At 61.5% G+C, this 57,671-nt stretch carries 53 protein-coding genes (2 of these 53 only partly in view); 41 read left to right on the top strand and 12 right to left on the bottom strand.

All coding sequences use genetic code 11. The annotated features are described in order from the left end of the window. The 6 genes from AC1DVN_RS04270 to AC1DVN_RS04245 form a co-directional block, all read left to right on the top strand. Positions 1-295 carry the 3' portion of a MaoC family dehydratase gene (locus tag AC1DVN_RS04270; RefSeq protein ID WP_003942078.1) on the top strand. The gene continues 194 nt to the left of window position 1, outside the view, so only the last 295 of its 489 coding nucleotides appear in the window; the start codon falls outside the window, past its left edge; its stop codon occupies positions 293-295. Beyond that, positions 292-1,119 carry an HpcH/HpaI aldolase/citrate lyase family protein gene (locus tag AC1DVN_RS04265; protein WP_020906880.1) on the top strand — a complete coding sequence of 276 codons (828 nt, stop codon included), beginning with the start codon at positions 292-294 and terminating at the stop codon, positions 1,117-1,119. Before AC1DVN_RS04270 ends, AC1DVN_RS04265 begins: the two co-directional genes overlap by 4 nt. A gap of 3 nt (positions 1,120-1,122) precedes the next feature. After that, positions 1,123-1,878 (top strand): CoA transferase subunit A, encoded by a 756-nt coding sequence (locus AC1DVN_RS04260; RefSeq protein ID WP_007730192.1) that lies wholly within the window; start codon positions 1,123-1,125, stop codon positions 1,876-1,878. A gap of 41 nt (positions 1,879-1,919) precedes the next feature. Beyond that, positions 1,920-2,525, top strand: a complete 606-nt coding sequence (locus tag AC1DVN_RS04255) for a 3-oxoacid CoA-transferase subunit B (RefSeq protein WP_176749024.1) — start codon at positions 1,920-1,922, stop codon at positions 2,523-2,525. 459 nt (positions 2,526-2,984) lie between these two features. Then, on the top strand, positions 2,985-21,716 hold the full coding sequence (locus tag AC1DVN_RS04250) for a non-ribosomal peptide synthase/polyketide synthase (protein WP_477993498.1): 18,732 nt from the start codon (positions 2,985-2,987) through the stop codon (positions 21,714-21,716). Further along, complete coding sequence (locus tag AC1DVN_RS04245; protein ID WP_477993496.1) at positions 21,653-24,241, top strand: amino acid adenylation domain-containing protein; 2,589 nt, start codon at positions 21,653-21,655, stop codon at positions 24,239-24,241. Before AC1DVN_RS04250 ends, AC1DVN_RS04245 begins: the two co-directional genes overlap by 64 nt. 172 nt (positions 24,242-24,413) lie before the next feature. Here the strand turns inward: AC1DVN_RS04245 and AC1DVN_RS04240 are convergent, their stop codons facing one another. The 5 genes from AC1DVN_RS04240 to AC1DVN_RS04220 form a co-directional block, all read right to left on the bottom strand. Then, positions 24,414-25,316 (bottom strand): esterase/lipase family protein, encoded by a 903-nt coding sequence (locus tag AC1DVN_RS04240; RefSeq protein ID WP_046378249.1) that lies wholly within the window; start codon positions 25,314-25,316, stop codon positions 24,414-24,416. 87 nt (positions 25,317-25,403) lie between these two features. Then, complete coding sequence (locus AC1DVN_RS04235) at positions 25,404-26,441, bottom strand: alpha/beta hydrolase (RefSeq protein ID WP_020906886.1); 1,038 nt, start codon at positions 26,439-26,441, stop codon at positions 25,404-25,406. 118 nt (positions 26,442-26,559) lie between these two features. Then, entirely contained in the window at positions 26,560-27,420 is an 861-nt protein-coding gene (locus AC1DVN_RS04230) for an ABC transporter permease (protein ID WP_029254908.1), read from the bottom strand. Beyond that, positions 27,417-28,280 carry an ABC transporter permease gene (locus AC1DVN_RS04225; RefSeq protein WP_020906888.1) on the bottom strand — a complete coding sequence of 288 codons (864 nt, stop codon included), beginning with the start codon at positions 28,278-28,280 and terminating at the stop codon, positions 27,417-27,419. Before AC1DVN_RS04225 ends, AC1DVN_RS04230 begins: the two co-directional genes overlap by 4 nt. Then, entirely contained in the window at positions 28,277-29,248 is a 972-nt protein-coding gene (locus AC1DVN_RS04220) for an ATP-binding cassette domain-containing protein (protein WP_029254910.1), read from the bottom strand. The genes AC1DVN_RS04225 and AC1DVN_RS04220 overlap by 4 nt, the downstream gene beginning before the upstream one ends. 404 nt (positions 29,249-29,652) lie before the next feature. On the opposite strand from AC1DVN_RS04220, the gene AC1DVN_RS04215 reads away from it, so the two are divergent. Then, on the top strand, positions 29,653-30,510 hold the full coding sequence (locus AC1DVN_RS04215) for a glycosyltransferase family 2 protein (RefSeq protein ID WP_020906890.1): 858 nt from the start codon (positions 29,653-29,655) through the stop codon (positions 30,508-30,510). 121 nt (positions 30,511-30,631) lie between these two features. Here AC1DVN_RS04215 and AC1DVN_RS04210 read toward each other — a convergent pair whose 3' ends face one another. The 5 genes from AC1DVN_RS04210 to AC1DVN_RS04190 all read right to left on the bottom strand — a co-directional run bounded on the left by AC1DVN_RS04210 (position 30,632) and on the right by AC1DVN_RS04190 (position 35,670). Further along, complete coding sequence (locus AC1DVN_RS04210) at positions 30,632-31,609, bottom strand: diiron oxygenase (RefSeq protein ID WP_029254911.1); 978 nt, start codon at positions 31,607-31,609, stop codon at positions 30,632-30,634. 6 nt (positions 31,610-31,615) lie between these two features. Beyond that, positions 31,616-32,494, bottom strand: coding sequence for a prephenate dehydrogenase dimerization domain-containing protein (locus AC1DVN_RS04205; RefSeq protein ID WP_020969039.1), 879 nt, complete (start codon positions 32,492-32,494; stop codon positions 31,616-31,618). 8 nt (positions 32,495-32,502) lie between these two features. Further along, positions 32,503-34,587 carry an aminodeoxychorismate synthase component I gene (gene pabB, locus AC1DVN_RS04200; RefSeq protein WP_019747550.1) on the bottom strand — a complete coding sequence of 695 codons (2,085 nt, stop codon included), beginning with the start codon at positions 34,585-34,587 and terminating at the stop codon, positions 32,503-32,505. Continuing rightward, positions 34,584-35,108: a chorismate mutase family protein gene (locus AC1DVN_RS04195; protein ID WP_019747551.1), complete on the bottom strand. Its 525-nt coding sequence runs from the start codon at positions 35,106-35,108 to the stop codon at positions 34,584-34,586. The genes pabB and AC1DVN_RS04195 overlap by 4 nt, the downstream gene beginning before the upstream one ends. Before the next feature lie 85 nt (positions 35,109-35,193). Then, on the bottom strand, positions 35,194-35,670 hold the full coding sequence (locus AC1DVN_RS04190; RefSeq protein WP_003940943.1) for a hotdog fold domain-containing protein: 477 nt from the start codon (positions 35,668-35,670) through the stop codon (positions 35,194-35,196). 575 nt (positions 35,671-36,245) lie between these two features. Here AC1DVN_RS04190 and rpsJ point away from each other — a divergent pair. The 32 genes from rpsJ to truA all read left to right on the top strand — a co-directional run bounded on the left by rpsJ (position 36,246) and on the right by truA (position 54,436). Beyond that, positions 36,246-36,551 carry a 30S ribosomal protein S10 gene (gene rpsJ / locus AC1DVN_RS04185; RefSeq protein ID WP_003938093.1) on the top strand — a complete coding sequence of 102 codons (306 nt, stop codon included), beginning with the start codon at positions 36,246-36,248 and terminating at the stop codon, positions 36,549-36,551. A 17-nt stretch (positions 36,552-36,568) separates the two neighbouring features. After that, the gene (gene rplC, locus AC1DVN_RS04180) at positions 36,569-37,225 is read left to right on the top strand and encodes a 50S ribosomal protein L3 (protein WP_003940826.1); all 657 of its coding nucleotides are present in this window, start codon (positions 36,569-36,571) and stop codon (positions 37,223-37,225) included. After that, positions 37,222-37,896, top strand: coding sequence for a 50S ribosomal protein L4 (gene rplD / locus AC1DVN_RS04175; RefSeq protein WP_003940723.1), 675 nt, complete (start codon positions 37,222-37,224; stop codon positions 37,894-37,896). The genes rplC and rplD overlap by 4 nt, the downstream gene beginning before the upstream one ends. Beyond that, entirely contained in the window at positions 37,893-38,198 is a 306-nt protein-coding gene (gene rplW / locus AC1DVN_RS04170) for a 50S ribosomal protein L23 (RefSeq protein WP_003940990.1), read from the top strand. Before rplD ends, rplW begins: the two co-directional genes overlap by 4 nt. Before the next feature lie 39 nt (positions 38,199-38,237). After that, the gene (rplB, locus tag AC1DVN_RS04165; protein ID WP_003940895.1) at positions 38,238-39,074 is read left to right on the top strand and encodes a 50S ribosomal protein L2; all 837 of its coding nucleotides are present in this window, start codon (positions 38,238-38,240) and stop codon (positions 39,072-39,074) included. A 13-nt stretch (positions 39,075-39,087) separates the two neighbouring features. Continuing rightward, positions 39,088-39,369: a 30S ribosomal protein S19 gene (gene rpsS / locus AC1DVN_RS04160; RefSeq protein ID WP_003940820.1), complete on the top strand. Its 282-nt coding sequence runs from the start codon at positions 39,088-39,090 to the stop codon at positions 39,367-39,369. Next, a complete protein-coding gene (gene rplV, locus AC1DVN_RS04155; protein WP_003940717.1) occupies positions 39,366-39,770 on the top strand; it encodes a 50S ribosomal protein L22 in 405 nt (134 codons plus the stop codon). The genes rpsS and rplV overlap by 4 nt, the downstream gene beginning before the upstream one ends. Beyond that, positions 39,770-40,576 (top strand): 30S ribosomal protein S3, encoded by an 807-nt coding sequence (gene rpsC / locus AC1DVN_RS04150; protein ID WP_003941003.1) that lies wholly within the window; start codon positions 39,770-39,772, stop codon positions 40,574-40,576. Before rplV ends, rpsC begins: the two co-directional genes overlap by 1 nt. A gap of 3 nt (positions 40,577-40,579) precedes the next feature. Continuing rightward, positions 40,580-40,996, top strand: coding sequence for a 50S ribosomal protein L16 (gene rplP, locus AC1DVN_RS04145; RefSeq protein WP_003940899.1), 417 nt, complete (start codon positions 40,580-40,582; stop codon positions 40,994-40,996). Then, a complete protein-coding gene (gene rpmC / locus AC1DVN_RS04140; RefSeq protein WP_003940734.1) occupies positions 40,996-41,232 on the top strand; it encodes a 50S ribosomal protein L29 in 237 nt (78 codons plus the stop codon). Before rplP ends, rpmC begins: the two co-directional genes overlap by 1 nt. Further along, positions 41,229-41,510 carry a 30S ribosomal protein S17 gene (gene rpsQ / locus AC1DVN_RS04135; RefSeq protein ID WP_003941020.1) on the top strand — a complete coding sequence of 94 codons (282 nt, stop codon included), beginning with the start codon at positions 41,229-41,231 and terminating at the stop codon, positions 41,508-41,510. Before rpmC ends, rpsQ begins: the two co-directional genes overlap by 4 nt. Positions 41,511-41,847: 337 nt before the next feature. Continuing rightward, positions 41,848-42,216 (top strand): 50S ribosomal protein L14, encoded by a 369-nt coding sequence (gene rplN, locus AC1DVN_RS04130; RefSeq protein WP_003940951.1) that lies wholly within the window; start codon positions 41,848-41,850, stop codon positions 42,214-42,216. Beyond that, positions 42,216-42,533, top strand: coding sequence for a 50S ribosomal protein L24 (gene rplX / locus AC1DVN_RS04125; protein WP_003941019.1), 318 nt, complete (start codon positions 42,216-42,218; stop codon positions 42,531-42,533). Before rplN ends, rplX begins: the two co-directional genes overlap by 1 nt. 1 nt (position 42,534) lies before the next feature. Next, positions 42,535-43,101 (top strand): 50S ribosomal protein L5, encoded by a 567-nt coding sequence (gene rplE, locus AC1DVN_RS04120; protein ID WP_003940924.1) that lies wholly within the window; start codon positions 42,535-42,537, stop codon positions 43,099-43,101. Between the two features lie 4 nt (positions 43,102-43,105). Beyond that, positions 43,106-43,291, top strand: coding sequence for a type Z 30S ribosomal protein S14 (locus AC1DVN_RS04115; protein ID WP_003940698.1), 186 nt, complete (start codon positions 43,106-43,108; stop codon positions 43,289-43,291). A 474-nt stretch (positions 43,292-43,765) separates the two neighbouring features. Further along, complete coding sequence (rpsH, locus tag AC1DVN_RS04110; RefSeq protein ID WP_003940873.1) at positions 43,766-44,164, top strand: 30S ribosomal protein S8; 399 nt, start codon at positions 43,766-43,768, stop codon at positions 44,162-44,164. A gap of 14 nt (positions 44,165-44,178) precedes the next feature. After that, the gene (gene rplF / locus AC1DVN_RS04105; protein ID WP_003940970.1) at positions 44,179-44,718 is read left to right on the top strand and encodes a 50S ribosomal protein L6; all 540 of its coding nucleotides are present in this window, start codon (positions 44,179-44,181) and stop codon (positions 44,716-44,718) included. 1 nt (position 44,719) lies between these two features. Further along, a complete protein-coding gene (gene rplR / locus AC1DVN_RS04100; protein ID WP_003940996.1) occupies positions 44,720-45,127 on the top strand; it encodes a 50S ribosomal protein L18 in 408 nt (135 codons plus the stop codon). Positions 45,128-45,158: 31 nt separating this feature from the next. Further along, complete coding sequence (rpsE, locus tag AC1DVN_RS04095) at positions 45,159-45,830, top strand: 30S ribosomal protein S5 (protein ID WP_003940718.1); 672 nt, start codon at positions 45,159-45,161, stop codon at positions 45,828-45,830. Further along, positions 45,830-46,009: a 50S ribosomal protein L30 gene (gene rpmD / locus AC1DVN_RS04090; protein WP_003940751.1), complete on the top strand. Its 180-nt coding sequence runs from the start codon at positions 45,830-45,832 to the stop codon at positions 46,007-46,009. The genes rpsE and rpmD overlap by 1 nt, the downstream gene beginning before the upstream one ends. A 2-nt stretch (positions 46,010-46,011) precedes the next feature. After that, complete coding sequence (gene rplO, locus AC1DVN_RS04085) at positions 46,012-46,455, top strand: 50S ribosomal protein L15 (RefSeq protein ID WP_477846108.1); 444 nt, start codon at positions 46,012-46,014, stop codon at positions 46,453-46,455. Positions 46,456-46,712: 257 nt separating this feature from the next. Next, positions 46,713-48,032 carry a preprotein translocase subunit SecY gene (gene secY, locus AC1DVN_RS04080; RefSeq protein ID WP_020906895.1) on the top strand — a complete coding sequence of 440 codons (1,320 nt, stop codon included), beginning with the start codon at positions 46,713-46,715 and terminating at the stop codon, positions 48,030-48,032. Next, the gene (locus AC1DVN_RS04075) at positions 48,029-48,574 is read left to right on the top strand and encodes an adenylate kinase (RefSeq protein ID WP_003940868.1); all 546 of its coding nucleotides are present in this window, start codon (positions 48,029-48,031) and stop codon (positions 48,572-48,574) included. The genes secY and AC1DVN_RS04075 overlap by 4 nt, the downstream gene beginning before the upstream one ends. Continuing rightward, positions 48,574-49,371, top strand: a complete 798-nt coding sequence (gene map, locus AC1DVN_RS04070; RefSeq protein ID WP_003940806.1) for a type I methionyl aminopeptidase — start codon at positions 48,574-48,576, stop codon at positions 49,369-49,371. Before AC1DVN_RS04075 ends, map begins: the two co-directional genes overlap by 1 nt. Positions 49,372-49,684: 313 nt before the next feature. Next, complete coding sequence (gene infA, locus AC1DVN_RS04065; protein ID WP_003418601.1) at positions 49,685-49,906, top strand: translation initiation factor IF-1; 222 nt, start codon at positions 49,685-49,687, stop codon at positions 49,904-49,906. A 90-nt stretch (positions 49,907-49,996) separates the two neighbouring features. Next, the gene (gene rpmJ / locus AC1DVN_RS04060) at positions 49,997-50,110 is read left to right on the top strand and encodes a 50S ribosomal protein L36 (RefSeq protein WP_003938068.1); all 114 of its coding nucleotides are present in this window, start codon (positions 49,997-49,999) and stop codon (positions 50,108-50,110) included. A 250-nt stretch (positions 50,111-50,360) separates the two neighbouring features. Further along, on the top strand, positions 50,361-50,735 hold the full coding sequence (rpsM, locus tag AC1DVN_RS04055) for a 30S ribosomal protein S13 (RefSeq protein ID WP_003940834.1): 375 nt from the start codon (positions 50,361-50,363) through the stop codon (positions 50,733-50,735). After that, positions 50,735-51,148, top strand: a complete 414-nt coding sequence (gene rpsK, locus AC1DVN_RS04050; protein WP_003940683.1) for a 30S ribosomal protein S11 — start codon at positions 50,735-50,737, stop codon at positions 51,146-51,148. The genes rpsM and rpsK overlap by 1 nt, the downstream gene beginning before the upstream one ends. A 22-nt stretch (positions 51,149-51,170) precedes the next feature. Next, the gene (rpsD, locus tag AC1DVN_RS04045) at positions 51,171-51,776 is read left to right on the top strand and encodes a 30S ribosomal protein S4 (protein ID WP_003940769.1); all 606 of its coding nucleotides are present in this window, start codon (positions 51,171-51,173) and stop codon (positions 51,774-51,776) included. A 120-nt stretch (positions 51,777-51,896) separates the two neighbouring features. Beyond that, the gene (locus AC1DVN_RS04040; protein ID WP_003941016.1) at positions 51,897-52,958 is read left to right on the top strand and encodes a DNA-directed RNA polymerase subunit alpha; all 1,062 of its coding nucleotides are present in this window, start codon (positions 51,897-51,899) and stop codon (positions 52,956-52,958) included. Between the two features lie 29 nt (positions 52,959-52,987). Further along, positions 52,988-53,545, top strand: a complete 558-nt coding sequence (gene rplQ / locus AC1DVN_RS04035) for a 50S ribosomal protein L17 (RefSeq protein WP_477993490.1) — start codon at positions 52,988-52,990, stop codon at positions 53,543-53,545. A gap of 6 nt (positions 53,546-53,551) precedes the next feature. Beyond that, positions 53,552-54,436: a tRNA pseudouridine(38-40) synthase TruA gene (gene truA / locus AC1DVN_RS04030; RefSeq protein WP_172933402.1), complete on the top strand. Its 885-nt coding sequence runs from the start codon at positions 53,552-53,554 to the stop codon at positions 54,434-54,436. Between the two features lie 25 nt (positions 54,437-54,461). On the opposite strand, the gene AC1DVN_RS04025 is transcribed toward truA, so the two are convergent. Continuing rightward, entirely contained in the window at positions 54,462-55,604 is a 1,143-nt protein-coding gene (locus AC1DVN_RS04025; RefSeq protein WP_172933403.1) for an acyl-CoA dehydrogenase family protein, read from the bottom strand. 57 nt (positions 55,605-55,661) lie between these two features. Here AC1DVN_RS04025 and AC1DVN_RS04020 point away from each other — a divergent pair, with 57 nt between their 5' ends. Both AC1DVN_RS04020 and AC1DVN_RS04015 read left to right on the top strand, forming a co-directional pair. Further along, positions 55,662-56,240, top strand: a complete 579-nt coding sequence (locus tag AC1DVN_RS04020) for a TetR/AcrR family transcriptional regulator (RefSeq protein WP_021343562.1) — start codon at positions 55,662-55,664, stop codon at positions 56,238-56,240. Positions 56,241-56,262: 22 nt separating this feature from the next. Further along, positions 56,263-56,820: an NADPH-dependent FMN reductase gene (locus AC1DVN_RS04015; RefSeq protein ID WP_020906901.1), complete on the top strand. Its 558-nt coding sequence runs from the start codon at positions 56,263-56,265 to the stop codon at positions 56,818-56,820. 16 nt (positions 56,821-56,836) lie between these two features. Here AC1DVN_RS04015 and eccE read toward each other — a convergent pair whose 3' ends face one another. Next, positions 56,837-57,671 carry the 3' portion of a type VII secretion protein EccE gene (gene eccE, locus AC1DVN_RS04010; protein WP_020969048.1) on the bottom strand. It continues 806 nt past the right edge of the window, so only the last 835 of its 1,641 coding nucleotides appear in the window; its start codon lies off the right edge, out of view; it ends in the stop codon at positions 56,837-56,839.

The following is a 57,671-nucleotide window of genomic DNA, read 5'->3' as shown; positions in this document are numbered from 1 at the left end:
GGTCAATTCGATGTTCACCCTGTCGACCATCGTCGGCCTCTCGGTCGCGCAGTTGACGCAGGGCACCATCGTGGCGAACCTCGGTTTCTCCGAGATCAGCTTCCCGAAGCCGCTCTTTCACGGCGACACCTTGTATGCCGAGACGCTCATCGCGGACAAGCGCGAGTCGAAGAGTCGTCCAGGTGAAGGCATCGTGACGCTCGTGCACACCGGGCGTAACCAGCACGGCGATGTCGTCGCACTGGCCACGCGCAAGACGTTGGTGCAACTGCGTCCGGCAGAGGTGTCCTCATGACGTGGACGCCACCGGGGCCGGCCTGGTTGTTCTGCCCGGCGGATCGTCCCGAGCGCTACGCGAAGGCGGCCGCCGTTGCCGACGTCGTGATCCTCGATCTCGAAGACGGGGTGGCTCCGGCCGACAAAGAAGCCGCACGTGCAGCCCTGATCGACACTCCTCTCGATCCGGACCGGACGATTGTGCGCGTCAATCCGGTCGGTACGCCTGATCACGAACTCGATCTGATCGCGCTGGACGGCACACACTATTCGCGTCTCATGCTGTCCAAGTGCGAATCGGCCGAGGACGTCCTCTCGCTCGCACCGGCGGACGTGGTTGCACTCGTCGAGTCCCCGCGAGGAGCCCTCGCCGTGGCCGACATCGCGCTTGCTGCGAACGCCATCGGTGTCATGTGGGGAGCCGAGGATCTTGTGGCCGGTCTCGGCGGTAACTCGAGCAGGCACCCGAACGGTTCGTACCGCGACGTTGCCAAGCACGTCCGATCGACGTCTCTCCTGGCTGCGAAGAGCTACGGCCGGTTGGCTGTCGATTCCGTTTATCTCGACATCAAGGACCTCGTCGGCCTGGGCGTCGAGTCCGCTGATGCTGTCGCAGTCGGCTTCGACGTGAAGGTTGCGATCCACCCGAGTCAGGTCGAGGTCATCCGTGGTGCCTTCGCACCTTCGGAAAAAGAGATCGACTGGGCCACACGAGTGCTTGCCGCGGTGTCTACTGAACGTGGTGTGTTCGCGTTCGAGGGCAAGATGGTCGACGCTCCCGTTCTTCGTCACGCCGAGAAGCTTCTTCACCGAGCCGGAATCTTTCAGCAGAAGGAGAACTAACGGATGAGCAAAGTCGTGAATACGGCAGCTGAGGCAGTTGCCGACATCGCGAGCGGATCCAGGCTCGCAGTGGGCGGCTTCGGGCTGTGCGGTATTCCCGACGCACTGATCGCGGCGATCGCCGACGGCGACGCCACCGATCTCGAGGTGTTCTCCAACAACTGCGGTGTCGACGACTACGGTCTCGGCATTCTGCTCGGCGCGCACCGGATCGCCAGGGTGACGGCGTCGTACGTGGGGGAGAACAAGGAGTTCGCCCGCCAGTATCTCGCCGGTGAGCTCGAAGTGGAGTTGACGCCGCAGGGGACGCTGGCCGAGCGGCTGCGAGCTGGCGGTACCGGCATCCCGGCGTTCTACACTCCGGCCGGCGTCGGCACACCGATCGCCGAGGGCGGCTTGCCGTGGCGATACAACCCGGACGGTTCGATCGCCGTGGCGTCGCCACCGAAGGCGACGGCAGTGTTCGGTGGCCGCACGTATGTATTGGAAGAGGCGATCACCGCTGACTTCGCGCTCGTGCACGCGGACTACGGCGACACCGAAGGAAATCTCGTCTTCAACAAGACGGCGATGAACTTCAACCCGCTTGCTGCCATGGCCGGCCGGATCACCATCGCGCAGGTGGAGAACCTCGTCGAGCCGGGCGACATCGACCCCGCACACGTGCACCTACCTGGTGTGTTCGTCGCGCGGGTCGTGCACACAGGCCCACAGGAGAAGCGGATCGAGAAGCGGACCGTCTCAGGGGGTACCAAGTGAGCAGCGCAGAGGAAACTCGTATCGGTTGGACCCGCCACGAGATGGCCGCTCGCGCTGCTGCCGAGATGCGGCCGGGTGAGTACGTCAACCTCGGTATCGGCCTGCCGACGCTGATCCCCAGTTACTTGCCCGAGGGTGTCAAGGTGGTCCTGCACAGCGAGAACGGCATCCTCGGTACCGGACCGTATCCGACTGATGATCAGGTCGATGCCGACCTCATCAATGCAGGTAAAGAAACCGTCACTGTCAATCCTGGTGCCGCGTTCTTCGACTCGGCCCTCTCGTTCGGGATGATCCGCGGCGGCCACATCGACACCGCGGTGCTCGGCGGGATGCAGGTGTCGAAGACGGGTGACCTCGCCAACTGGATGGTCCCCGGCAAGATGGTCAAGGGCATGGGCGGGGCGATGGACCTGGTCCACGGTGCCCGCCGCGTCATCGTCGTGATGGAGCACACCGATCGCGACGGAAACCCCAAGATCGTCGAGGCATGCACCCTGCCGCTTACCGGGCAGGGCGTCGTCAACCGGATCATCACCGACCTCGCGGTGCTGGACGTCACCGCGGACGGGCTGGAGCTTGTGGAGCTGGCTCCAGGTGTCACCAGTGAACACCTGAAGAGTGTGACTGGTGTGGGTTTTTCCTGAAGCTTCGTACCTTCAATCGAAAGAACGCGCCGACCGCTGGTCGGCGCGTTCTTTCGTCGGTCTGTCGGCGTGTACCGATAGTCTCGATCAGCGACTGTCGAATCTGGTTCGAGCTCGGGCACCAAGTAGCTGAGGGGCCTGTAAATTGTCCGAGGTGACTGATGTGGATGGGGGTGCAGATCGTCGGCAGCAAATTGATTGTTCCAGGGGTGGAGATGTCGCGCACAGTGTCTGAACCGTGCGTTTCGGCAATGCGATCGGGGGGTAGATGAGCTGGGCGATTTGTAACGAATTGCAGCAAAACCGTCGATACACCGGGGTATGGATTTCTCTTGTCACCTATGTATCGGAGACAATGGGTGGTTCTGGCTCGTCGAGGTTGGATGAGGTCGGTAGCTGCTGCGAATCGGACGTTCGGCTCGCACGGGTGCGCAATGGTGTGGAAGAGAGGCTGTGGGCGTGAATTCGCTGGGTAACGGAGAACTGGGGAGCGGCAAGCCGGAGGTCGGCAGCTCGCCGGAAGACGTTCAGCGATCAGACGCATTCCCACTTTCGGCGGCCCAGCTCGGTATGTGGTTCGCGCAGCACCTTGATCCCGCAGTACCGGTCAACATCGCCCAGTACGTCGAACTCCGTGGTGCTCTGGAGCTTGACGCCCTTCGCCAGGCCTGTGCAGACGCCGGTCGCGAAATCGGGTCGGCCTTCGTGCGGATCTTCGAGATCGATGCCCAGCCGTACCAGATCATCGACCCCACACTCGATGATTCAGTCGGTTACGTCGATCTTCGTAGTGAAGACGACTCGCACGACGCCGCCATGCGGTGGATGCGAGCAGATCGCAGTCGGCCGATCGACATGCTTACGGACCGACTGATCTCTGCCACGATCCTGCGCCTCGGCGAGAACCGCTACTACTGGTACACGCGGGTCCACCACACAATTCTCGACGGTTTCGGTGCGTCGACGTTCGTCACTCGTGTGGCGGAGCTGTACTCGGCGCGCGTGGAGGGCCGGGATCCGGAGCCGAGTGAGGCCTCCGATCTCCGGAACGTCTACGAGGTAGACAACAAGTACCGCCAGTCGAGTCGTTTCGAAACCGATCGCAAGTACTGGGCAGACAAGATCGAGAATCTCGACGAGATCTCGAGCCTCGCGGGTCGAAGTGCCGCGCCGGCTCCAGTCAGTCGGATCGACAGCGCAGCGCTGTCCAACCACGTCGAGGCGCTGCTCGGGCGGTTCCTCGAGCGCATAGAGAAGACCACTGTTGCCGGCACTGTCGTCGCGGCGTTTGCGGCGTACCTCGCTCAGATGACCGGACGAGAGGACGTGTCGCTGAGTCTGCCCGTTTCCGGTCGAACGACAGCCGTGCTGCGTCGATCCGGAGGCATGGTCTCCAACGTCGTGCCGCTGCGCCTGACCGTCACTGCGGACACCACCGTCCAGGAGCTTCTGGACGACGTCAGGAACGAAATGTCCGGCGCGCTGCGCCACCAGCGATACCGACACGAGGACATGGTTCGCGGCGGTGACGGGCCGGGCCGGGGCGGATTCTTCGGCCCGTGGATCAACATCATGATGTTTTCCACCGAGTTGGCGTTCGGGCCCCTCGTCGGCGAGCTTCACATCCTGTCCACGGGTTTGATCGAAGACCTCGGTGTCAACCTGTACCAGAGCGTCGGCGATACCCGCACACACATCGACTTCGAGTCGAATCCCAATCTGTATGCGCCCGCGGACGCCCAGCGAAATCACTCGCGGTTCGTGGAGTTTCTCGAGAAGTTCGTCTCGGCCGAAACGAGCCGCAAGGTCTGGGATCTTCCTGTCGCCACCGACGAGGAGCGAAACAAGGTTGCCTTGTGGAACCGCACCGGCTTCCACGTTGCCTCGCAGACCATCACCGAAGCATTCGAGCGTCAGGTCGAGAGAACTCCCGATGCCACCGCTGTCGTTTTCGAAGGCGCCAGCCTCACATACGCCGAATTTGACTCTCGCGCAAATGGTTTGGCTCGTCAACTCATCGCCATGGGTGTTGGGCCCGAATCGCTTGTAGGACTGTCGATCCGCAGGTCTTTGGACTTGATGGTCGGTCTGTACGCGATTGCCAAGGCCGGCGGAGCCTGGGTGCCGGTGGATCCCGACCACCCAGCGGAACGCACGGCCTACATTCTCGAGTCGGCGCAGCCCACGTGTGTTGTGACCACTGCGCGGGACGACGTGGATCTGCCCTCGGGCACACGGGTCATCGAGATCGACACACTGGACTATGGGCAGCTCGACAGCAGGCCGATCGCCAACGCAGATCGCCTGTCTCCCTTGCATTTCTCGAACACCGCGTACGTGATCTACACCTCCGGCTCGACCGGGCGACCCAAGGGTGTCGCGGTCACTCACGCAGCGATCAACAATCAGCTTCAGTGGATGAACGCCGAGTACGGGCTTTCGGCGTCGGACATCTACCTGCAGAAGACCGCTACGACATTCGACGTGTCGCTGTGGGGATTCTTCATGCCGTTGCAGGTCGGCGCCACGCTCGTCGTCGCGACTCCGGACGGTCATCGAGACCCGATCTACGTGGCGAACAAGATCGCGGAGCTCGGCGTCACGATCACCGACTTCGTGCCATCCATGCTCACGCTGTTCACTGCGAATGCACCTGCCGGATCTTGTGATTCGTTGCGCCACGTGTTCGTCATCGGCGAGGCGCTCCCGCCCGAGACGTCTTCCGCCTTCCGCGAACTCTGTGGAGCCGGACTGCACAACCTGTACGGTCCGACCGAAGCCGCGGTATCGGTCACGTACTACGAGGCCGTGGCCACGGATACTACTTCCGTGCCGATCGGTATGCCGCAGTGGAACACTCAGGCGCACGTACTGGACGGACAACTTCGCCCGACCCCCATCGGGCAGCCGGGTGAGCTCTATCTCGCCGGCGTTCAACTCGCGCGCGGATACGTTGGTCGACCGGACCTGAGCTCGGATCGGTTCGTAGCCAATCCGTACGGCACGGCCGGTGAGCGTATGTACCGGACCGGCGACCTCGTCCGTCGCAGTGAGGACGGAAACCTCGACTACATCGGGCGTACCGACTTCCAAGTGAAGTTCCGTGGGCAGCGCATCGAGCTCGGCGAAATCGAGACCGTCCTTCTGGCACACCCCGACGTTTCCCAGGCTGTTGTCTTGGTGACCGTCACCCCGACCGGTGATCAATTGGTCGGCTACGTCGTGCCGGGCCCGGGCCGAAACATCGATGCTGCGGTGCTCAGTGAGTTCGCCGGTCGAAGCCTCCCTTCGTACATGGTTCCGGCCGCGTTGATGGTGCTCGATGCGTTGCCGCTCAACACGAGTGGCAAATTGGATCGTGCCGGGTTGCCCGAGCCGGTGTTCGCGAGTGCGAAGCAGTACCGCGAGCCCCGCACCGAAATCGAGCGGGTTGTCGCTGACGTCTTTGCCGACGTTCTCGGTGTCGAGCGCGTCGGTATCGACGACGACTTCTTCGAACTCGGTGGAAACTCGCTGGTTGCAACACAGTTGGTGACCCGCGTGGGTTCCGCCTTGGGAGTGCAACTCGGCGTTCGAGAGCTTTTCGAGTCCACCACGGTCGCTACCTTGGCGGCCCGCGCCGAGTCTGTGGCGGGTAACGCCAGGCAGCTCACCCCGCTGATCGCCAAGCCTCGTCCCCAGGTTGTCCCGCTCTCGCTTGCACAGCAGCGCATGTGGTTCATCAACCGTCTCGATCCGTCGACGCCCGCGTACAACCTTCCGTTCACGGTCCGGCTCACCGGTTCGGTGGACCCGTCCGCCCTGCATGCCGCGGTGATGGATCTTCTCGAGCGACACGAGTCCTTGCGGACGATCTACCCTGATGTCGACGGAACCGCGCAACAGCTTGTACTGCCGGTCGATCGGGCTGCAGTGGAGTTGAATCCGGTCAAGATTCGGAATTCGCATCTCGACGCGGCCCTGTTCGACGTGGCGTCTCGCGGCTTCGACGTGACGCTCGAAATCCCGGTACGGGTTGCCCTCTTCGAGGTGTCTCCGACGGACTACGTCCTGGTGATGGTTCTCCATCACATCGCTGCAGACGGACTGTCGTTCCGTCCGCTCGCACGTGACCTTCTCGTCGCATACTCTGCGCGAAGTGAGAAGTCTGCGCCGGCGTGGACGCCGCTGCCGATTCAGTACGCCGACTACGCCCTGTGGCAGCGCGAAGCACTGGGATCCGACGAAGACCCGCGCTCGGAGTCGTCTCGCCAGATCAACTTCTGGCGCCGGGCACTTGCCGATTTGCCGGATCAGTTGGATCTGCCGACCGACCGACCTCGTCCTGCCATCGCGTCCAATCACGGTGCCAAGCACCATTTTCAGATCAGCGAACGCACGACGCGCAAGTTGAACGAGTTGGCGCGCTCGAGGAGCGTCTCGCTGTTCATGGTGTTGCAGGCGGCATATGCAACGCTGTTGAGCCGGCTCAGTGGTACCTCCGACATCGCGATCGGTGCCCCGATCGGCGGGCGAGGCGATCAAGCGCTCAACGACGTGATCGGCATGTTCGTGAACACCCTGGTGCTTCGCACCGAGGTCGATCCGAACGAACGATTCGAAGAGTTGCTCGCTCGGGTAAGGGAATCGGGCTTGTCTGCCTACGGGCATGCCGATGTGCCGTTCGAGCGGTTGGTCGAAGTCCTGAGTCCGGCGCGTTCGCAGGCTCGTCACCCGCTGTTCCAGGTTGCGCTCACTGCGGAGATCAGTGGACGACGCGAACTGGAATTCTCAGGTGTCAAAGCAGTTGCAGCTGAATTGGAAGTACCGGTCGCCAAATTCGATCTCGAACTCATGGTGTCCGAGAATCCCGAAGGGACCGAAGACGCGGATGTCTTGAGTGCCACCTTCACCTACGCCACGGACTTGTTCGATCCGGCCACGGTGAACACTTTCGCTACTCGGTTCGTGCGCATTCTCGATGCCGTGGCTACCCGACCTGAAACGATCGTCGGCGATATCGACCTGCTCTCACGCTCCGAGCGCACCGATCTGACGGTCGTAGCCGCGGATTACACGATGCCCCGGCAGAGTCTCGTCGACATCTTCCTGTCCGGCACGGCTGAGGCGGATTCGGTTGCTGTGCGCTTCGAGGGTCGATCGATCACCTACCGTGAGCTCGATGAGCAGTCGTCGAAGCTCGCACGGGTTCTGATCGGACGTGGCGCCGGCCCCGAGACCATTGTTGCTCTCGCCTTTCCTCGCTCGTACGAGATGGTCTGTGCAGTATGGGCGGTGGCGAAGTCAGGGGCGGCATACGTCCCAGTCGACCCGAGCTATCCGGAAGATCGTGTCCGGCACATGCTGGCCGATTCTTCGGCCGCGATCGGACTCACGTCGGGACAGTTCGTAGATAAGCTTCCTGCGGTCACAGAATGGTTGGTCCTTGACGGCCAGGCGCTGAACGGAGAACTGTCGACGCAATCTTCAGCGCCGGTCACGGACGAGGACCGAATCGCTCCGATTCACAGTTCTCACGTTGCATATGTCATTTACACATCCGGTTCCACGGGAAAACCGAAGGGTGTCAGCGTCACTCACGGTGGTCTCCGTGGGGTCAGAGACGCAGCACAGCGTCGCTACGAGGTAGAACAGTCCTCACGCTTCCTCCATATCTGTTCGCCGAGCTTCGACCCGTCGGTACTCGAATGGATGGTCGCCTTCTCTGCGGGTGCAACTTTGGTGATCGTTCCGTCGACAATTATCGGTGGACACGAGTTGTCGGATCTTCTTCATTCCGAGAAGGTCACACACGCGATCATCACTCCCGCAGTACTCGGGACCATGGAGCCGGCAGAGCTGCCTGAATTGCGAGTCGTCTCCGTCGGCGGTGACGTGACCACTCCCGAGTTGCTGGCGAAATGGGCCCCAGGGCGCGCCTACTTCAATGGGTACGGTCCGACCGAGACCACTATCATCTCGTCGTTCGGCGATCTCGCGATCGGCCGATCGATCGACATCGGGCGTCCCGTCGAGGGCATGTCGGCACTGGTACTCGACGAGCGTCTGCATCCTGTTCCAGTCGGTACCAGGGGAGAGCTCTACTTTGCAGGCGCTGCATTGGCTCGCGGCTACCACGAGCGGCGAGGTCTTTCTGCGGAACGGTTTGTTGCAAACCCGTATTCGCCGGACGGCGAGCGAATGTACCGGACCGGCGATGTCGTGCGCTGGACCGGCGGAGACGCGCGCGGTGACGCGGGGGTTCTCGAATACGTCGGCCGCAGTGACTTCCAGGTCAAGGTTCGCGGATTCCGTATCGAACTCGGTGAGATCGACGCAGTTCTGTCCTCGCACGAGTCTGTGCGCTTCGCGGTGACGGTCGGAAGCGAAGGCGCGGCGGGTGTCACAACCCTCGTTTCCTACGTCGAACTGGCTGACGGGTCGAGTTTCGATCGGGACGTGCTCGCCTCGTTCGTGGCAGAATCTCTGCCGAGCTACATGGTTCCGTCCGTCATCATGGAACTCGCTGAGGTTCCGTTGACCCCGGTGGGCAAATTGGATCGCCGGGCTTTGCCGGAGCCTGTTTTCGAGGTCCGCGAGTTTCGTGCACCCACTACGCCGGTGGAAGAGATTGTCGCGCAGGTGATTGCGGATGTTCTCGGAGTGGAACGAGTCGGCCTCGACGACGACTTCTTTGAACTCGGTGGCAACTCCCTGGTGGCTACTCAGGTCACCTCCCGATTGGGGCGGGCGCTCGACACGACGGTGCCGGTGCGAACGCTATTCGACGTTTCCACCGTCGAGGCGCTCGCCGCACACATCGAGTCGCACGTAGGTAGCGGCGGGCAGAAGGCGCTCGTCGCACAGGTGCGTCCCGCGGAAATTCCGTTGTCGCTGGCGCAGCAGCGCATGTGGTTCCTGAACCGCTTCGACACCGACTCAGCTGCTTACAACATCACTTTTGCTCTGCACCTGACTGGTCAACTCGATACTGCCGCGATGGAAACTGCGCTCGAGGACGTACTGGCCCGGCATGAAGTGCTCCGAACGGTATATCCGGACGGGGCTTCCGGACCGAAGCAGTCGATTCTGTCGCTCTCGGAGGCGTTTGGCGGACTGACCGTGGAGTCGGTTTCGGATCCGGACGAGCTCGAAAGTCGAGTCGCTGCAATCGGATCCTCAGCGATCGACATCACCGTCGACGTGCCGATCCGTGTCCGCCTGTTGACGGTCAGCGACACCGAGCACACCCTCGCGATCGTGGTTCATCACATCGCCGCTGACGGTTGGTCGATGGCGCCCCTGGCACGCGATGTCATGATTGCCTACTCGGCACGCAAGGACGCGATCGCGCCGGCGTGGCAGCCGTTGACTGTGCAGTACGCCGACTATTCGTTGTGGCAGCGTGAGGTTCTGGGGTCGGAAGACGACTCGGAATCACTGATCTCGCAGCAGATCTCGTACTGGACCGAGACTCTGGCAGACCTACCGGATGTGATCGAGCTTCCGTCGGACCGGTCTCGGCCTGATGTGGCGTCGATGCGCGGCGAGCGATTCGCGTTCGAGATCTCCGGGGATGTGCACCGTCGATTGGACGCGCTGGCACGGGAGAACAACGCGACGCTCTTCATGGCGTTGCACTCGGCGCTTGCCGTTCTGATGGCCCGACTGAGCGGAACCTCGGACATCGCCGTGGGCACTCCCGTTGCCGGTCGTGGCGACGAGGCGCTCGACGATCTCGTCGGCATGTTCGTCAACACGCTTGTTCTGCGGACCGAGGTCGATCCGGCCCAGGCATTCACGGATCTGCTGGCTGCGGCGAGTGATTCTGCGCTCGGAGCGTTCGCTCACTCGGACGTGCCCTTCGAGCGGTTGGTGGACGTCTTGGCTCCCGCCCGGTCGCAGGCCAGACATCCGCTGTTCCAGGTCGTGCTGTCCTTGCAGAATCTCGCGCAAACGGCATTGGAACTGCCGGGACTGGCGATCAAGGCCGCCGAAATCGACACGACCACTGCCAAGTTCGACCTCGAACTCGCAGTAACCGAGTCGATCGGCGAAGACGGGATCCAGCAAGGGCTCTCGGCCGAATTCACCTTTGCTGCAGATCTGTTCGACGTTTCGACGGTCGAGGGGTTTGCTCGGCGTCTGGTTCGTATCCTCGAGACTGTCGTGTCGGTTCCTTCGATTGTCGTCGGTGACATCGATATTCTCGATGCGGCCGAGCGGGGTGTGCTGGCCGATGTTCATGGAGGTCAGTCGGTCTCGGGAACCCTGGTCGAGATTCTCACAGCGGCGGCCGCTTTGGATCCGTCGGCGGATGCGATTCGCTTCGACGGTGAGTCGATCAGCTACCGCGAACTCGACGAGCGGTCGTCGCGACTCGCTCGTGTTCTGATTGCGAAGGGCGTCGGGCCGGAGGATCGGGTCGCGATCGCGATTCCGCGTTCGGCCGATTCGGTTCTCGCTCTATGGGCAGTGGCGAAAACGGGTGCTGCGTTCGTACCAGTCGACCCGACGTATCCGGTTGACCGTATCGCCCACATGATCTCCGATTCCGGTGCGGTGCTGGGTCTTGCGCTCAGTGACGTCGAGGCAGGATTGCCGTCGGCGTTGACGTGGGTTGTTCTCGACGACGAGAAGACAGTGGCGGCGTGCGCGGCAGAATCCTGCGCGCCGGTGAGTGATTCGGATCGACGTAGTGCGATCGACGAGCGGCAGCCTGCGTACGTCATCTACACGTCCGGCACCACAGGTCTGCCCAAGGGCGTTGTGGTCACCAACGCCGGTGTGGCGAATTTCTGTGCCGAGCAGGTCGAGCGCTATGCGCTGACCGCGGATGCTCGGACGCTGCATTTCGCCTCGCCGAGTTTCGATGCGTCGGTCCTCGAGTTGCTGATGGCATTCGGATCCGCGTCGACGATGGTGATTGCGCCGACGACGGTGTACGGCGGCGCGGAACTGGCCGAGATCTTGCGCTCGGAGGGCGTGACGCATGCGTTCGTGACGCCCGCTGCGCTGGCATCAGTGGATCCGAGCGGGCTTGACGCGTTGCGGGTGGTTGTCGTCGGTGGCGAAGCCAGTTCGCGGTCTCTCGTTGCCAAGTGGGCGGTGCCGCTTCCGGATGGCGGTGTGCGTGGATTCTTCAATGCGTACGGTCCGACGGAGTCGACAGTCGCCTCGAACATCAGCGATACGCTGACCGCGTTTGATCGTATGAACATCGGCGGCCCGATTCGAGGTATGGCCGCGCGGATCTTGGACGGCCGCTTGCAGCCTGTGCCGGTTGGTGTCGCAGGTGAGTTGTACGTGTCGGGTGTTCAGGTCGCTCGTGGATACCTGGGACAGCCGGCATTGACGGCGGGTCGTTTTGTCGCAGACCCGTTCGGGGCGCCGGGAGAGCGGTTGTACCGCACGGGTGACGTGGTCCGGTGGATCGACGGTGGCGCGGTGGAGTACGTGGGCCGCAGCGACTTCCAGGTCAAGATCCGTGGGTTCCGTATCGAACTCGGCGAAATCGAGGCCGCACTGACCCGATGCGCGGGCGTTGCGCAAGCTGTTGCTCTTGTACGCTCCGACGATCACTTCGGCGATCGCCTCGTTGCATACGTGGTGCCACAGGCCGGCGCCGAGGTGGATCCCGCACAGGTCATCGAGTCGGTGTCGACGTTCCTGACCGGCTACATGGTTCCCGACTCGGTCCTGGTGCTCGATTCGATTCCGTTGACTACCGCGGGCAAGACGGACATCAAAGCTCTGCCATCGCCCGTGTTCGAGTCGAAGGTGTATCAGGCGCCGATCACGACCGTCGAAGAGACTGTCGCGCAGGTGTTCTCCGAAGTTCTCGGAGTCGCACAGGTTGGCCGCGACGACGACTTCTTCGAGCTCGGAGGCAACTCGCTGATCGCGACCCGTGTCGCGGCACGGCTGGGGGAGGCGCTTGACACAAGCGTTCCGGTTCGTGCGCTCTTCGAAGCGTCGACCGTGCAGTCACTCGCCCTCCGGCTCGAGCTGCACGCCGGTTCGGGTGCCACGGCCCCACTGGTCCCGCAGTCCCGGCCCGCTCGGATCCCACTTTCGTTGGCGCAGCAGCGCATGTGGTTCCTGAACAGGTTCGAACCCGAGTCGGCAGTGAACAACGTTCCGGCGGCGATCAGGATTTCGGGCGCCCTCGATGTGGCAGCTCTCAACGCTGCCGTGATCGATGTCGTGGGCAGACACGAATCACTGCGGACGCTGTATCCGGACGTCGACGGCGTCGGGTATCAGGAAATCCGTGACGTTCGAGACGTTGTTGTCGATCTCAGCCCCGTGTCGATCACGGAAGATCGCCTGGCTGCAGGCGTCGCAGAGCTGGCGACGGTCGGCTTCGACGTGACGTCTGAAGTCCCGTTGCGCGCCAAGCTCTTCAAAGTCGGCGATAGCGAATACGTCCTGGTGTTCGTGGTGCATCACATCTCGACCGACGGTTTCTCGATGGGCCCGTTGACCCGCGACGTGATGGTTGCCTACGAAGCACGTACACGAGCGTCCGTGCCGGCTTGGACGCCGTTGCCGGTGCAGTACGCCGATTACTCGTTGTGGCAGCGTGAGGTTCTCGGGTCCGAGGAGGATCCGCAGTCCGTGATCGCGAAGCAGATTGCGTTCTGGTCGGATGCGTTGGCTGATCTTCCGGAGCAGTTGGATCTGCCTGGTGATCGTCCGCGTCCCGAGGTCGCTTCAGGGCGCGGAGCCGAGGTCGAGTTCGATATCGACGCCACTCTGCACGAAGCTGTCAATTCGATTGCGCACAGCAGTAACTCGACACCGTTCATGGTTGTTCACGCAGCGCTCGCCGTCGTACTTTCTCGTTTGTCTGCAACGACCGACATCGCGATCGGTACACCGATCGCGGGTCGCGGTGAGGCGCAGCTCGACGATCTGATCGGTATGTTCGTCAACACTTTGGTGTTGCGTACCGAGGTTGATCCGTCGATGTCGTTCGCGGATCTGTTGGCTTCGGCGCGTGAAGTGGATCTACAGGCGTTCGCGCATGCGGATGTTCCGTTCGAGCGTGTGGTGGAGGTTCTCGATCCGGTTCGTTCGCAGGCTCGTCATCCGCTGTTCCAGGTGGCGTTGACGTTCCAAAACCACGAACAGGCAACGCTCGAACTGGGCGACCTCGAAGTGTCGATCGAAAGTGCCGATCTTGCGTTGGCGAAATTCGACCTCCAGTTGACTCTGACTGAACGAACCGACGAGGCCGGCGCACCTGCCGGAATGTCCGCCTCGTTGACGTATGCGACGGATCTGTTCGACGAGTCGACCGTTGTGGAATTCGGTGATCGGCTGGTACGGACCTTCCGCGCGGTGACTGCTGATCCCACCGTCGATCGTGGTGTGGATTCGACGTTGTCGGCGTGGTTCGATGATGCTGCTGCGCGGTTTGGTGATCGGACCGCGGTGCGGTTCGGTGGCGAGTCGTTGTCTTATGGTGAGTTGTCGGTTCGGGCGAATCGGTTGGCGCGCAGGTTGATTGCTCAGGGTTGTGGTCCGGAGTCGTTGGTGGCGGTGGCGTTGCCGCGGTCGGCGGATCTTGTGGTGGCGTTGTTGGCGGTGGTGAAGTCCGGTGCGGGGTATTTGCCGGTGGATCCGTCGTATCCGGCTGATCGTGTCGAGTTCATGTTGGCCGATGCTGCTCCGGTGGCTGCGATTTCGTGGTCCGGGCGTGAGTTGGTGTTGCCCGCTGGTTTGCCGGTGGTTGATATCGACGCGGTGGATGTGTCGGAGTTCGATGGTTCGGTGGTGACGGATGCGGATCGTGTTGCGCCGTTGCGGTCGTCGAATGTTGCGTATGTGATTTACACGTCGGGTTCGACGGGTCGCCCGAAGGGTGTGCAGGTTCCGCACTTCACGGTGGCGAAGTTGTTTGCGAATACCGAGAGTGTGTACGGATTCGACGAGTCGGATGTGTGGACGATGTTCCACAGTTATGCGTTCGACTTCTCGGTGTGGGAGTTGTGGGGTCCGCTGTTGTACGGCGGCACGTTGGTCGTCGTGGACTATGTGACGTCGCGGTCGCCGGAGCAGTTCCTGGAGTTGCTTGCTGCTGAGCGGGTGACGGTGCTCAATCAGACGCCGTCGGCGTTCTATCAGTTGGCCGAGGCTGATCGGTTGGCGTCGGAATCCGGTCAGGCCGCCGAGTTGTCGTTGCGGTGGGTTGTTTTCGGTGGCGAGGCGCTCGAGCTTCGACGCATGTCGGACTGGTACGGCCGCCGCGGTGACTCCGCGCCGACGTTGGTGAACATGTACGGCATCACGGAGACGACGGTGCATGTCAGCCATCGCGTGTTGGATGCTGCGATGGCGGCGGATGCGTCGGCGAGTGTTGTGGGTCAGGCTATTTCGGGTTTGCAGGTGTTCGTGCTCGATACACGTTTGGCTCCGGTGCCGGTTGGTGTCGCGGGTGAGATGTATGTCTCGGGTGTGCAGTTGGCTCGGGGTTATCTGGGTCAGGCGGGGTTGACGTCGACGCGGTTTGTGGCGAGTCCTTTTGCTGCTGGTGAGGTGTTGTACCGCACGGGTGACGTGGCGTCGTGGAACAGTGCTGGTGATCTGGAGTATCTGGGTCGCGCGGATGATCAGGTGAAGATCCGTGGGTTCCGGATCGAGATCGGTGAGATCGAGTCTGCGGTGTTGGCGGATGTGTCGGTGGCGCAGACGGCGGTGGTTGTTCGTGAGGATTCTCCGGGTGATCAGCGGTTGGTGGCGTATGTGGTTTCGGCTGCGGGTGTGAGCGTTTCGGTCGACGATGTCCGCACCGGTGTGGGTTCGTTGTTGCCGGAGTACATGGTGCCGTCGGCGTTTGTGGTGTTGGATTCGATTCCGTTGACGGTGAACGGGAAGTTGGATCGTCGGGCGTTGCCGGTTCCGTCGTTGCAGGTTGCGGTGTTCCGGGCTCCGACGTCGGTGGTGGAAGAGGTTGTGGCGCAGACGTTTGCGGATGTTCTGGGCGTTGAGCGTGTTGGTTTGGATGATGATTTCTTCGCGCTCCGGGAGTTGTTCGAGGCGTCGACCGTTGAAGGGCTTGCTGCCCGACTCGGTTCTCATGTTGGTGGTGGTTCGCGTGCGGCGTTGACTGCGCAGGTGCGTCCGGCGCAGGTGCCGTTGTCGTTTGCGCAGCAGCGCATGTGGTTCCTCAACCAGTTGGATACGAACTCGGCAGGGAACAATGTTCCGGTTGCGATCACGCTCACCGGAAAACTGGACGTGTCGGGGCTGGAACAGGCTGTCTCGGACGTTGTCGGCCGCCATGAGGTTCTCCGCACGGTCTACCCCGAGGTCGACGGAATCGGCTACCAGAAGATCGTTGCACCGGCTGATGTCGGCGTGAACCTCGCTGCAACCTTGGTCTCGGATTCAGAGATTGTTTCCGAGGTAACGAACTTCGTGGCGACGGGTTTCGACGTGACAACCGAGGTTCCGTTGCGCGCCAGGCTTTTCCAGACCAAGGCCGACGAGCACGTTCTCGTATTCGTGGTGCATCACATCTCGACCGACGGTTTCTCGATGGGCCCGCTGACCCGCGACATCATGACCGCCTACTACGCCAGAACCAACGGCCAGGCTCCGACCTGGACGCCGTTGCCGGTGCAGTATGCCGACTACGCACTGTGGCAGCGTGAGGTTCTCGGGTCCGAGGACGATCCGCAGTCAATCATCGCGCAGCAGATCACTTACTGGGCGCAAGCATTGGACGGCGTGCCCGAACAGTTGAATCTTCCCGGGGATCGGGCCCGGCCGGCGGTATTCTCCGGTCAGGGAGCAACATTCGAATTCTCGATCGGTCAGGAACTGCATGAGCGGCTGATCGGTGTCGGTCGTGAGCACAATGCGTCGATGTTCATGGTGGTCCATTCGGCGCTGGCATCACTTCTCGCACGTCTGTCGGGAACAACGGACATCACCATCGGCGCGCCGATGGCAGGACGAGGTGAATCCGAACTCGACGATCTGATCGGAATGTTCGTCAACACATTGGTGCTACGTACCGAGGTTGATCCTTCGGCCCCGTTTACCACACTTCTGTCGTCGGCTCGAGAGACCGATCTTCAGGCGTTCGCGCACTCGGACCTTCCCTTCGAGCGGCTCGTGGAAGTGCTGGATCCCGTTCGGTCGAGGGCACACCACCCGCTGTTCCAGGTGGCATTGGCGTTCCAGAACCTGGGGCAGAATTCGTTGGCTCTGCCGGGTCTGACGGCCGCCGAGTTCGCAATCGACGAGACTGTGGCCAAGTTCGACCTGCAGCTCACGATCAGTGAGGTATCAGAAGGGCTGTCGGCGACGTTCACGTACGCGACGGATCTGTTCGACGAATCGACCGTCCGCGGATTCGCCGCACGATTGATGCGCATCCTGAACGGAATTGCGACGGACCCCGCAACTTCAGTGGGTGACATCGAAATCCTCGACTCGTCCGAGCGTGAGGTTCTGACGAGTCAAAGGGCTTCGTCAGGAGTAGCGCAGGCGCCGTTGGCCGAGATTCTTGCCGACGCTGCTGCGCGTTACCCGGACAACGTCGCATTGCGCTACCCCGGCACGGCGCAGGCCGTTGCCGGTAGGTCCATGACGTATCGCGAGGTCGACGAGTGGTCGTCGAAGCTGGCCCGCGTTTTGATCAACCGTGGTCTCGGGGCTGAAGATCTTGTGGCGGTGTCGATTCCGAGATCCGTCGAATCGGTACTCGCGGTCTGGGCAGTGTCGAAGACCGGGGCAGCGGTCGTTCCGATCGATCCGCACTATCCGGCAGACCGTATCGCGCACATGCTCAGCGACTCTGGTGCAAAGGTAGGCCTGACCCTCGACGTCGAACGTCCGAACCTCACCGACGACGTCGAGTGGTTGGTCGTGGACGGACCACGTGGCGAACAGATGACCGCCGGAGTGTCCGCAGCGCCAATCGATGCCGAGGAACGTGTCCGTCCACTGACGACTGCTCATCCGGCCTGGGTCATCTACACCTCCGGCACGACCGGTCTACCCAAGGGCGTTGTCGCCACCAACGCAGGTCTGGCGAGCTTCAGTGTCACGCAGGCCGCGCATTACCTCGTGAAGCCCACCTCGCGGACATTGCACTTCGCGTCACCGAGTTTCGACGCGTCGATGCTCGAGTTGTTCCTCGCGGTGGCCACCGGCGCGACGATGGTCATCGTCCCACCTGGCGTGTACGGCGGCGACGAGCTGGCTGAGGTGTTCCGTAGCGAACGAGTCACCCATGCGTTCATCACGCCGGCGGCTCTGGCGTCGATGGACCCGAGCGGCCTGGACGACCTGACGGTCGTAGGCGTGGGTGGCGAAGCGTATTCGCCGGAACTGATCAGCAAGTGGACGACAGGTGACGGCTCGACCGCATCGGCTTCGGCTCCCAGGACGTTCTTGAATGTCTACGGCCCGACCGAGACGACGATCGTGACGAACGTCAGCGTTCCGCTTCTGCCGGGTGACCGAATGGACATCGGCGCCACGATCGGTGACATGGCCGCTTTCGTTCTGGACACACGACTCAATCCAGTTCCACTCGGAGTCTCGGGCGAGCTGTATCTGTCCGGTCCTCAGGTGACCCGCGGCTATCATCGTCGCCCGGGCTTGAGCGCCGATCGATTCGTGGCAAACCCGCACGGTAATCCGGGCGAGCGAATGTACCGAACCGGTGACGTGGTGCGCTGGGTCGCTGGAACCGCACCCTCCACCTACGCCGTGGAATACGTGGGCCGCAACGATTTCCAGGTCAAGATTCGCGGTTTCCGTATCGAACTCGGTGAGATCGATGCGTCATTGACCGCACACCCCGAGGTCGAGTTCGCTGCGACGATGGGTACGACCCTGCCGTCGGGTGCTCCGGCACTGGTGTCGTACGTGTTCACCGGAAAGAACGCTTCGGTCACTTCGGCGGAATTGATCGAATTCGTCTCCAGAACCCTTCCGGCTCACATGGTTCCGGCTTCGATAATGGTCTCCTCGGACATGCCACTGAGCCCGGCCGGCAAGCTGGACCGAAAAGCGCTCCCAGCGCCGGTCTTCGAGACCAAGGAATTCCGCGCCCCGGTTACCGAGATGGAACAAGTCCTGAGCGAGATCTTCGCGGACGTTCTCGGTCTGGATCGAATCGGAACGGACGACTCGTTCTTCGCGCAGGGCGGCGACTCGATCATGTCGATCCAGCTCGTCTCGCGGGCGAAGGCACGTGGGGTCGTATTCGCACCCAGTGACGTCTTCGAGAGCAAGACTGTCGCGGCATTGGCCGAAGTGGCGAAGTATGCCGCCGACGTCGAGGCCGCGGTGGTGCTCGAGGAGTTGCCGGGCGGTGGAGTCGGCTGGATGCCGTTGACGCCGATCGAACGATTCATGGTCGAGCGCGGTGGCAGCTACAACCGATTCACACAGACGATGACTCTCGAGCTTCCACTCGGAGCGCAGCGAACCGACATCGTGCGAACCCTCGCCGCCGTCGTCGACCACCATGACATGTTCCGATCGCGGTTGATCTCCGACGGTCGCGGATGGGGAATGTCGGTCTCCGAGCCGGGAACCGTGGACGTCGAGGATCTACTCAGCCGGGTGGATGTTGATGCGTCCTCGGACGAGTCGACAATTGTTCTCACGGCTTCCAAGGGCCTCGACGAGGCTCTCGGCCGGTTGAATCCGGCAGGCGGCGTGATGGTTCAGTTCGTGTGGGTCGACTTCGGTCCCACTCGCACCGGGCGCTTGATCATTGCTGCGCATCACTTGATCGTCGACGGGGTTTCCTGGCGAATCATTGTTCCGGATCTGGTGTCGGCTGCGGCTCAGATGGCCGGGGCGGGCGGAGCGACGGGGGATGTGGCTCTCGAACCTACGGGTACGTCGATGCGACGTTGGGCTCATGCATTGTCCGAAGAGGCACATCGGGAGTCACGGGTAGCCGAGCTGGATACGTGGCGGAAGGTGTTGCAGACACCGGATCCGGTGCTGGGCAAGAGGGCGTACGACTCTGCGGTCGACGTTGCGGCAACGGTTCAGCGGATAAGCGTGACGGTCCCCACTCAGGTGACGGAGACTCTGTTAACCACGCTGCCGGAGGTTTTCAACGGCGGCGCCAACGACGGCCTGCTCGCTGGACTGGCACTCGCGCTGATCGAGTGGCGTCGCCGAGCCGGAATCGACTCGACGTCTGCCTTGCTGCAACTCGAGGGCCACGGTCGCGAAGAAGCCGTGATTCCCGGTGCGGATCTGTCGAGGACTGTTGGCTGGTTCACTGCAGCCTTCCCGATCAGTCTCGATCTTTCCGAGGTAGACCTGGGTGACGCTTTTGCCGGAGGTGATTCGGCGGGACGCGCGATCAAGGCAGTGAAGGAGCAGTTGCTGGCGATCCCGGACAAGGGCGTCGGGTACGGACTGCTGCGCTACCTGAACGAAGACACGCGCGCAGTGCTTTCGCGCTTCGCAGGGGGACAGGTCAGCTTCAACTACTTGGGAAGGGTTGTCGCCGAGGATCTTCCGGCAGGTGTCGAGGGGCTCGGCTGGCTGCCGGCGGGCGATTTCGCCAACGTGTCAGCACCCGAAGACGTCGACATGCCCGCAAACAAGGTCGTCGATATCAATGCGATCGTCAACGACGGCGCAGACGGAGCTGTTCTGGAGGCCTCCTTCGCCTACCCCGTCGGTGCCATCGACGGCGAGAGCGTCGAGGCGTTTGCACAGATTTGGGTCGAAGCACTGACCGCCCTGGCGGAGCATTCTCGATCCGTCGGTGCCGGAGGACTCACTCCGTCCGACGTGCCGCTTGTCTCGGTGAGCCAACGAGATATCGACGGGTTCGAGAATCGATTCGGTACGGTGACCGACATCTGGCCGCTGGCACCGCTGCAGTCGGGCTTGCTCTTCCATGCGATGTTGGCGGAATCCAGCGTCGACCTCTACTCGGTGCAGATGATTCTCACTTTGTCCGGGAAGGTCGATGCCGACCGATTGCGGACTGCAGCACAGGGAATCATCGACCGTTACGCGAACCTGCGAACAGCATTCACGGCCGACGACGACGGAACGCCGGTCCAGATAGTCCTCGAGGACGTTGCTGTCCCGTGGCGGAACATCGATCTCAGCGATGTCGCGGCGGTCGACCGTGAGGCAGCACTGGACGCAGTTTTGACGGCTGACCAGGCGACACACTTCGACATGGCGTCACCGCCGTTGATTCGGTTCACCTTCGTCACGATGGCGGAGGGGGACTACCGCTTGGTCGTGGCGAATCACCACATCATTCTCGACGGTTGGTCGGTGCCGCTGCTTTTGCAGAACCTGTTGGCGCTGTACGCGACGCGTGGTGACGACTCGGTTCTTCCGCGTGTGCGCAGCTATCGCAATTACCTGGCGTGGCTTGTCGATCAGGATCGCGATCGATCACTTACCGCCTGGGCGGATGCGCTTTCCGGCGTCGAGCAGCCGACGCTGCTCGCTCAGGTCACAGGCGGACAGGAATTCACCGCGCTGTCACAGAAGCTGAACGTGTCGATGTCGTCGGAGACAACCGCGACGCTCACAGCTCTGGCTGCACGACTCGGCGTCACCGCCAACACGATCGTGCAGAGCGCGTGGGCGGTCCTGCTCGGTGCGTTGACCGGAACCGACGATGTTGTCTTCGGTGCAACAGTGTCCGGCCGGCCCCCGGCACTCACAGGCGTCGAATCGATGGTCGGGTTGTTCATCAACACCCTCCCGGTGCGGGTGCGCCTCGACGCTGCGGAGTCCGTCGAAGAATTGGTTGCCAGGGTCCAGATCGAGCAGGCGAGAATGCTCGATCATCACTATCTCGGTTTGACCGATGTGCAGAAAGCTGCGGACGTCGGAACATTGTTCGACACGTTGGTGGTCTTCGAGTCGTACCCGGTAGACCGTGAGGGCCTCGCCGCACAGGCGGATGTTCTCGACGGAATGATGATCGACGACATCTCCTCGGACGATTCCACGAACTACCCGTTGACCCTGCTGATCGCACTCGACGAGCAGTTGCACTTGACACTTCGGTACCTGCCGGACTTCTTCGATGCCGACTACGCAACTGCGTTACTGGACAGAGTTCTTCGACTGCTCTCCGCCGTCGCTACCGATCCTTCCGTTCGTGTTGGTGACGTGTTGTGTCGGGTGTGTCGGTGTTGGATGGGTTCGATGCGCAGGTGGCGGCGTCTCCGGGTGCGGTAGCGGTCTCGTTCGAGGGGCAGTCTCTGTCGTATGCGGAGTTCGATGCTCGGGTGAATCGTTTTGCCAGGTATTTGGTTTCGGTGGGTGTGGGGCCGGAGTCGTTGGTGGGTGTTGCGGTTCGTCGGTCGGTTGATTTGTTGGTTGCGGTTTACGGTGTGCTCAGGGCTGGTGGTGGGTATGTTCCGGTGGATCCGGATCAGCCTGCGGAGCGTAATGGGTATGTGTTGGMGKCGGCGTCGCCGGTGTGTGTGGTCAGTACGTCTGATGTTGGTTTCGATGCTGGTGTKKTGCCGGTGGTCGAGGTTGATGTTGTTGATGTGTCTGGTTTTTCGGGTGCRCCTGTSTYKGATGTGGATCGGGTTKCGCCGTTGCGGTCGGGGAATACGGCGTATGTGATTTTCACGTCGGGGTCGACGGGTCGGCCGAAGGGKGTGGCGGTCAGTCATCGCAGTGTGGTCAATCAGGTGTCGTGGTTGGCGGAGCGTTATGCGGTGTCGGGTTCTGATGTGGTGTTGTTCAAGACTCCGGTGACGTTCGATGTGTCGGTGTGGGAGTTGTTTGTTCCGTTGGCGGTGGGTGCTCGGTTGGTGGTGGCTACTCATGACGGTCATCGGGATCCGGGGTATTTGGCGTCGGTGGTGGCGGCGGAGTCGGTGTCGATGGTCTCGTTTGTGCCGTCGATGTTGGAGGTGTTCGTCGATCAGGTTGTCGACACGTCGGAGGCGACGATTTCGCGTCTCGGTGGTGCTGGGTTGGGTTCGTTGCGGGTGATTTTCGCGGCGGGTGAGGCGTTGCCGGCGTCGGTGGTGGGTCGGGTGTTGTCGGTGTTGCCGTCGGTTGAGGTTCATAATTTGTATGGTCCGACGGAGTTCACGGTGCATGCGACGGCGGCGGGTCCGCTCGATGGTGTGGGTGTGGTGGTGCCGATGGGTGCTCCGGTGTGGAATTCGTCGGTGTTGGTGTTGGATTCGCGGTTGCGTCCGGTGCCGGTGGGTGTTGCGGGTGAGTTGTATTTGTCGGGTGTGCAGGTCGCTCGTGGGTATTTCGGGCGGGTGGATTTGTCGGCGGAGCGGTTTGTGGCGAATCCGTTCGGTGGGGTGGGTTCGCGGATGTATCGCACGGGGGATGTGGTGCGGTGGATCGGTGTGTCGGGTGAGCTCGAGTATGTCGGTCGTAGTGATTTTCAGGTGAAGTTGCGTGGTCAGCGGATCGAGTTGGGGGAGATCGAGTCTGCGGTTCGGGATCAGGTGGGTGTGGGTTCTGTGGTGGTGGTGGTGTGGCGTGATCAGTTGGTTGCGTATGTCACTGCTGCGGTGGGGTCTTCGGTTGATGTTGATGTGGTGAAGGTGGGTGTGGGGGAGCGGTTGGCGTCGTATATGGTGCCGTCGCAGTTTGTGGTGTTGGATGCGTTTCCGCTCAATGCTTCGGGGAAGTTGGATCGGAAGTTGTTGCCGGAGCCGGTGTTCGAGGCCGCGGTGTTCAGGGCTCCCTCTACCGAAGCTGAACTACTTGTCGCAAGCGTCTTTTCGGAGATTCTCGGTGTCGAGGAAATCGGGGCGGACGATAGCTTCTTCGAGTTGGGTGGCAACTCATTGGTCGCAGCGAGGGTTGCAGCTCGGCTGAGCGCAGCAGTTTCCGTGGAGGTCCCACTGCGACTCATCTTCGCGACTTCGACGGTCAGCGAACTTGCAGAACGGATTGCGCTCGGAATTCGGGTGGGCTTCGATGCGAAAACCGATGATGCACTACGAACGCTTCTGCCGCTGAGAACGACAGGGAGCGATGTGCCGTTGTTCTGTGTTCATCCACTCGTTGGACTGGCGTGGCCTTTTGCACCGTTGGCGGCAGTTGTGGACCGTTCGATTCCGCTCTATGGGTTGCAGAGCCCAGTTCTGACTGATGAGGCATTCCAGGGACGATCCCTTGATGATTACGCAGATCGCTACGTGGACGAGATCACCCGGGTTCAGCAGTCAGGCCCGTACCGAATTCTCGGTTGGTCGCTCGGCGCGATCATCGCTCAAGCGGTTGCGGCGAAGATGGAGGAGCGAGGCGAGATCGTTGAGGCGTTGATCTTGCTGGACGGTTCGCCGGAGACACGCGACGAATCAGAGCATGCTGTCCAGGTGCGCGCTGAGTTGGCTGCAATAGGGATTGTCTTCGGCGAGAACGAAAGTCTCGATGAATTGTCGGTCGAGAGGTCAGCAGAGATCTTGGCGGCTGTCGACGGAGAGAGAATCGGACTCGATGCGTCTGCGATCAAACGGTTGCTCACAAGCATTGCGATTTCGGCGAAGCTGATCAACGCCCATCGGCCGCAGTCGTTCGGGGGGCCGATCACTTTCGTGAGTTCGTTGGATCGTTCGGGCGCAAAGCAAGCCGACAAGGTTTGGGGTCCGTACGCGCACGGAGGACTGACGGATGAATTGGTCGACGTTCACCACCTGGAAATGATGTCTCCTGAAGGCGTTCGCGCTATCGGGCTGATTATTGAGCGTGTGTTGCGCGGTGGCGCCGCTGATTGATCAGCCGGCGCATACGAGCCTGGTCGGGCGATGGCCAGGCTCGTATGTTTCGCTCTTCCCGACTGGCCGTGTAGGAGGTCATGTTCGCCCGTGACAGCACACGCTTGTCGATCGGAGGTTGTCGAGTGTGCGATTTCAACTTCTGCGGCGACCTTCGCGACGTCTGAGTCAGCTATGCGCAGGGGATCGGCGTGAATTCCGGATCGAGCGCGGATTTTACGAGGTCCAACGAATGCGCATCACGGACCAGACCCGCATGCGAGGCAGTGTTGCCTGGGCAGCCATCCTGGACCCAGATGTTGTTGACAACAGAATTGGGGCCTGCGGTAAGGAACGAAGCTTCCGGAGGGGTTGAAATCTGGTCGTGAGCGGTCGCGATCACGGTATACGTAACTCCCGGTTGGGTTTCCGAGCCCGCATTGAGCTCAGCCAACAGTGGTGTCCCTTGAAGTTGTTGAACACCGGCTGGTCCCCAGATCGCCTGAACCAAGAGGTCTCCGGGAAGTCCCATATCTGACAGTTGTTTAGCGTTCGCTTGCAAGCCGCCGAAGGTCGTGCCGTGGTTGGTAGCGCCGAGGGTGACCAGAGAATGGACGGCGTTTTTCGACGGATCTTCCGGAGTCGAACCACCGTCGAACTTCAGGTACTGGCGAGCGACGACTCCCCCTTGGGAGTGGCCTACGAGATCCACCTGGCTTGCACCCGTAGAACGGCGAACTGAATCAACGAAGGTTGCAAGCTCTTTCGCTGAAGTCGCAATGTCCCTGATACCCCATTGGAGAGCATTGGGATTGAAGATTTCCCGTGCGCCTCCATAATTGAGTGCAAATACGCAATAGCCGAGATCAGCAAGTTGCGGGGAAAGTTCAGCCCATGTATCAACCATGTTCGCGGTTGTTCCGTGGATGAGAACTACCGGACGAGGATGCTCGGCGCTCGGAACGCAATTCCAGTTGTTCGAACCGGCCGGCGATGGACCCATAGTGGCGAAACCGGGGCTGGGCTCATGATCATCCGCTAGGGCGCTGACGGAGGTGCCTGACAGCAGGAAGCAAGTTCCCAGTACGACCAGCATGATCCGAATGAACCGCACCGCTACATTCCTCCCATGATGCTAAACGGTGCCTCGCGCTGGAGTTGAAGCCAGCACGAGGCACTTGAATCAGACGCCCAGAGACTGTGCGATGAATGGCCAGGACTTGTGTAGATCGTCCTGCCAGTAGCCCCATGAATGGGTACCTGTTGGACGGAAATCCACTACTGCCGGAATATTCAGTTCGAAGAGCCGCTTCGCCATGTTGGAGGTACACAGATTGGTTGCAAGCTCGATCGGGCTGCCGACAACGATCTGGTCGAACATCGCAGCGCGACCGTCCTGGATGCGCGGATTTGCAGGGGTGTCATTGGGGAAACCGGGGAGCCCGCTGCCGGTGCTCATGTAAATCTGTGTGCCACGCAGCTTCTCAGCGTTCACAAGCGGGTCGTGTTCCCGCCAACCGGGGCCGTCGAACGGACCCCACATGTTCTGTACGTCGTCAACGCCGCCGATCCACTCCGTGGTGGTCTTGACGAACTGCTGGCCAAGCGGATCGCTGGTCTGGGCACATCCGCTGAATGCGGCAACGGAGTTGTAAAAGCCTGGGTACTCGATCGCCAGGTTGAGCACAGAAGTGCCCGACATCGAGATTGCGGCAATGGACTGTTCGCCATTGCTGCCAAGTTGCTTGTTCAGCAACGGAGGGAGTTCCTTACCCAGAAAAGTGCTCCACATGTTCTTACCAAGTTTCGGGTCTTCCTTCTCCCAGTCGGTGTAGTACGACAGGCGGCCACCAACTGGCGTCGCGACGTTGACGTTCTTGTCCTGGAAGAAGTCGACGACGTCGGTCTGGTACTCCCAAGTAGCCGAATCTTGTCCACCACCGGCGCCGTTGAGCAGGTACAGGATGGGACGGGGTGCGGAGTCATCGGCAGGAGTGATGACCTGAATTGGAACAACGCGGTCCATCGACGCCGCGTATACATTCACGATCTTTTGGCGATCGTTCACTTGCTCGACTGAGACGACGTAAGAACCACTCGTGACGGACTCCACCGAATCTCCGCCGCCCTGGTGAGCGACAGGTGACGCAGTTGCGATACCGGCCGGAACCAGAGCGCACACCATCGTCACCGCGGCGACACCGGTAGCGCGCCTCCACATGGACTGCCTTGTACGCGTCAAGTTAGATACCTCTCGTTGCGTGGCACGGGTACATCGATGCTCATCCCTGGTGCCACTTGTTTCTCGAATTGTGAAGTCGGTTTGCGGTCTGTATTCGTTACGACATCGCCGCGGCGCGTCGGTATCCCCGAATCGCTGGGTAGACGAAGACGAGAATCATGCCGAAGGACCAGAGCAGCGTCTTGACGAGGGGTTCCGCCACAGGACCCCCTAGCGACAGCCCTCTCATCGTGTCGATCGCGACGGACATCGGTTGCTCTGCCACCACCGGTTGAAGCCACTTCGGGTAGGCCATCACAGGGACGAAGCCGGAATTGAAGAACATCAACAGTGTGCACGAGATGGATACGATTTCGACGAGCGGCAAGTTGTCGGAAACCGTGGCCAGGGCCGTCACCATCATGGCAAAACCGACGCCGAAAATGACGGGCAACGCCAAGATCGCAAAGGCCGCGAGCGGGCCCTGATTGAATCGGAACCCCAACAGGTAGCCGACGCCGAGAATCACGATTGACGTGAGGAGAACTCGGACTGCTTCTGCGATCATGCGTCCGACGAGGCCAGAGGCGCGGTGCGCAGGCAACGTCCAGAATCGACTCAGTAGTCCGGACGCGCGTTCACCTTTGAGACCGACCGCACTTGCAATCGACCCGAACATTGCGCCGACGAGGATGATCAGTGGAACGGTCCCGAAAATACTCGACTGGCCGGTTGCTGCCGTAATCGAATTGCCCAATACGACCCGGAACATCAGCAGCATGAATGCTGGGTAAATGAGGGCCTGAATAGCGGTCGATGGATCGCGCAGCCAGGTGAGCAACAGGCGTTTGGCCTGAATTCCACTGTGAACGACCAGCGCCTTGAACGAGTTCTCGGGGAGCGCATTGTCTGGGTAAGGGAAGTTGAACCCCTCGACCGGGCGGACTACAGCCATGAATCGATCTGTCGGCTCGCTCATGACCGCCTCATACTTGCCCAGAACGCGAGTGGCGCGAACACGACGATCAATCCGATAGTCCAGGCAACGACGGGAAAGAGGACGCTCCAGGTGACCCCGCCTTGCGCAAGATCACGCATGGCGAATGAAAACTGCGATACCGGTTGATTGCGTACAAACGGCCGAATCCATTCGGGAAAGCCAGTCTCGGGCGCAAAACCGCAGGACAACATCCCCAGAATCAACTGTGGCAATGTCAGCGCTTGACTGGTGGCCTGCGGGCTCTTCGACAGTGAGCCGATCGCATCACCGGCGAAGGACAAGCAGGTGCTGAACGCCAAGGCGACCGCGCAAAACAGGATGGCCTGTCCGATTCCTGCTGAGAATCGAAAACCGATCAAGTGGCCGAACGCCAATGCGGCAGCAAGCGAGACTGTTGATCTGACGAACCCACTGGATTGACGGGACAGCAGCGGAATCGGGCCGACGACGGGCATGGTTTTCATCCGGTTGCTGAATCCGGTGATTGATTCGGTTGACGACATCTGAGCAGCCGAGATCGATGTGAATGCCATGGCTTGCAGCACGATGATCGGCATCAAGAACTGCGCGTAGTTGATCCCTTGAAGTTGCATGACGAACTTCAGAGGAAGGTAGAACCCGATCGTGAAAATCAGCGGTGCGATGACTGCAACGAGCAGTTCATAGCGCTTCACCATCGATTTGACGGTGCGTGCCGTCAACACCCACCACTGATTGATCGCTGACGGATGTGGTCGGCGGTGCTTGCCAACGCTCAAGGCGTCAGGGACTGCAATCTTGCTGCGCGTGTCTCCACGGACAGCCACCTGATCGACCCCGAATTTGGTTGTTGTCGTCACTTTGTCCCACTTACATGCTGCTCGCCAGTGAGTGCGAGGAAGACATCATCGAGTGACGGGCGGCGAAGTGCGATGTCGGCAAGCGGTATCCGAGCATGATCGAGACGGCGCAGTGCTTCAGAGAGCGTTCCGGCGCCGACGGGCGCGGGGATAGCGATTCGGCCGCTCTCTTGTGCCAGGTCGAAGCGGAAGTCTCGGGGCACCAGATTTCCTAGAGCGTGGACCGCGTGGGCCAACTGCTTGAGGTCTGAAGGCACGATCTCGCAAAAGCTCGCGCCAGTCCGAGCCTTCAGTTGATCAGCAGTCCCCTCAGCGATAACCGCGCCTTTGTCGATGACGATGATGTTGTCGCTCAGGAGATCCGCTTCCTCGAGATACTGGGTGGTCAGGAGCACCGTGATGCCCTGCTCCTTCAAAGATTGAACCAGTGACCAGACACTCTGACGGCTTCGCGGATCGAGGCCGGTCGTCGGTTCATCGAGGAAAACCACCTCGGGGCGAACGACGAGCCCACAGGCGATGTCGATCCGTCGACGCATACCTCCCGAATAGTTCCGGACAACGCGAGATCCTGCCTCGACGAGGTCGAACTGCGAGAGTAAATCGGCGGCGCGTACCTTGGCCGACATCCTGTCGAGTCCCATCAAGCGGCCGAACAGTTCGATGTTCTCGCGGCCGGTGAGAGAATCGTCCAGGGCGGCGAACTGCCCGGTCATCATGATGGAGCGTCGAACCTCTGGAGCGTTGCGCACGACGTCATAGCCGGCCACCATCGCGCGTCCACTGGTGGGACGAATGAGCGTGGAGAGGACCTTCACCGTCGTTGTCTTGCCTGCGCCGTTGGGACCTAAGATGCCGAGCACTGTCCCACGTGGGGCGGTGAAGTTGATCCCTCGCAGCGCGTGCACGTTCTTGAAGGACTTGTGTACGTCCTCCACTAGTACCGCTGCGTCCGTGGAAAAGGGCATCAACACTCCGCTGTCTGCATTGTCGGAACGGGCACGCGCTCCCGACGGGCGCACAGATGCCTTCTGTCTTCTATCCGTGATCTCCGCTCAGATGTTACCGGAGGGTCAAACCGACACTCGGGCAATCGGACGCGTGAGAGGGGGTATTTGGCTCCTGCCAGCAACTCTCACCTTCGATTTCACCTTGTGGCAAGAATCACAAATATTCTTTGTAACGTAAAGATCTCCTCTAATTGAACGAATGACCAAATGGATTTTCAACGCATCTGCGCAGGTGGGTATTCGGTTGCGCGGACCGGAGGTCTTTGATTTGACCGGTGACGAAAGTCCCCCGATTCCTTCCGGTTGGTCCTCTGGGCCCGCTGCTCAATGTCTTGTGGGGAGATTCGCGATACCGTTGGGAAATGGCGAACGCGACGTTGTCGGTGGTTGTTCCGGCTTTTAATGAATCTGAATACATCGAAACGTGCATCGAAGCGCTCATTGCTCAAGGTGAATATGTCGACGAAATCATCGTCGTTGACAATAATTCCTCGGACAACACTTCCGAGTTGATCAAGAAGTATCAAAGTAGTTGTCCCAAGGTTCGGCTTCTCAAAGAATCCCGACCCGGGGTGGTGCATGCGAGAAACAAAGGGTTTGACGCGGCTAGTGGAGAAATTATCGGACGTATCGACGCGGATACGATCGTGGGGGAAAACTGGGCCGTTGCGGTTCACGAATTCTTCGAGCGTCGCGACGATTTCTCGGGCGTAACTGGCCTGACTTACCTTTATGAATCTCCGATCGCCGGCCTTCAGCGCCGATGGACGAATTGGCGACTCGGTCGCGGGGCCCAGGGGGCGGTTCGGCCCGTTGTTGCAGTTCCAGGCAGTAACATGGCGATGCGTCGGTCGGCTTGGTTGGCCGTTAGGGATGCGGTCAGCGATCGAACCGACATTCACGAGGATATCGATCTATCCCTCTGCATGGCGCATGTTCGTTGCGCAGTGGGGCAGATCTCGAGCATGGCCGCAAAGGTTTCGGGTAGGCGTGGAGTTAGTTCGCCGCGCGTGTATGCACGATATAATCGAGCATCGAAGAAAACCCTCGAGCATCATGGTGTATCGAATTGGAAGTTAACATTCTTGATCGCAGCGGACAGTATTCTGCATGCAATCTTGTGGCCTCTTTATCGAATGTATGACAAGAATTCCGGACAACTCTCTTCTCGGGTCTTGGGTCGGAGGCAGCGGGCGCGGGATCTTCCCGTCTTTTCTTGATAAATCCGTCCGGTATTTATTCGAGAATGCTCGTGTTTAGCTGAATAATCGGGAGTGCCCGATAATTGCGGACAATTACTGGTTCGGGTTCGTTGCGAACTATTTCTTTTATTGCACGGGATTAACTGGCAGAATATTTTTCTGCTGCGATTGTTACTTCCGGTGCAACTTGTAGCTTTTGGAGCAGGGACGTTATTCCACTGTAGTCCTGCACGAACAGTTCGTTGCGCGGTTCCAATGCGACATCATCGAGCATCTTCCGTCCTCCAGGTATGGCTTCAATTTCCATGATTGCTCGCCACGCGCCGAAGTCGGTCCCGCTGAACGCACGCATCGCGTCCTCGAAACCTTCCAATAAATAGCTGCGATCTCCACGATCCAGGGAATCCCAGACCAACACGGCTAGTTCCCCGGCAATCGAGGCATGGCAGTACTCGTCGCGAGCGTGCAACCGAATCGTCGCGCGGTTGATCGACTGCACGCCCGGGTCATCCGAGATCAGGTCGAGGTATGCGGTGATCGACACCTCGGCGACGGTCATGAACGCCAACTGTGTCAGGGCGATCTTGCGAGACCCCTCGGCTGCGTCGAGGGCTTGCGCCCGCGTGTGGACCGTCAGGACGTCTGGCAGTGCCTTGGCCGGAAGCGCCCAGCCCCTGCCTCGACGGGTCGCTGAACTGGCATTGAAGTGCATGAGCGTGTGATATTGCTCGTCGACCATCGCCTGATTGACGGCCACTGCAGCCCAATCTCCGAGTCCGACGCCGAGTCGGTCTTCGGCGAGAACGTCGAAGCCGGGATTGACGACGTACTTCTCGATGTCCATGACGTTCTTGTTGAACGCGATCCATGCCCAGGCTTGCAGGCGTTGCTTCTGCTCGGGACTCAATGCCAGATAGGTCGGATGCTCCGCGAACGGGAGAAGTGCTTCGGGGTAGTCGGACAACGACGAATCGAAGAGATCGTCCAGTTCCGGCTCCGCCTTCTTCACGGTTGCCCGGCGCGCCCAATTGCTCGCAAGCCGACTGACGATTGCACTCTCGACCGGATCCGAGGCGTCGTACTCCGGGAGGCTGGGCGGACTCACTCCAGGTCTCATCGTTCCCTACTCTCTGTGCCCTTCGGCAATGCGATCGAACAAGCTCTGGCACTCCGCGTTCAATTCGCCGGAGTGATCGTCGAGCGCTGCCTCGGCGGTTTTCATCAGCGTCGTGAAGTCGCCGAGCGTCTCGGCCGCCGTGTCCACCTGTGAGGTGGCATCAAACAGTGCTTTTCGTGTCGCACCTGCATGCGGATTGCCCGCTTGTACGTCCCAGTACACCTCCGGTTCGCCGCCGGCTATCCGCGCCAGGAGCGCGAGCAAGGTCCGATGCGGGGGAGGGGCGACCGCGAGGAGTTCGTCCGCAGAAACTCCGAGTTCGGCCAGGGCAACGCCGAAAGCCAGCACCGACGCGTGTGTCAGAACCTGGGTAGCCGCGGCCAACCGGTCGTGACGATCGGCGTCCATCACCGCGACCGACGCTCCCCACGAGCGCACGACGTCGAGGAATCTGGCGGACTGCGGACCGTCGACGTACGGCACTGCGATGACGGCCCGACCGCGCGGTCCGAGCGACGGACGGAACATGGGGTTGAGTCCGAGGAACTCCCCTTCTCGGCCGGCGTCGGCGATTGCTGCGTCCATCCGCGATTTGACCGACAGTGTGTCCACAACGAGAGCACCGGATGTTCGAAGGCTCGGTAGTGCGGCTAGAGCGACCTGCTCGGGAACGGCGAGCACGATGACGCTCGAGGACTCCACGTGTGCGAGGACCCGGTCACTGGGTTTCGTGATGTCTCCGACGACTACATCTCCGTCAGGATCGCTGCCTGCTGGGTCGACGACGGTGACCGTCGACCCCCCGGCGCGAAGCAGTTCGACGAACATGGATCCGACGGCACCCAGGCCGCCGACAACCGTCGCGGTGCCTGATGCCGCCGTCATGGCTGGATCTACCCGCCGTACTCGAGGACCCGCGAGGAAACCGCATCGAGCGCACGGAGCAGCGTGGACGCCTTGACCGTGGTCTCGTCGAATTCTTCTTCCGGATCGGACAACGCTGTGATGGCACCGCCGATTCCGAAGGTCACGCCGCTCTCGGTGCAGACCAGCGACCGGATCACGATCGAGAGGTCTGCGGCGCCACCGAGGGCGAAGTACCCGATCGATCCCGAGTAGACCCCACGTGGGCCTGATTCGAGGCGGTCGATGATCTCCATCGTCCGTACCTTCGGGGCGCCGGTCATCGATCCGCCGGGGAACGCGGCGCGGACACAGTCCACCGCCGACGACCCCGGGCTCAGATGTCCACGCACCGTCGACACCATTTGGTGAACGGACGAGTACGACTCGATCGCGAACAGCCTCGGAACGTGGACACTTCCCGGAACGCAGACCTTGGTGAGGTCGTTGCGAGTGAGGTCCACGATCATCAGGTTCTCGGCGCGGTCCTTCTCGCTGTCGAGCAGGTCCTGCCGTAGCGCAGCATCACGCGCTCGGGTGACGCCGCGCGGACGGGTCCCTTTGATCGGCTTGGACTCGACGTTGCCGTCCGAGTCGACACGAAGGAACCGCTCAGGCGAGGCCGAGACCACCGAGATGCCGGTGAAGTCGAGAAGTGCGCTGTACGGCGTCGGATTGATCGAGCGCAGATACTCGAACGCCTGCTGTGCATCGATCGTCTCGTCGACGCTCGCCATGTTGGTCAGACACACCTCGTAGGACTCACCTGCCCGGATCTCCGAGAGGGCCGTTCCGATCAACGACAGGTACTGATCGCGATCATGCCGAAGGCGAGCCTGCGTCCAGACGGTGTCGCTGATCAGCGGAACCGGGGTGCGTTCCGGAAGGTCCGCGCCGATCCGCGCCAAGGTGTCGACGGTCGATTCGAGCCAATCGTCATAGCCGGCGTCCCGGACTTTCTCGCGCAACCTCAAAACGTGAGTGCGGCCGACGGTGTGATCGATGACGACGGCGCGATCGGCAAACACCAGAGCGGCATCAGGAGTGGGTGCCGGATGGACTGCCCTTCCTCCGGTCTGTGCTTTCAGTTCGTAGCCGAGGTAGCCCACGTAGCCGAGGTTGAAGTCGAGTTCCGGATGCGAGGGCACGAAGCGCGTCGCGAGTTGTGCGTCCAAGTAATCGAAGAACGGAACTCGAATGTGCTCGTCGGACAAGCCTTTTCGGCTGACAGTCAGTACCTCGGCTTGCACGTCGTACGTGATGAACTCGGCCAGCGGCCCCGACGAATCGCCGAGTATCGAAAAGCGCGCACTCGGCTCTGCGGTTGCCGCGCGGTCCAGCCAGAACGCGTTCGGGCCGTCGGCGAACAGTGCTGCATAGGCCGCAGACGGGTCCACTGCAAAATCGAGAGTCACGTCGTCGACGTCGTAGTTGATCGCCGGCCGCAGGTCGGGTGTTTGCGAAGTCGGTTCGGGTCGGATCACCGAATCCAGAGTGCGTCCGACGGACAGATCGCGGAAGTTCGCGAGCAAATCTATGCCGAACTCGGTACTGATGGACTCCGGATGGAACTGAACGCCCCACATCGGCTTGGTCCGGTGCCGGACACCCATGAGCAGTCCGTCGGACGTCCACGCGGTACGAACGAAGGCGTTCGGCAGATTCTCGACGGTCAACGAGTGGTAGCGAACAGCTCGGAACGGCGACGGAAGTCCGGCAAAGATGCCCGAGCCGTCGTGATCGATCAGCGAAATTCGGCCGTGCATCGGTACGGGCGCAACGACCACGTCCGCGCCGAACAACTCGCACAGGCCCTGGTGGCCGAGACAGACACCGAGAAGTGGGAGAGGCGCTTCTTCGATGAAACGGCGGCTGATTCCGAAATCACGGTCGCGATCCGGCCGGCCGGGACCTGGGGAGATGACCACGTTGTCGTATGACGCGAGATCGATGGAATCCCAATCCGCGTCGTTGCGGACCACGGTCGGCACAACCCCGTTGACCTCGGTCAACAGGGTGAACAGGTTGTAGGTGAACGAGTCGTAATTGTCCACCAGAAGGGTGCGGGAACTCATGTCGATGATCCTGATCTCGGTCCGACGGATTCCCGAACAGTGTCCTCCTCCTCAACAGGTGCGTTGATCACCAGGTCTTCGAGTCGACAGGTCTCGGCAATCATCAGCTCGTACAGGGCGTTGAAGAAGTCGGGGGAGAGGTCGTGTCTACGGGCGAATTCACGCGCCCGCTCCTGCACGAGGCGGACGCGGCCGGGTTGCATCATCGGAACCTCGCGGGAGCGCTTCCACTCGCCGATGCGTAGGCAGAGTTCCAGCCGCTGCCGCACCGTCTCGAGAAGTAGAGCGTCGATGGCGTCGAGGTCGCGCCGGAAGCTGTCCAATCCCTCGGCCTCGTCCGGATACGACGAGGTCTGCGTGCCTGCTTCGGAACTCGTTGTGGTCAAGAACTCTTCCACGAGGCCTCCCGGTGCTCGGCGTGACGCGAGGTCGACAATGTGGTGCCCGGAACGCAACCCACCTCCGGACACCGGCACCCCGACCGACCATCGCCGTTCGGGGAGGTGTTCCACGATCGTCATTCGCCGAAACCTGCGGTGGTGCCTAATTCTGCGAAACCTGCTTGGCGGGCGAATCAGGTTGCGATGCAGGCGGGTTCGTGAGTGCCTACTTGGGGGAGACCCAGGTGGTGATTTCGGCGTGGACTACTTCCTTGCCGCCCCGGTCGAAGATCGAGATGGGAACGAGAAGTTCCGTGCCACTCTCGATCGCCGCGAAGTCCGGCAAAGTCTCGAGTCGGGCGACCGCCCGCAGGCCGGTCTCGGCCTTGGCGAGGTAGTCGACCTTCATGGACTTGGGGATCCAGCGGTGCGAGTTCGGAACCGTCGCTTCGCTCAGCATGCCCATTGCGACCTCCGCGAGATTGCATGCTGCGATCGCGTGAAAGGTGCCGAGATGGTTGTGGACGCCCCACCATTTGGGGGAGCGGACCTCGCACAGGCCCGGTTCCAACTTGGTCACCCGGGGGAGAACGGAGGCGAAGTAGGGCACGCGAATGGACATCGCCGCCGAGAAAACTGCATGTCCGAGAGCGTTGTCCGGCAATTTCTGCCATCCGCGATAGGTGGGGCTGGAAGTAGTCATCGGACTATCTTACTTCTGAGTAAGGTTGTTGTCGCGCAGCTCACTCGGAAAGGCTGGTTCGGGGGAGTTGAGGAATCGGGCCAGGTACGGCATACTGGTCGGGTTGCCTTGTCCGGGACGCGGTCGTTTGCGGCCGTGATCGGGTAAGGGTAAGACGTCACAGACGATCGATCGCAGATCCCGTCAGGGTAATCGGGTCAACGACTGTGACCATGCAAGACATGCAAGACGAGAAGTAATGCAGGACGGAAGCAGTACCTACTTTGTGTTCGACATCGAACACGTCCGGTACGCATCACGCGCCAGATGATCGAAAGATTGTCCGGCGCAGGATGAGTGAGAAGGCGACACGCCCGACCGCGTGTACCGGAGAACAATGACAAACGAACAGCGGCAGCAGATCCTGATCTGATCCGATGCTCGGTTTACCGCTAACACGGTCTTCCGAACTTTCGGACTTGGTCCCGATCGCTTCAGTGTTCGTCGTGTCATCGTCCAGGCAAGGACTGTGCAGACGAGGTAGCTCGAGCCTGACCAGGCGGGCTACGAAACGCGGCAAGAAAAGGACACTAAGCGTGGCGGGACAAAAGATCCGCATCAGGCTCAAGGCCTACGACCACGAGGCGATCGACGCGTCAGCGCGCAAGATCGTCGAGACGGTAACCCGTACGGGTGCCCGCGTCGTTGGACCTGTGCCGTTGCCGACCGAGAAGAACGTATATTGCGTCATCCGCTCGCCGCACAAGTACAAGGACTCGCGCGAGCACTTCGAGATGCGTACTCACAAGCGGCTGATCGACATTCTCGACCCGACGCCGAAGACGGTTGACGCGCTCATGCGCATCGACCTTCCGGCCAGTGTCGACGTGAACATTCAGTGACGGCGGAGACAAAAACAATGACTGATACCAAGATCAAGGGAATCCTGGGCACCAAGCTCGGCATGACCCAGGTCTTCGACGAGAACAACCGGGTTGTCCCGGTCACCGTCGTGAAGGCTGGGCCGAACGTCGTAACCCAGATCCGTACCGAAGAGCGTGACGGCTACAGCGCCGTTCAGCTCGCGTTCGGCGCCATCGACCCGCGCAAGGTGAACAAGCCGACTTCCGGCCAGTTCACCAAGGCTGGTGTGACCCCGCGTCGCCACGTAGTGGAGCTCCGCGTTGCGGACACCTCCGACTACGAGGTCGGCCAGGAGCTCACCGCCGAGGTCTTCGAGGACGGCGCATACGTCGACGTCACCGGAACCAGCAAGGGCAAGGGCTTCGCCGGAACCATGAAGCGTCACGGCTTCAAGGGACAGGGCGCGTCGCACGGTACCCAGGCTGTTCACCGCCGCCCGGGCTCCATCGGTGGCTGTGCAACTCCCGGCCGCGTGTTCAAGGGCATGCGCATGTCCGGACGCATGGGTAGCGACCGCATCACGACGCAGAACCTCTCGGTCCACAAGGTGGATGCCGAGAACGGCCTGCTGCTGATCAAGGGTGCGATCCCCGGCCGCAAGGGCGGCCTCGTGATCGTCAAGAGTGCAGTGAAGGGTGGTGCACGGGCATGACCAGCACCGAGACCAAGTTGACCCTGGACGTCAAGGTCGCCGGCGGCAAGACCAACGGCACCGTCGATCTCCCCGCTGAGATCTTCGACGCTCCGGCCAACATCGCGCTTCTCCATCAGGTTGTCGTCGCGCAGCTCGCAGCTGCTCGTCAGGGAACCCACTCCACCAAGACCCGCGGCGACGTCCGCGGCGGTGGCAAGAAGCCGTACCGCCAGAAGGGCACCGGCCGCGCACGCCAGGGCTCGACTCGCGCACCGCAGTTCGTCGGCGGCGGAACCGTTCACGGCCCGCAGCCGCGTGACTACAGCCAGCGCACCCCCAAGAAGATGAAGGCAGCCGCTCTTCGCGGAGCCCTCTCTGACCGCGCACGCAACGAGCGCATCCACGTCATCACCGAACTGGTTGCAGGGCAGACGCCTTCGACCAAGGGCGCAATCGCGTTCCTCGGCGAGATTTCGGATCGCAAGAAGCTGCTGCTCGTCGTGGGTCGCCAGGATGTAGCCGCTTGGAAGAGCGTGCAGAACCTGGAAGGCGTGCATCCCATTGCACCCGACCAGCTCAACACCTACGACGTGCTCAATGCAGACGATGTCGTGTTCAGCGTCGAGGCACTCAACGCGTTCATCCACGGGCCCGCAGAGAGCGCTCAGAACAAGGAGGACGCCAAGTGAGCACCATCGCTGACCCCCGCGACATCCTGCTCGCTCCGGTCATCTCCGAGAAGTCCTACGGACTGATCGAGGAAGGCACCTACACCTTCCTGGTGCACCCGGACTCGAACAAGACGCAGATCAAGATTGCCGTCGAGAAGGTCTTCGGCGTCAAGGTGACCAGCGTCAACACCGCCAACCGTCAGGGCAAGCGTAAGCGGACCCGATTCGGTTACGGCAAGCGCAAGGACACCAAGCGCGCGCTCGTGACCCTGTCCGCTGACAGCAAGCCCATCGAGATCTTCGGAGGACCGGTCGCGTAAGCGCCGGGACTTGACGAGACATAGAGGACGAGAAGACTCATGGCAATCCGTAAGTACAAGCCGACAACACCGGGCCGTCGTGGCTCGAGCGTCTCGGACTTCGCCGAGATCACTCGGTCGACCCCCGAGAAGTCGCTGGTTCGCCCGCTGCACGGTCGCGGTGGACGTAACGCACACGGTCGTATCACCACCCGTCACAAGGGTGGCGGACACAAGCGTGCATACCGACTGATCGATTTCCGTCGCAACGACAAGGACGGCATCCCGGCAAAGGTCGCTCACATCGAGTACGACCCCAACCGCACAGCAAACATCGCACTCCTGCATTACGCAGACGGTGAGAAGCGCTACATCATCGCCCCCAAGGGCCTGGTGCAGGGTTCACCGGTCGAGTCCGGTGCAGGCGCCGACATCAAGCCGGGCAACAACCTGCCGCTGCGCAACATCCCGACTGGTACCACCATCCACGGTGTGGAACTGCGTCCCGGCGGCGGAGCCAAGATGGCTCGTTCCGCAGGCGCCAGCATCCAGCTCCTCGGTAAGGAAGGCAGCTACGCCACGCTGCGTATGCCTTCCGGTGAAATCCGTCGCGTCGACGTGCGCTGCCGCGCATCCGTCGGCGAGGTCGGCAACGCCGAGCAGTCGAACATCAACTGGGGCAAGGCCGGCCGTATGCGTTGGAAGGGCAAGCGCCCGACCGTTCGTGGTGTCGTTATGAACCCGGTCGACCACCCGCACGGTGGCGGCGAGGGCAAGACCTCAGGTGGACGCCACCCGGTCAGCCCGTGGGGTAAGCCTGAAGGCCGTACCCGCAAGAACAAGGCAAGCGACAAGATGATCGTCCGTCGCCGCCGCACCGGCAAGAACAAGCGCTAGGAGGGAGTGAAGGATGCCACGCAGCCTTAAGAAGGGCCCGTTCGTCGATGACCACCTCCTCGCGAAGGTGGATGTACAGAACGAAAAGGGAACCAAGCAGGTCATCAAGACCTGGTCCCGTCGTTCGACAATCATCCCGGACTTCATCGGCCACACGTTTGCAGTTCACGACGGCCGCAAGCACGTCCCCGTGTTCGTTTCCGACTCCATGGTCGGACACAAGCTCGGAGAGTTTGCACCGACCCGCACGTTCAAGGGTCACATCAAGGATGATCGGAAGGCGAAGAGGCGATGAGCAACACCGAAACCGCCAACCCGACTGCCAAGGCTGTAGCGAAGCACGTTCGCGTTACGCCGATGAAGGCACGTCGAGTTGTGGACCTGGTCCGCGGGCGCTCGGTTGAAGACGCCCTGAACATCCTGAAGTTCGCGCCGCAGGCAGCGAGCGAGCCGGTCGCCAAGGTGATCGCCTCCGCAGCAGCCAACGCCGAGAACAACCTCGACCTCGACCCCAGCACGCTTGTCGTTGCTACGGCGTTCGTGGACGAGGGCGCGACCCTCAAGCGGTTCCAGCCGCGTGCACAGGGACGTGCGTTCCGTATTCGCAAGCGCACCAGTCACATCACCGTGATCGTGGAGAGCCTGCCGAAGACCGGAACATCGACCCGTAATCGCCGGAAGGGAAGTGCTCAGTAGTGGGCCAGAAAATCAACCCGCACGGCTTCCGTCTCGGCATCACCACCGACTGGAAGTCTCGCTGGTACGCAGACAAGCAGTACGCGGAGTACGTCAAGGAAGACGTCGCGATCCGTAAGCTCCTCGCCACCGGCATGGAGCGCGCAGGAATCGCGAAGGTCGAAATCGAGCGCACCCGTGACCGTGTTCGCGTGGACATCCACACTGCACGTCCGGGCATCGTCATCGGCCGCCGCGGCGCCGAAGCCGATCGCATCCGCTCCGAGCTCGAGAAGCTGACCGGCAAGCAGGTTCAGCTGAACATCCTCGAGGTCAAGAACGCAGAAGCTGAAGCACAGCTCGTCGCACAGGGTGTGGCCGAGCAGCTCTCGAACCGCGTTGCCTTCCGTCGTGCAATGCGCAAGGCCATCCAGTCGGCCATGCGTCAGCCCAACGTCAAGGGAATCCGCGTTCAGTGCTCCGGTCGTCTCGGCGGCGCCGAGATGTCCCGGTCGGAGTTCTACCGCGAAGGCCGTGTGCCGCTGCACACGCTTCGTGCGGACATCGACTACGGCCTCTACGAGGCCAAGACCACCTTCGGTCGCATCGGCGTCAAGGTCTGGATCTACAAGGGCGACATCGTCGGTGGCAAGCGTGAGCTCGCCGCCAACACGGCCGCACCGGCCGGGGATCGCCCGCGTCGTGAGCGTCCGAGCCGTCCGCGTCGTTCCGGTGCCACCGGTACCACTGCGACCAGCACCGAGGCCGGCCGCGCAGCGACCGCAACCGCCGATGCTCCCGCAACTGAACAGAATCAGGAGGGCTGACGCATGTTGATCCCACGGCGGGTCAAGCACCGCAAGCAGCACCACCCGAGCCGTTCGGGTGCCGCCAAGGGCGGTACCCAGGTGACCTTCGGTGACTACGGCATCCAGGCTCTCGAGCCTGCCTACATCACCAACCGGCAGATCGAGTCCGCTCGTATCGCCATGACTCGGCACATCAAGCGTGGCGGCAAGATCTGGATCAACATCTTCCCGGATCGCCCCCTCACGAAGAAGCCGGCCGAAACCCGAATGGGTTCCGGTAAGGGTTCGCCCGAGTGGTGGATTGCCAACGTCAAGCCCGGACGCGTTCTGTTCGAGATGACGTACCCCAACGAGGAGATTGCTCGTGAGGCCCTGCGCCGCGCGATGCACAAGCTCCCGTGCAAGTGCCGGATCGTGACCAGAGAGGAGCAGTTCTGATGGCTACTGGAACCCCAGCAGCAGAGCTCCGCGAGCTCAGTGAAGACGAGCTGGTCACCCGGCTCCGTGAGTCGAAGGAAGAGCTTTTCAACCTTCGTTTCCAGATGGCTACCGGCCAGATGGACAACAACCGACGACTGCGCACCGTTCGTCACGAGATCGCGCGCATCTACACCGTCCTGCGTGAGCGTGAGCTCGGACTCGCTGTGGGTCCGGATGCAGGTGACGCGGCATGAGTGAGGAAAAAGCAGTGAGCACAGAAGAGCGCGCGAGCCGTAAGGTCCGTGTCGGATACGTCGTGTCCGACAAGATGGAAAAGACGATCGTGGTCGAGCTCGAAGACCGCGTCAAGCACAAGCTCTACGGCAAGATCATCCGCCGTACGACCAAGGTGAAGGCGCACGACGAGAACGGCGTTGCCGGCGTCGGCGACCGCGTTCAGCTGATGGAAACCCGTCCGCTGTCCGCGACGAAGCACTGGCGTCTGGTCGAGGTCCTCGAAAAGGCCAAGTAAGCCTGATCGAATCCTCGAGCTGATCGAGTATCACCGAATGGCCCGCTTCCCCTTGGGGGAGTGGGCCATTCGGCTTTCCGGGGGCTTTCCGGGCGAAGGGTTCGAGTTGCGTCGAGTACGGCTGATTTGGTATTCGGTGAACCCTTCCCTACAATAGAACGGTTGCCTGTGGCAGAGGTGTGTCTTCACGTGCGCAGCTCGAACGGTGCTTGCAGTGATCGTCTCCCGACGTCAGTCGGTGGGACTGCAGCTCAGACACGACGCAGGTGGCAACAATGACCGCGCGCACCGGGTCGGTAATCCGTTGCGCACGAAATTCCAGGTCTAGGGAGATCAAGTGATTCAGCAGGAGTCGCGAGTTCGCGTCGCTGATAACACGGGTGCCAAGGAAATCCTTTGCATCCGCGTTCTCGGCGGTTCGTCACGTCGCTACGCCGGGATCGGTGACGTCATCGTCGCCACCGTCAAGGACGCAATCCCCGGTGGAAACATCAAGAAGGGTGAGGTCGTCAAGGCCGTCATCGTTCGCACGACCAAGGAGCGCCGTCGTCCGGACGGTTCCTACATCAAGTTCGACGAGAACGCTGCAGTGCTCATCAAGGCTGACAGTGATCCCCGTGGAACCCGCATCTTCGGACCCGTCGGCCGTGAGCTGCGCGAGAAGAAGTTCATGAAGATCGTTTCGCTTGCCCCGGAGGTGCTGTGATGAAGGTGCACAAGGGTGACACCGTTCTGGTCATCGCCGGCAAGGACAAGGGCGCGAAGGGCAAGGTCATTCAGGCCTACCCCGCGACCGACAAGGTCCTCGTCGAAGGCGTGAACCGAATCAAGAAGCACACCGCGGTTTCCGCGAACGAGCGCGGAGCATCCTCCGGCGGCATCGTCACGCAGGAAGCCCCGATCCACGTTTCCAACGTTGCAGTCGTCGACTCGGACGGAAACCCCACCCGCGTGGGCTACCGCACCGACGAAGAGTCCGGCAAGCGCGTTCGGATTTCCCGGAAGAACGGGAAGGACATCTGACATGACCTCCACCGAAAACAAGGTCCAGCCGCGCCTCAAGGCACGCTACCGCGCTGAGATCAAGGACGCGCTCAACAGCGAGTTCGACTACTCGAACGTCATGCAGATCCCCGGCGTCGTCAAGGTTGTCGTCAACATGGGCGTCGGCGACGCTGCCCGTGACGCCAAGCTGATCAACGGCGCTGTCCATGACCTGTCGCTGATCACGGGCCAGAAGCCCGAGATCCGCAAGGCACGTAAGTCCATCGCGCAGTTCAAGCTCCGCGAAGGTATGCCCATCGGCGCACGCGTCACCCTCCGTGGCGACCGCATGTGGGAGTTCCTGGACCGCCTCGTGTCTGTCGCTCTGCCCCGTATCCGCGACTTCCGCGGTCTCTCGGGCAACCAGTTCGACGGCAACGGCAACTACACGTTCGGCCTCAACGAGCAGTCGATGTTCCACGAGATCGACGTGGACAAGATCGATCGCCCCCGCGGTATGGACATCACCGTCGTGACCACCGCAACCAACAACGAAGAAGGCCGTGCACTGCTCAAGCACCTCGGCTTCCCGTTCAAGGAGAACTGAGCGCATGGCTAAGAAGGCATTGGTCAACAAGGCCAACAAGAAGCCCAAGTTCGCGGTTCGCGCCTACACCCGCTGCCAGCGGTGCGGTCGCCCGCACTCGGTGTTCCGCAAGTTCGGCTTGTGCCGTATCTGCGTTCGCGAGATGGCTCACGCCGGCGAGCTTCCCGGAGTTCGCAAGAGCTCTTGGTGATCTGAGGCCCTCGGGCTTCGTCACACCACGCATGTGAATGGACGTGGGTTGCTTTTGAAAGGCCCGGGGGTACCTTTGCAACCCACGTCCATTCGTGGTTTCCATCGAGTTGTGTATCGCGCCGATCCTGAAAAGAACTGTCCCGCTGCGACTCTGGTTGAAAGCAGTCATCGTTCGTCGATGTCGTTCTTCGGTCCCGAACGAACAGTTCAGATTTCGGGGTGCGTCGATACCTTCCCGATCAGCGACCTTCGGGTGGCGGTGGGGGAGCTGACGTGGCATCCCGGTGGACACCTGCGCCAAAGTTCCCTACACTAGAGCGGTTGCCGTGGCTGACGCATGCGTTCAGCTCGGTGCGGTAACTTACGCCGTCTGACACAAGTCGGACGGCCCAGCCGAATTGCTGGAGGCCCACGATCGGATTCGTCCGGTGTTGCATGGGAACCACAGCGAGAAAGGTGTCGAGGTCGACCTATGACCATGACTGACCCCATCGCAGACTTCTTGACGCGTCTGCGCAACGCCAACACGGCGTACCACGATGAGGTGAAGCTTCCCCACTCGAAGATCAAGGCGAACATCGCCGAGATCCTCAAGCGCGAGGGCTACATCTCCGATTTCCGTACCGAAGACGCAGAGGTCGGCAAGACCCTCATCGTCGATCTGAAGTACGGTCCCAGCCGCGAGCGTAGCCTCGCCGGCGTGCGTCGCGTTTCCAAGCCCGGTCTCCGGGTTTACGCGAAGTCCACCAACCTGCCCAAGGTCCTCGGAGGCCTCGGCGTGGCCATCATCTCCACGTCGTCCGGTCTGCTCACCGATCGCCAGGCGGCCAATCAAGGAGTAGGCGGGGAAGTCCTCGCCTACGTCTGGTAAGGGAGGCCACCACAATGTCGCGTATTGGAAAGATTCCGGTCACCGTCCCCGCGGGCGTTGACGTCACGATCAGCGGCCAGGATGTCACCGTCAAGGGTCCCAAGGGCACCCTCGCGCTGACCATCTCCGAGCCCATCGCAATCGAAAAGGCAGAGGACGGCTCGCTGAGCGTCACGCGCCCCGACGACGAGCGTCGTAGCCGCGCGCTGCACGGTCTGTCGCGGACCCTGGTTGCGAACATCATCACCGGTGTCACCGAGGGTTACACGAAGAAGATGGAGATCCACGGTGTTGGTTACCGTGTGGCACTGAAGGGCAAGGACCTCGAGTTCGCGCTCGGCTTCAGCCACCCGGTGCCGATCGAGGCTCCTGAAGGCATCACCTTCGTCGTCGAGTCGCCCACCCGGTTCTCGGTGTCCGGCATCGACAAGCAGAAGGTCGGGCAGATCTCGGCCAACATCCGTCGTCTCCGTCGTCCGGACCCGTACAAGGGTAAGGGCGTGCGTTACGAGGGTGAGCAGATCCGCCGCAAGGTCGGAAAGACGGGTAAGTGATATGAGCCAGACTGCAAACCAGAAAGCCAAGCGGATTCCGCTGGGCAAGGATGCGTCCACCAAGCGTCGTCTCTCGAAGACGCGTCGTCACTTCCGTCTCCGCAAGAAGGTCTCCGGCACGCCCGAGCGTCCCCGCTTGGTCGTCAACCGGTCCTCGCGCCACATCCACGTCCAGCTCGTGGACGACCTGGCCGGCCACACCCTGGCCTCCGCGTCGACCATCGAAGCAGACGTGCGCGTGGCAGAAGGCGACAAGAAGGCTGCGAGCGCGAAGGTCGGTCAGCTGATCGCCGAGCGCGCCAAGGCTGCCGGCGTGGAAGCAGTTGTCTTCGACCACGGCGGACACGGCTACCACGGTCGCATCGCGGCCCTGGCAGACGCGGCTCGCGAAGGCGGGTTGAAGTTCTGATGACCAACATTTTCAACGGAAGGACAGCCTGATGCCGGGACGTCAAAGGCGTGACGGCGGAAGCGGACCCGCCGGACAGAATGGCCCCAACAGCGGTGACAACAGCAACGCTCGTGGGGACAACCGTGGTGGCGGCCGTGACCGTCGCGACGGTGGCCGTGGCGGAAACGCTGCGGAGAAGTCACAGTTCATCGAGCGCGTTGTCACGATCAACCGCGTTTCCAAGGTCGTCAAGGGTGGTCGTCGCTTCAGCTTCACCGCTCTGGTGATCGTCGGAGACGGCAACGGACTGGTCGGCGTCGGCTACGGAAAGGCCAAGGAAGTTCCCGCGGCCATCCAGAAGGGTGTCGAGGAGGCTCGCAAGAGCTTCTTCCGCGTCCCGATGATCGCCAACACCATCACTCACCCCGTTCAGGGTGAGGCTGCTGCCGGCATCGTCATGCTTCGCCCGGCAAGCCCCGGTACCGGTGTTATCGCCGGTGGCGCTGTGCGCGCCGTGCTGGAGTGCGCTGGTATCGCGGACATCCTGTCGAAGTCGCTCGGTAGCGACAACGCGATCAACGTCGTGCATGCGACCGTTGCTGCGCTCAAGGGTCTGCAGCGTCCCGAGGAAGTTGCGGCTCGCCGCGGCCTCACCCTCGAAGAGGTTGCACCCGCCGGCATGCTTCGCGCTCGCGCACAGGCTGCTGGGAGTGTGAAGTAATGGCAGATCTCAAGGTCACTCAGATCAAGAGCATCATCGGGACCAAGCAGAACCAGAAGGATTCTCTGCGCACGCTCGGTCTCAAGGGCATCCGTCAGACCGTTGTTCGTGAGGACAACGCACAGAACCGCGGTCTGATCAACGTGGTGCGCCACCTCGTAACAGTTGAGGAGGTCTAACCATGACCATCAAACTGCACCACCTGCGCCCCGCTCCGGGATCCAAGTCCAACAAGATTCGTGTTGGACGCGGTGAGGGCGGCAAGCGTGGTAAGACCGCAGGTCGCGGTACCAAGGGCACCAAGGCACGTAACACCGTGCGCGTGGGCTTCGAGGGTGGACAGATGCCGCTTCACATGCGTCTGCCCAAGCTCAAGGGCTTCACGAACCCGTTCCGCACCGAGTACCAGGTCGTCAATGTCGGCGACATCGCCCGTCTGTTCCCCGAAGGTGGAGCAATCACGGTCGAGGATCTCGTTGCCAAGGGCGCAGTCCGCAAGAACCAGCTCGTCAAGGTTCTGGGCGACGGCGAACTGACAGTTGCCGTTCAGGTGACCGCCGACAAGTTCACCGGTTCTGCCAAGGAAAAGATTGCTGCTGCCGGTGGTTCCGCCACCGAGCTGTGAGTAATCACGCGTAGCTAGTCCGATGGCCGCAGCGCAGCGTTTGCTGCGCTGCGGCCATCGGCGTCTACCAGGTCTTGTCACAGATTGGTCGTGCATGCCTCGGATGGGCCAGTATTCTGGTCACCGAGTGGCAAATGTATCTTCGGCTTACCCGGTTTTCGTGGTCTGCCCGCTTAGTTCCCAAATGCTCACTGTTAGAGTTCAAAAGTTCGACAGGTCAAACGATCTGTCTCCCTACCGTCGTGCCAGGAGGATCTTTGCTTTCCGCCTTCGTCTCGGCCCTCAGGACCCCAGACCTGAGGCGGAAGATCCTCTTCACCCTCGGCTTGGTGGCTCTGTATCGGGTCGGCGCTCTCATTCCGTCCCCAGGTGTCGACTACGGCCGCGTGCGTCAGTGCATCGATATCGCCAACTCCGGTGACTCAGCAGGTATCTACTCGCTGATCAACCTGTTCTCCGGTGGCGCTCTGCTGCAGATGTCGATCTTTGCGATCGGCATCATGCCGTACATCACGGCAAGCATCATCGTGCAGCTGCTGACCGTGGTGATCCCGAAGTTCGAGGAACTTCGAAAAGAAGGCCAGTCCGGTCAGGCCAAGATGACGCAGTACACGCGTTACCTGTCCATCGCTCTGGCAATCCTGCAGTCGACCGGCATCGTCGCTCTTGCGGCACGCGGACAGTTGCTCCAGGGCTGTGACGACATCATCGCCGACAAGTCGATCTTCGGTCTTGCCATCATCGTGCTGGTCATGACTGCCGGTGCTGCCATGGTCATGTGGTTCGGCGAGGTCATCACCGAACGTGGCGTCGGTAACGGTATGTCGCTCCTCATCTTCGCCGGTATCGCATCGCGTATCCCGAGCGAGGGCAAGTCGATTCTCGACAGCCGCGGTCCACTGGTCTTCGCCTTCGTCTGCCTCGCAGCGCTGTTGATCATCGCCGGTGTCGTCTTCGTCGAGCAGGGTCAGCGCCGGATCCCGGTTCAGTACGCAAAGCGGATGGTCGGACGCAAGATGTACGGCGGATCCTCGACGTACCTGCCTCTGAAGGTGAACCAGGCCGGCGTCATCCCGGTGATCTTCGCGTCTTCACTGCTGTACCTCCCGAACTTGATCGCACAGCTGACTTCGGCCAGTACAGCGGTCGACCCCAGTTGGTGGCAGCGCCTCATCAACACCTACCTGGTGAACCCGGCCAACCCGGTGTACATCGCGATCTACTTCGGCCTGATCGTCTTCTTCACGTACTTCTACGTCGCCATCACCTTCAATCCCGAAGAGCGCGCCGACGAGATGAAGAAGTTCGGCGGCTTCATCCCCGGTATCCGACCAGGTCAGCCGACCGCGGACTACCTCAACTACGTGCTGAGTCGCATCACCCTTCCGGGTGCGATTTACCTCGGCACCATTGCTGTTCTGCCCAACCTGTTCCTCGACATCGGGAATGGCGGCGGCGCGCAGAACCTGCCGTTCGGTGGCACCGCGGTGCTGATCATGGTCAGCGTCGGCCTGGACACCGTGAAGCAGATCGAGAGTCAGCTAATGCAGCGTAACTATGAAGGGTTCCTCAAGTGAGACTTGTCCTCCTTGGTCCTCCCGGTGCCGGCAAGGGCACCCAGGCCGCTATCTTGTCCGAGAAGTTCGGCGTTCCCCATATCTCCACGGGTGATCTCTTCCGCGCGAACATCGGTCAGGCCACCGCTCTCGGTGTGGAAGCAAAGAAGTACATCGACGCCGGCGAACTCGTACCGAGTTCGATCACCAACGACATGGTGAAGGCTCGCGTCGCAGAACCTGACGCAGCAAACGGTTTCCTTCTCGACGGATTTCCGCGCTCGGTCGAACAGGCTCAGGCACTCGAGGGAATCTTGAAGGATCTCGACACCAAGCTCGACGGTGTCCTCTCTTTTGTTGTCGACGAGGACATCGTGGTCGAGCGCATGCTCGCCCGCGGTCGTGCAGACGACACCGAGGACGTCATCCGCAACCGACTCCGGGTCTACCGCGACGAGACGTCACCGCTGTTCGATTACTACAAGGACAGCATCGTCTCCGTCGACGCGATCGGCGAGGTCGAAGAGGTCAACGCACGCGCACTGGCAGCGTTGGGTAAGTAATGGTCTTCGGGCGTAAACGCAAGGTTGTTCCGTTCCGCTCCGCGGGCGAACTCGACGCGATGGCTGCTGCCGGCGCGATCGTGGGTTCGGCGCTGGTGGCGGTGCGCGCTGCGGCAAAGCCCGGTGTCAGCACTTTGGAATTGAACGCGGTCGCAGAATCGGTCATTCGTGACGCCGGCGCCGTGCCCTCGTTCCTCGGGTACCACGGCTTCACCGGTTCGATCTGCTCTTCGGTCAACGATCGCGTCGTTCACGGGATCCCTTCAGCTCAGGACATCCTGGCTGAAGGCGACCTCGTTTCCATCGACTGTGGCGCGATCCTCGACGGTTGGCACGGTGACTCTGCCTGGACGTTCGGTGTCGGTGAGATCAGCGTCGCCGATCAGGAACTCAGCGAAGCCACTCGGCTTTCGATGGAAGCCGGGATCGCGGCGATGATCGCCGGTAACCGTCTGACGGATGTTTCGCACGCGATCGAGGTCGGTACTCATGCCGCCGAGAAGTTGCACGGTCGTTCCTACGGCATCGTCGACGGATACGGTGGACACGGAATCGGTCGGGAAATGCACATGGATCCGTTCCTCGCCAATGAAGGCGCCCCGGGTAAGGGTCCTGAACTGGTTGTCGGATCGTGCCTCGCGATCGAGCCGATGCTCACGCTCGGCACCACCGACACGGTGATTCTCGACGACGACTGGACCGTTGTGACGACCGACGGGTCCCGTGCGGCGCACTGGGAACACACTGTCGCTGTGACCGAGGACGGTCCGCGGATTCTGACACTCCGGCCGGAGTAGTTGACGCCGTCGCTGACAAGTGTTGGCAGCGAGCATGATTCACGTTCGAGAAGTCCCAGCCTCATGTCGAGGCTGGGACTTTTTCGATGGGGGAGCGGTGTGCGTCGTCACCCTGACCGGAGGCGCATTTGGCCTGGTCGTTTACATCGCGTAACATGGCTAGGCGGTGCGCTATGCGCGTCGATAGTTCGTGTGCCTACGCCCGGATCGCTCCGGGATCGGGCCCCCGAAGTGCCGACGATCTTTCCATTGCGTGCCAATGTAACGGAAGCCGATGCACGAAGCATGCCAAACCAAACGGATCGCGGAGGATATGGCTAAGAAAGACGGGGCCATCGAGGTCGAAGGACGAGTAGTCGAGCCGCTGCCCAATGCGATGTTCCGCATTGAGCTCGAGAATGGCCACAAGGTCCTCGCCCACATCAGCGGAAAGATGCGTCAGCACTACATTCGCATCCTCCCGGAAGATCGCGTTGTCGTGGAGCTCTCGCCCTACGATTTGTCGCGCGGACGCATCGTTTACCGCTACAAGTAACGAACTTCCCGGACCTGACCTGGGTCAGGGAGAAGTATGTCTGCCGCGGTTCATCGCGGCGGGCTGCGACAAAACAGGAGATCAGAAGACGTGAAGGTTCAGCCGAGCGTCAAGAAGATCTGCGAGAAGTGCAAAGTGATTCGCCGTAACGGTCGAGTCATGGTGATCTGCGAGAACCTGCGTCACAAGCAGCGTCAGGGCTAGATCTAGCTTTTCGAAGATCTGCTTGGCAACAAGCAAAGAAGACCTCCCAGTACCAGCCATTGTTGACGAGACCCCACGCGATCGTTCACCGATCGCCAAGGTCGGACAATGGTTCACCCCCGGCACGGAGGCCGGGGCCCCACTGAGTTAGTTGATGAGATCATCTGCGCCTTCGGGCGTCGGTACTCGGCAAGAGGCACAGGGGAAGGGCTGGGAGCAGACCTCCGCACACCGATAAGGAAATGCCACCATGGCACGTCTCTCTGGTGTTGATCTTCCTCGCGAAAAGCGTATGGAGATCGCACTGACATACATCTACGGCATCGGCCGTACCCGCTCCAAGGAAATCCTTGACGCCACCGGCGTCAGCCCGGATCTCCGGAGCAAGGACCTCTCGGACGAGGACCTGGCAAAGCTCCGCGAGTACATCGAGGAGTCGCTCAAGGTCGAGGGTGACCTTCGCCGCGAGGTTCAGGCCGACATCCGTCGCAAGATCGAGATCGGCTGCTACCAGGGCCTGCGCCACCGTCGTGGTCTGCCCGTGCGTGGTCAGCGCACCAAGACCAACGCCCGTACCCGTAAGGGTCCGAAGCGCACCATTGCCGGCAAGAAGAAGGCGAAGTAATGCCCCCGAAGTCACGTAGCACCGGTCCGAAGAAGACCCAGAAGACGCGTCGCAGGGATAAGAAGAACATCCCGCACGGCGCCGCTCACATCAAGAGCACCTTCAACAACACCATCGTGTCCATCACGGACCCCGCCGGAAATGTCATTTCCTGGGCGTCTTCGGGACACGTCGGCTTCAAGGGTTCGCGTAAGTCGACTCCCTTCGCCGCTCAGCTTGCTGCTGAGAGCGCTGCCCGTAAGGCGCAGGAGCACGGTGTCAAGAAGGTTGACGTCTTCGTCAAGGGACCGGGATCCGGTCGCGAGACCGCAATCCGTTCCCTCCAGGCTGCTGGCCTCGAGGTCGGCACCATTTCCGATGTAACCCCCCAGCCGCACAACGGCTGCCGTCCGCCCAAGCGGCGTCGGGTATAGCGGGAAGGATAGGTAGAAGAAAATGGCACGTTATACCGGACCCATCACCCGCAAGTCGCGTCGTCTGCGCGTCGACCTCGTTGGAGGCGACCAGGCATTCGAGCGTCGCCCGTACCCGCCCGGACAGCACGGCCGCGCGCGTATCAAGGAGAGCGAGTACCTGCTCCAGCTGCAGGAGAAGCAGAAGGCTCGCTTCACCTACGGCGTCATGGAGAAGCAGTTCCGCCTGTACTACAAGGAGGCGAACAACCGCCCCGGCAAGACCGGCGAGAACCTGCTTCGCATCCTCGAGTCGCGTCTCGACAACGTCGTGTACCGCGCAGGCCTCGCTCGCACGCGCCGTCAGGCACGTCAGCTGGTCACGCACGGTCACCTTCTCGTGAACAACAAGAAGGTCGACATCCCGAGCTACCGCGTCTCGCAGTACGACATCATCGATGTCAAGGAGAAGTCGCTCTCCACGCTTCCGTTCCAGGTTGCGCGTGAGACCGTCGGCGATCGCCCGGTTCCCGGGTGGCTGCAGGTTGTCGGCTCGCGTCTGCGGATCCTGGTTCACCAGCTTCCCGAGCGCGCGCAGATCGACATCGCTCTGCAGGAACAGCTCATCGTCGAGTACTACTCGAAGTAAGGCGCTTCGCACCCCGTGAGTGGTTGAGGAGTCTCCGGACTCCTCAACCACTCACAGGGCCGCAGGCCCTTTCCCATCGTGGGCGTCAAATAGTGGACGTCCGTACAGGAGGAAATACCAATGCTCATTTCTCAGCGACCCACGCTGACCGAAGAGGTCATCGCTGATAACCGCTCGAAGTTCGTCATCGAGCCCCTGGAGCCAGGTTTCGGGTACACGCTCGGCAATTCGCTGCGCCGCACGCTGCTCTCGTCGATCCCCGGCGCTGCTGTCACCAGCATCCGTATCGACGGCGTTCTCCACGAGTTCACCACCGTCCCGGGAGTGAAGGAAGATGTCACCGACATCATCCTGAACCTCAAGGGCCTCGTCGTGAACTCCGAAGAGGACGAGCCGGTCACCATGTACGTCCGCAAGCAGGGCCCCGGCGCTGTTACTGCAGGCGACATCGTGCCCCCGGCAGGCGTCACCGTGAACAACCCTGATCTGCACATCGCCACCCTGAACGACAAGGGAAAGCTGGAGATCGAGCTCGTTGTCGAGCGCGGTCGTGGCTACGTCCCCGCCGTCCAGAACAAGGCGTCCGGCGCAGAGATCGGCCGTATCCCGGTCGACTCGATCTACTCGCCGGTGCTCAAGGTCACCTACAAGGTGGAGGCCACTCGCGTCGAACAGCGCACCGACTTCGATCGGCTCGTTCTCGACGTGGAAACGAAGAACTCCATCACCGCACGGGACGCGCTCGCTTCGGCGGGCAAGACCCTGGTTGAGCTCTTCGGCCTGGCCCGTGAGCTGAACGTCGAAGCAGAAGGAATCGAGATCGGACCCTCGCCCGCCGAGGCCGATCACATCGCTTCCTTCGGACTCCCCATCGAGGATCTGGACCTCACGGTCCGCTCCTACAACTGCCTCAAGCGCGAAGGTGTTCACACCGTCGGTGAGCTTGTCGGCCGTACCGAGTCCGATCTGCTCGACATCCGCAACTTCGGACAGAAGTCCATCGACGAGGTCAAGGTCAAGCTGCATTCGCTCGGCCTGTCCCTCAAGGACAGCCCCGCATCCTTCGATCCCACCACCGTTGCCGGCTACGACGCCGCCACCGGAACGTGGAGTGACACTGATGCCGGTTCCTTCGGCGATGCCGAAGGTACCGAGGACTACGCCGAGACCGAACAGCTGTAGCAGCTCAGGTCCTTTACTAGGAGATCATCATGCCCAAGCCCAAGAAGGGTGCCCGCTTCGGCGGGTCGGCTTCCCACCAGAAGGCGATTTTCGCCAATCTGGCTACCGCGCTCTTCGAGCACGGTCGCATCACCACCACCGAGTCCAAGGCCAAGGCACTGCGCCCCTACGCCGAGAAGCTCGTCACGCACGCGAAGGCCGGCACGCTGGCTCACCGTCGTGAGGTGCTGAAGGTCATCCGCAACAAGGATGTCGTTCACACCCTGTTCGCCGAGATCGGCCCGTTCTACGCGGACCGTAACGGTGGATACACCCGCATCATCAAGACGATCCCCCGCAAGGGCGACAACGCTCCGATGGCAATCATCGAGCTCGTCAAGGAAAAGACCGTCACCTCCGAGGCTGACCGCGCTCGTCGCGTCAAGCCCTCGCAGGAAGCTCCCGCCGCAGAGAACGTCGTCGAGGCCGTAGAGGCCGACGCGACCGAGGCTGAGGTCGAGAACGCTGACGCAGTCGTCGAGGCCATCGAGGACGAGACCGCAACTGCGGCCGACGCTCCCGAGGCCGAAGAGGCCAAGAAGGACTAGTCCCCCTTGGTTTCGGCACACGCTGAATCGAACGAGCCCGCCGCCCCCATCGGGGACGGCGGGCTCGTTCGATTGCGGCTGGACATCTCCTACGACGGCACCGACTTCTCGGGCTGGGCCCGTCAAACCGATCTGCGCACCGTGTGCGGTGAGATCGAAGACAAGTTGGGAACGGTACTACGGCAACCGGTTCAGCTGACTGTTGCCGGTCGCACGGACGCCGGCGTTCACGCCACGGGGCAGGTAGCGCACGTCGACGTCCCGGGCGAGTTGCTCCCCGACGATCCGTCGCGACTCGTGCGCAGACTTGCACGCTTCCTGCCCAAGGACGTTCGGGTCAAACAGATCTCGGTGGTTCCGGGTGACTTCGATGCGCGCTTCTCGGCGATGCGGCGCTACTACGAGTACCGGGTGACCAACGCGGCATTCGGAGTGGAACCCCTACGCGCGCGCGATACGGTGTCGTACCCCAAACCACTCGATCTCACAGCGATGCACGAAGCGTCGAATCGGCTTCTGGGCCTGCACAACTTCGCGGCATTCTGCAAGCGTCGAGAAGGCGCTACGACGGTGCGGGAGTTGCAACGCTTCGACTGGGCGCAGGAGGGCACGGTGTTCACGGCGTACGTGAATGCCGATGCGTTCTGCTGGTCGATGGTCCGGAGTCTTGTCGGGGCAGTCCTCTCGGTCGGTGAGGGACGCCGCACCGCCGACTGGGTGGCAGGTTTGCTCGACGAAACGTCGCGGTCGAGTTCGATCCTCGTTGCGCCGGCGCACGGACTTTCGTTGGTTCGCGTGGACTACCCCGACTACTCGGAACTGGCTGCCCGCAACGCGATTACCCGTGAAACCCGCGAGATTCCGTCTTCGGGTGGGTGCTGCGGGGACTGACCGCCTTGATAGAAAATGTAGACGACTATCCCGCCAATTGGCGCGCGATGACCAGACGCTGAATCTGATTGGTGCCCTCGAAGATCTGCGTGATCTTGGCCTCGCGCATGTAGCGCTCGACGGGGAAGTCCTGGGTGTAGCCATACCCACCGAATACTTGAACGGCGTCGGTGGTGACCTTCATTGCTGCGTCGGTGGCAACGAGCTTGGCGACGCTGGCGTTGCGCGAATACGGAACTCCGGCGTCGCGGCGGCGGGCTGCATCGAGGTAAGTGGCTCGCGCGGAGTCAACTGCGGCCGCCATGTCCGCGAGGACGAATCCGAGGCCCTGGTGATCGATGATCCGCTTGCCGAATGCCTTGCGCTCCTTCGCGTAAGCGACCGCGTCGTCGAGTGCGCCCTGAGCGATTCCGACGGCAACAGCAGCGATTCCGAGCCGGCCGGAGTCGAGCGCGCTGAAGGCGATCGGCAATCCCTGGCCGCGCTGACCGATCAACCGCTCGTCAGGGACGAAGGCGTCGTCGTAATTCGCGGATGCAGTGGGGACCGCGCGCAGTCCCATCTTCTCCTCGGGCTTGCCGAAGCTGAGGCCTTCGGTGTCCTTGTCCACCAGGAGGCAGGAGATGCCGCGAGAGCCGTCGTCACTGGTGCGGGCGAAGAGGTTGTAGAAGTCTGCCTTGCCGCCGTTGGTGATCCAGGCCTTCGAGCCGTTGATGCGATAGCCACCGTCGGTGGCCGTCGCCTTGCACGACAATGCGGCGGCGTCGGATCCGGCCTGCGCTTCGGAAAGACTGTAGGCGCCGATGGTGTTGCCGCCCAGCATGTCCGGCAGCCAGCGGGTCTTCTGTTCGTCGGTGCCGAAGGTGAACAGTGGGAAGCACGAGAGGCTGTGTACGCTCACCGCCACTGCAACCGCTGCCCAGCGCGAGGCGATCTCTTCGAGGACTTGGAGGTACACCTCGTACGGCTGATCGCCGCCACCGAATTCCTCGGGATACGGAAGGCTCAGCAGGCCTGCCTGTCCGAGTGCGGGGAACACGCCTTCGGGATACTTCTCGGCCTTCTCGTATTCGTTGACCTTGGGCGCGAGTACCTTGTCCGCGACATCACGCGTCAGTTCGATGAGATCGCGAGCTTCTTGGCTGGGCATCAGGCGTTCGACGGGCACGGTCGGCTCCTAGCTAGGTAGTAGTACTGAGAACGATACTGCAGTACTGTCTTGCGTATGGCAAGGCTGGTTCACAAGACGACTGCGCGCAGGGCAGAGTTGTTCGATCAATTGGTCGAACTGTTCTTGAGCGAGGGTTTCGCCCACCTCACGCTCGACGAGATCTCAGCTCGTCTGCACTGCTCCAAGAGCACCTTGTACACCGTGGCGGCCGGCAAAGAGGATCTGGTGCGGGCTGTGACGGTGCACTTCTTCCGTGCGGCGACCGATGCGGTGGAGAGTGCCGTCGCTGCCGAAGCGGCACCGACTCGTCGAGTCGCGGTGTATCTCGAAGCAGTCGGTGATCAACTGACCGCGGCGTCCCGTCAATTCATGGAAGACCTGGCTGAATCGGTGTCGGCGAGTCAGGTTTACGAGAAGAACACGTCGATCGCCGCGGATCGTGTGCGAGCGCTCATCGTCGAGGGAGTGGATTCGGGCGCATTCCGGCGGGTACACGCGTCATTTGTCGCTGATGCGGCCGCAGCGACAATGGTTCGGATCCAGCAACGCGCGGTCTATCGGGCTACCGGGTTGGACGATGCCAGCGCGTATCGGGAACTGGCCGCACTCATCACGGACGGGATCACTGCGTGACGAGTCGCTAGCATCGACGTTCATGGCACCTTTGAAGGTCGAAGTCATCGTAGGTTCGGTCCGCGAGGGGCGAATAGGACGAGCAGTGGCGGATTGGTTTGTCGAGCGCGCAACCGCGAACCCGTCGTGGAACGTATCGGTGATCGACCTCAGAGAGCTGTCGTTGCCCCAGGATTTCTCGGATTCACCTGCCACGGAGGTTTTCCGCCAGCGAATCGGACGAGCCGACGCTGTTGTTGCTGTGACCTCCGAATACAACCACGGGTACCCGGCTGCCCTCAAGACCGCATTCGATTCCGTGAAACACGAGTGGCGTGCCAAGCCGATCGGATTCGTGTCCTACGGCGGGATTTCAGGTGGTGTTCGGGCCGTCGAACAACTGAGGCAGGTAGTGGCGGAGCTGCACATGGTCTCGGTGCGTCAAAGCGTGACCATTCACCGGGTACGCAAGCAATTCGGACACGAGCCGTACGGCGTCGATTCGATCGCGATCGATGCGAGCGAGAAGATGATTCGTGAATTGCATTGGTGGGGGAGCGGATTGCGGATGCAGCGTGCGAGTGATCCCTATCCTGGCTGATCTTGGACATACGCGATCACGCCATCTGGTGAGCGTCGCCGGCTCGAGGACGGCCGATGAACGAGGTCTCGGAAGCAATGGTTACCAGAGTCAGTTCGACGCGCGTGCGGCCGGTTTCGACTGTGATCTTGTCACCGAGTGCGAATGGCTGGACTATCGAGATTTCAGGGTCGATCCGAGGCCATTGGCGTGGATGTCCGTACACGTAGATCGCGGTCACGCCGGCACGCGGCGGTAACCCCTCGACTCCGTCGAACACGACAGTGTTGAAAGCGCCCTCGAGCCCACCACCCTGCCCGGACACGCGGAGTCGGTCAGGCACTCCCATGGAGTCGGTGAGCGCGGTCCATGCTTCCGGTCGATCGGTGTGGATGAGTACCAGTGCGCCGGTCGCGATGGCTCGAAAGATCAATTGCTGAGCCAGATAGAGTTCGCCGGCGACAAAAACGGTGTTGACGCCTGGCCCCGAAATTCTGGCCGCGACACCGTGCCCGTTTCGGTCCGAGCCGATGAGCTGGCCGCACCCGGCAAGAGGTAGAGCGAGTGAGTCGAGTGTGCCCCCGTCCATGCGAATGTGCGGCGTGATGCGGTCCAGCGCGGCCAATGCGGTTGGCAGGTTGGTCAGCAATCCGTCGCGCTGGCGCCCACGAAGCGAGACCAAACCGGCCAGCGGTGCGTTCTCAGGTGGATTGCGCGTGGTGAAGCGACATGTCGCACTGACCTTCGCCTCTCCGCGTTCGCCCGTGGGGCGCAACCGAATTGTCACGGACGTCCCGACCGTTGCCACTGCCCATACTCGGGTCAGGGTCGAGGTGGTGATGAAACGGGGTTCGATTCCGTATCCGACGTTG

Source organism: Rhodococcus sp. P4_E4 (assembly GCF_056401575.1).
The sequence above is the reverse complement of the archived record's forward strand: the minus strand, read 5'-3'. Positions and strand labels throughout refer to the sequence as shown.

What these genes read in the sequence shown, in the direction of transcription:
- AC1DVN_RS04195 (WP_019747551.1), bottom strand. Translation starts at nt 35,108, where the DNA reads ATGACGATCGTGGAACACCTCCCCGAACGGCGATGGTCGGTCGGGGTG.
- rplR (WP_003940996.1), top strand. Translation starts at nt 44,720, where the DNA reads ATGAGCCAGACTGCAAACCAGAAAGCCAAGCGGATTCCGCTGGGCAAG.
- AC1DVN_RS04265 (WP_020906880.1), top strand. Translation starts at nt 292, where the DNA reads ATGACGTGGACGCCACCGGGGCCGGCCTGGTTGTTCTGCCCGGCGGAT.
- rplB (WP_003940895.1), top strand. Translation starts at nt 38,238, where the DNA reads ATGGCAATCCGTAAGTACAAGCCGACAACACCGGGCCGTCGTGGCTCG.
- rplV (WP_003940717.1), top strand. Translation starts at nt 39,366, where the DNA reads ATGAGCAACACCGAAACCGCCAACCCGACTGCCAAGGCTGTAGCGAAG.
- AC1DVN_RS04255 (WP_176749024.1), top strand. Translation starts at nt 1,920, where the DNA reads ATGGCCGCTCGCGCTGCTGCCGAGATGCGGCCGGGTGAGTACGTCAAC.
- AC1DVN_RS04190 (WP_003940943.1), bottom strand. Translation starts at nt 35,670, where the DNA reads ATGACTACTTCCAGCCCCACCTATCGCGGATGGCAGAAATTGCCGGAC.
- AC1DVN_RS04235 (WP_020906886.1), bottom strand. Translation starts at nt 26,441, where the DNA reads ATGTGGAGGCGCGCTACCGGTGTCGCCGCGGTGACGATGGTGTGCGCT.
- rpsS (WP_003940820.1), top strand. Translation starts at nt 39,088, where the DNA reads ATGCCACGCAGCCTTAAGAAGGGCCCGTTCGTCGATGACCACCTCCTC.
- rplQ (WP_477993490.1), top strand. Translation starts at nt 52,988, where the DNA reads ATGCCCAAGCCCAAGAAGGGTGCCCGCTTCGGCGGGTCGGCTTCCCAC.
- rpmC (WP_003940734.1), top strand. Translation starts at nt 40,996, where the DNA reads ATGGCTACTGGAACCCCAGCAGCAGAGCTCCGCGAGCTCAGTGAAGAC.
- AC1DVN_RS04020 (WP_021343562.1), top strand. Translation starts at nt 55,662, where the DNA reads ATGGCAAGGCTGGTTCACAAGACGACTGCGCGCAGGGCAGAGTTGTTC.
- AC1DVN_RS04115 (WP_003940698.1), top strand. Translation starts at nt 43,106, where the DNA reads ATGGCTAAGAAGGCATTGGTCAACAAGGCCAACAAGAAGCCCAAGTTC.
- rpsK (WP_003940683.1), top strand. Translation starts at nt 50,735, where the DNA reads ATGCCCCCGAAGTCACGTAGCACCGGTCCGAAGAAGACCCAGAAGACG.
- rpsM (WP_003940834.1), top strand. Translation starts at nt 50,361, where the DNA reads ATGGCACGTCTCTCTGGTGTTGATCTTCCTCGCGAAAAGCGTATGGAG.
- rplO (WP_477846108.1), top strand. Translation starts at nt 46,012, where the DNA reads ATGACCATCAAACTGCACCACCTGCGCCCCGCTCCGGGATCCAAGTCC.
- AC1DVN_RS04210 (WP_029254911.1), bottom strand. Translation starts at nt 31,609, where the DNA reads ATGAGACCTGGAGTGAGTCCGCCCAGCCTCCCGGAGTACGACGCCTCG.
- rpsQ (WP_003941020.1), top strand. Translation starts at nt 41,229, where the DNA reads ATGAGTGAGGAAAAAGCAGTGAGCACAGAAGAGCGCGCGAGCCGTAAG.
- rplP (WP_003940899.1), top strand. Translation starts at nt 40,580, where the DNA reads ATGTTGATCCCACGGCGGGTCAAGCACCGCAAGCAGCACCACCCGAGC.
- map (WP_003940806.1), top strand. Translation starts at nt 48,574, where the DNA reads ATGGTCTTCGGGCGTAAACGCAAGGTTGTTCCGTTCCGCTCCGCGGGC.
- AC1DVN_RS04205 (WP_020969039.1), bottom strand. Translation starts at nt 32,494, where the DNA reads ATGACGGCGGCATCAGGCACCGCGACGGTTGTCGGCGGCCTGGGTGCC.
- rplX (WP_003941019.1), top strand. Translation starts at nt 42,216, where the DNA reads ATGAAGGTGCACAAGGGTGACACCGTTCTGGTCATCGCCGGCAAGGAC.
- rpsD (WP_003940769.1), top strand. Translation starts at nt 51,171, where the DNA reads ATGGCACGTTATACCGGACCCATCACCCGCAAGTCGCGTCGTCTGCGC.
- rpmD (WP_003940751.1), top strand. Translation starts at nt 45,830, where the DNA reads ATGGCAGATCTCAAGGTCACTCAGATCAAGAGCATCATCGGGACCAAG.
- AC1DVN_RS04240 (WP_046378249.1), bottom strand. Translation starts at nt 25,316, where the DNA reads ATGCTGGTCGTACTGGGAACTTGCTTCCTGCTGTCAGGCACCTCCGTC.
- AC1DVN_RS04260 (WP_007730192.1), top strand. Translation starts at nt 1,123, where the DNA reads ATGAGCAAAGTCGTGAATACGGCAGCTGAGGCAGTTGCCGACATCGCG.
- AC1DVN_RS04230 (WP_029254908.1), bottom strand. Translation starts at nt 27,420, where the DNA reads ATGAGCGAGCCGACAGATCGATTCATGGCTGTAGTCCGCCCGGTCGAG.
- rplE (WP_003940924.1), top strand. Translation starts at nt 42,535, where the DNA reads ATGACCTCCACCGAAAACAAGGTCCAGCCGCGCCTCAAGGCACGCTAC.
- AC1DVN_RS04015 (WP_020906901.1), top strand. Translation starts at nt 56,263, where the DNA reads ATGGCACCTTTGAAGGTCGAAGTCATCGTAGGTTCGGTCCGCGAGGGG.
- pabB (WP_019747550.1), bottom strand. Translation starts at nt 34,587, where the DNA reads ATGAGTTCCCGCACCCTTCTGGTGGACAATTACGACTCGTTCACCTAC.
- AC1DVN_RS04040 (WP_003941016.1), top strand. Translation starts at nt 51,897, where the DNA reads ATGCTCATTTCTCAGCGACCCACGCTGACCGAAGAGGTCATCGCTGAT.
- AC1DVN_RS04215 (WP_020906890.1), top strand. Translation starts at nt 29,653, where the DNA reads ATGGCGAACGCGACGTTGTCGGTGGTTGTTCCGGCTTTTAATGAATCT.
- rplD (WP_003940723.1), top strand. Translation starts at nt 37,222, where the DNA reads ATGACCAGCACCGAGACCAAGTTGACCCTGGACGTCAAGGTCGCCGGC.
- rpsE (WP_003940718.1), top strand. Translation starts at nt 45,159, where the DNA reads ATGCCGGGACGTCAAAGGCGTGACGGCGGAAGCGGACCCGCCGGACAG.
- rplF (WP_003940970.1), top strand. Translation starts at nt 44,179, where the DNA reads ATGTCGCGTATTGGAAAGATTCCGGTCACCGTCCCCGCGGGCGTTGAC.
- rplC (WP_003940826.1), top strand. Translation starts at nt 36,569, where the DNA reads ATGACTGATACCAAGATCAAGGGAATCCTGGGCACCAAGCTCGGCATG.
- rpsH (WP_003940873.1), top strand. Translation starts at nt 43,766, where the DNA reads ATGACCATGACTGACCCCATCGCAGACTTCTTGACGCGTCTGCGCAAC.
- infA (WP_003418601.1), top strand. Translation starts at nt 49,685, where the DNA reads ATGGCTAAGAAAGACGGGGCCATCGAGGTCGAAGGACGAGTAGTCGAG.
- AC1DVN_RS04220 (WP_029254910.1), bottom strand. Translation starts at nt 29,248, where the DNA reads ATGCCCTTTTCCACGGACGCAGCGGTACTAGTGGAGGACGTACACAAG.